The following is a 56,325-nucleotide window of genomic DNA, read 5'->3' on the forward strand; positions in this document are numbered from 1 at the left end:
GTGATCACCTCGGGCTCCACGCCCAGGATCTCCACGACCCCGCGCACGAACTCCTCGCGGTTCTCGGCGTCCCGGGAGGCGGAGGTGGCCACGAAGCGGACCCGCTCGGCGCCCAGCTCGCGTACGACCTCCGCGTACTCGCGGCAGGCGGCGAAGGTGCGCTCCAGGGCCTCGGGGGCGAGCCGGCCCGTGCGGTCCACGCCCTGGCCCAGCCGGACGATCTTCATTCGGCGGTCGAGCTCGATCAGCTCCCCGGTGGCCGGATCGGCGTCCGCCACCAGGAGCCGGATCGAGTTGGTGCCGCAGTCCACGGCGGCGACGCGGGTCATGCGCTCTCCTCCCGGCCCGGGGCCTCGGTCTGGCAGGGGCTCACACACGGGCCCTTGCGCCACCACTCCGGCAGCATCGCGATCGCCTCGTCCCCCAGCGGATTGACCCCGGGACCGGCCGCGAGGGAGTGGGCCACCAGCACATGCAGGCACTTCACCCGGTCCGGCATGCCGCCCGCGCTGGGGAAGCCCTGGAGCACCTCGACGGCGTCGCGGCGCGCGATGTAGTCCTCGTGGGCGGCGCGGTAGGCGGCGGCCAGCTCGGGGGCGGTGCCCAGCCGGGCCGTCATCTCCTTCATCACGCCCTCGGCCTCCAGCGTGCCGATCGCGGACGCGGCGCGCGGACAGGTCAGGTAGTAGAGGGTGGGGAAGGGCGTACCGTCCTCGAGCCGCGGCGCGGTCTCCACGACGTCCGGATTGCCGCAGGGGCAGCGGTGCGCGATGGCGCGCAGGCCCCGGGGCACCCGGTTCAGCTGCTCCCGTACGGCGTGGATGTCCGCGTCGGTGGGCGCGGTGGGCTCCGTCTGGGGCGGGGGCGTATCCATGAGTGGGAAAGCTCTTCTTCTTCGTTTCGATTCGAACGCCGGGTGCGGCCGGCGGCCGGAGCGCGGCGCCTCAGCGGCGCGCGCCGCCCGCCCCCGCCGCGTCCGCCGTGTCCACGGCGTCCCAGAGGTTGGTGTACCAGGGGCGGCCGGCCGCGCCCTGGTCGGTGGAGTGCTCGGTGGAGCCGGCGCCGTCCACCACGCTGTAGCCGGTCTCCCCCGGCATCAGGAAGTGCAGCCGCTCCCGGGCCTGCTGCTCGGTGTAGGCGGGGTCGCGCAGCCGGGCCTTCCGCTCCCGCAGCTTCTTCACGTCCTCGCGGGCCCGCTGGGCCTCGTGCCGCTGCTCGGCGATGTCGGAGCGCTGGGAGATGTACTGCCGCATCGGATAGGCGAGCGCCACGACGAGGGAGCAGACGACCAGCGCGAGCAGGGCGGCCCGGCCGGTCAGCCGGCCGCGGCGGCGCTTGGTGCGCACCCGGTAGACCCGGGCGGCGGCGTGCTCGCCGAGCGCCTTGAGCCTGGTCGCGGTGGAGAACCGTTCCCGATCCGCCGGCACGTCGCCTCCCCGGTGATGACTTCGCTTGGGTAACGCCGTCGAGCGACGCCGTCCCCGGCCACGGTACGGGACCGCGGCCGGGGACAGGCGTCAGACGTGTCCGCTCAGCCCTTGAAGCGCGGGAAGGCGGAACGGCCCGCGTACACCGCGGCGTCGTCGAGGATCTCCTCGATGCGCAGCAGCTGGTTGTACTTGGCCACCCGCTCGGAGCGGGCCGGGGCACCGGTCTTGATCTGGCCGCAGTTGGTGGCGACGGCCAGGTCGGCGATGGTGACGTCCTCGGTCTCACCGGAGCGGTGCGACATCATGCACTTGTAGCCGTTGCGCTGGGCCAGCTCGACCGCGTCGAGGGTCTCGGTCAGCGAGCCGATCTGGTTGACCTTGACCAGCAGGGCGTTCGCGGTGTCGCTGTCGATACCGCGGGACAGCCGCTCGGGGTTGGTGACGAAGAGGTCGTCGCCGACCAGCTGGACCTTGTCGCCGAGCTGCTCGGTGATGGTCTTCCAGCCGTCCCAGTCCTCCTCGTTCAGCGGGTCCTCGATGGAGACCAGCGGGTACGCGGCGACCAGCTCGGCGTAGTACGAGGTCATCTCGGCGGCGGAGCGGGACTGGCCCTCGAACTGGTACGTGCCGTCCTTGTAGAACTCGGAGGCGGCGACGTCCAGCGCGAGCGCGATGTCCTGGCCCGGCTGGTAGCCGGCCTTCTTGACCGCTTCGAGGATCAGGTCGAGGGCCTCGCGGTTGGAGCCGAGGTTCGGCGCGAAGCCGCCCTCGTCGCCGAGGCCGGTGGACAGACCGCGCTCCTTCAGCACGGACTTCAGGGTGTGGTAGACCTCGGCGCCCCAGCGCAGGGCCTCGGAGAAGGACTCCGCGCCGATCGGCGCGATCATGAACTCCTGGATGTCCACATTGGAGTCGGCGTGCGACCCGCCGTTGAGGATGTTCATCATCGGCACCGGCAGCAGATGGGCGTTCGGGCCGCCGAGGTAACGGAAGAGGGGGAGGTCGGACGCCTCGGAGGCGGCGTGCGCGACGGCGAGGGAGACGCCGAGGATCGCGTTGGCACCGAGCGAGGACTTGTCCGGGGTGGCGTCCAGGTCGAACATCGCCTGGTCGATCAGCCGCTGCTCGGTGGCGTCATAGCCGACCAGCTCGGGGCCGATCTGCTCGATCACGGCGAGGACGGCCTTCTCCACGCCCTTGCCGTTGTAGCGGTTCTTGTCGCCGTCACGGAGCTCGAGGGCCTCGAAGGCGCCGGTGGAGGCGCCGGACGGCACGGCGGCACGGCCGGTGCTGCCGTCGTCGAGGCCGACCTCGACCTCGACCGTGGGGTTGCCTCGCGAGTCGAGGATCTCGCGAGCTACGACGACGTCGATGGACGGCACGAGGTTCTCCTTCGTATGGGTCTGCGGTAGCAGCACGAGCCTAACGGGCCGGGAGGGCTGCGCCCCGCGTTCGCCCGCCCCACGAGACAGGGGCGCGATACAAAACGCCAGATTCTGGATCAAAATCCAGAATTCCTGCGCATTGGGAAAGCCCCGGCAGGGCGCGCCATAGGGGCGGCACGCCCGGCCGGGGCTCGTTCTCGGGAGCCGGCCTCAGCTGGGGTCCCCGGGGGGAGTCCTCAGACCGGGGCCGTGACCATGACCGTGGCTGTGACCGGGGCCGCGGCCATGACCGTGGCCGTGGCTCAGCGGAGGTGCAGCTGCTGGCCCGGGAAGATCAGGTCGGCCTGCTCCACGATGTCCTTGTTCAGCTCGAAGACCTTCTTCCAGCCGCCCTTGACGTCGTGAGCCTTGGCGATCTTGCCGAGGGTGTCGCCGGACTTGACCTTGTACTCGCCGTCACCCTTCTTGATCGGGCCACGGGTCTGCTGCCGCGCGGCGTGCTCGGGCGCGGTGCGCGGCTGCGCCTTCGGCTGGGCCTTCGGCTGCGCCGACTGGGCGGCCGGGGCGGACTTGGTGGTCGCCGAGGACTGGTCCTGCGACCCGGAGGGCGCGGACGGCGCGGACGGGGCGGACGGGGCGGACGGGCTGCCGCCGGAGGTCAGACCCTTGCCGCAGACCGGCCAGGCGCCCTTGCCCTGGCTGCCCAGGACCTTCTCGGCGATCTGGATCTGCTGGGCCTTGCTGGCCTTGTCCGCGGTGGAGGCGTAGGCCGTGCCGCCGTAGGCGGCCCAGGTGGAGCTCGAGAACTGCAAGCCGCCGAAGTAGCCGTTGCCGGTGTTGATCGACCAGTTGCCACCGGACTCGCACTGCGCGACCTGGTCCCACTGCGAGGTGGTGGCCGCGGAGGCGGAGGTCGCCCCGATGAGCGGTGCCGCCACGGCGGCACCGGCGAGACCGGTGAGCGCGGCGATACGGGTGGCCTTGGAGGGGCGGCGGTGCTTCCCGTTGGACTTGAGCATTTTGGTTCGTTTCCTCACCGACGCCTACGAGGTGAGCTGTCGGGTTCGGACGTGAGTTGCCCGGCCGGTCGCGATGGTCGCTCCCGGCTTCACCCCTAGCCGACAAGCCCGTGTCCACAGGCCACTCGGCACCTACCTTGGGTCCCCCGCTCCTGCCTTCGGCGCTGACGCGTCGGTTTCCCCCCGACCGCCGGCAGGATTCGGCGTGACGATCGACGGTGCCCGCGGTGGCGAGCGGAAAGACGTTAAACACACCTGCCAAGAACGTTCAAACACCCCAAGGGCAGCGAATGGGGCTGTAATTGATCTCACCCGGCCCACATCGACGCAGGTGGGGCCGGGTGAGGAGGGATCGGACACGAGGCGCGCCCCGGAAAATGTGACGAGATGTATGTCTCACCGGGTCCAGATCGGGCAATTCCCCCCGAATCACTGCTCCCTGATGGTCAGGTCAAGTCGCTGACCAGGGATGATCAGATCGGGGTCGGTCCCGATGAGGTCCTCGTTGGACTCGTAGAGCCCTTCCCAACCCCGGGACACATTCTGGTGCTCGGCGATCCCTGACAGGTTGTCACCGGGGCGAACAGTGTAATCGCCGTCCGTGGAGCCCTCGTCGCGGTCCGAAGCGCCGCGCGAGGCATGGCGCCCGGAGGGCCGTGCGCTCCCGGCGTCGCCGTCGTCGGCCCCCTCTCCGGCGTCCGGGGAGCCGCGGTGGCGGCCGGAGGGCGACGGGTCGGCCGAGGGGGTCCTGGAGTCGTCCGACGCCGAGGGGCGGTCCGAGCCCGAGGGGCCGTCCGCATCCGCATCATCCGCCGCCGGGTCGTCCGAGGCGGAGCCGTCCAACCCGTCGGGGGACTTGGAGGTGTGGGGCGCCTCCGGGTCCTCGGCCGACCCGGACGCGTCCGGCGCGTCCTGCCTGTCGGCGCCGTCGGACGTCCCCGAACGGTCGGCGTCCGAGGAGGAGCCGTCCCGCCCCCGGTCCCCCGGGTCGTCATCGCCACGCCCCGCCCCCGGGTCCGAGGTGGCCGTGGTGCCGGGGTCCACATCGGGGGCGCCGCCGCCGTCGGTGAGCCCGGCGCCCAGCGCACAACTCGGCCAGGCGTCGGGGCCGCGGTCGCCGAGGATCGCCTCGGCGACGGATATCTGCTGGGAGCGGCTGGCGAGGTCGGGGCGCGGGGCGTACTCCGTGCCGCCGTACTTCTTCCACATGTCGAGGGTCAGCTGGAGCCCGCCGTAGAAGCCGTTGCCCTCGTTGGCGCTCCACATACCGCCGCTCTCGCACTCGGCGACGTGATCCCATGTGGCGGTCTGCGCGGCCTGTGCGCCGGTCGCCCCGAAGAGGGGCATGGCGAGGCCCGCTCCCGTGACCCCCGCCGCGACGATGATGGCCGGAGCCTGACGGGGGCGACGGTGTCGACCATTACCGGAACGCATGCGATTGACCTCTCCTATGGCGCTATGGCCCTATGGCGACAAGGTTTGCCGGTGAACATAGCGAGGGCACTCGATCATCACAAGGCGATGTATCCCAGGTCACGCCAAGGTCACACGGCTGATCATTCATCACCTATGTCCGCCCGTACGGGCCTTGGGGGCCGCAGCCGCCCGTTTCGCGGGGCTCAGCCGTCCGCGGAATTCCAGGTCACCGGGAGCGTGCGCAGCCCGCGCATGATCAGCCCGCCGCGCCACCGCAGCTCGTCCGGATCCTCCGCGAGCCGCAGCCCGGGCAGCCGCCGCAGCAGGGTGGCGATCGCGGTCTGGGCCTCCAGCCGGGCCAGCGGGGCGCCCAGACAGTAATGGATGCCGTGGCCGTAGCCGAGGTGCTGATTGTCCCGGCGGGTGAGATCGAGGACGTCCGGCTCCGCGAACCGTTCGGGGTCCCGGTCGGCCGCGGCGAGCACCACCAGCACCGGCTCCCCCTCGGCGATGTGCTGCCCGGCGAGGGTGAGCGGCTCGGTGGCGAACCGCCAGGTGGCGATCTCCACGGGTCCGTCGTAGCGGAGCAGTTCCTCGACCCCGGCGGCGAGCAGCCGCTCGTCCCCTTCTTCCATGGCCCGCCGCATGAGGGCGCGCTGCTCCGGATGGCGCAGCAGCGCGTAGACGCCGTTGCCGATGAGATTGACGGTCGTCTCGAAGCCGGCGAAGAGAAGGATGAAGGCCATGGCCGCGGCCTCGTTCTCGGTGAGGTGCTCACCGTGGTCGCTCGCCCGGATCAGCCCCGAGATCAGATCCTCCCCGTCCTCTTCTTCCCTGCGCTCCGCGAGTTCCAGGCGCTTGCGGTGGATCAGCTCGCCCAGATACGCCCGGATCCTCTTCACCGCGCGGGCCACTCCGCCGCGCGGGCCGCCGCCGTGCCGGATCATCGCGCCCGCCCAGTCCCGGAAGTCGTCCTGGTCCTCGCGCGGCACCCCGAGCAGATCGCAGATGGCGTAGATGGGGAGGGGGAAGGCGAACTCATGGATGAGATCCGCCTCTCCCCTCTCTTCGAAGGCGTCGATGAGCTGATCGGTGAGCGTTTGCACCCGGGGGGCGAACGCGGCCACCCGGCGCGGGGTGAACGCCCTCGAGACCAGCCGCCGCAGCCGGGTGTGGTCGGGAGGGTCGATATTGAGCAGATGTGTCATCAGCTCGGCGCGGCGTTCGCCCGGGATGCCCACCTTGCCCTTGGCGTGGGCCGCCGCACTGTGCCGCTGGGGGTTCTTCGAGAGCCGGGGATCGGCCAGCGCCTTTCTGGCGTCGGCGTAACGGGTCACCAGCCAGGCGTCCACACCACTGGGCAACGTGGTCCGGTGCACCGGGGCGTGTTCGCGTAGCCAGGCGTACGCGGGGTAGGGATCGCTGGCGAACTCCCAGGTGAAGAGGGTGGGAGCGGAGCTGTCACGGGGCTGTTCCGACACCCCCCGACGATACCGGCGAGGGGCCGCTCCCCCCTCGGTCTGCCGGAAGTAACCACAGACAAGAGAAATAAGGGAATAAGAAGAACAAAGAGAATATGGGAGTCATGACCGGGATGAATGTCTAGCGGAATTCCCCATTCATCTCCACACACCCTTCACCACCCGCGCACAGCCGGGGCCGAATGCCCGGATATCTGATGGCTGGGACCGCCCTTCAGCGGATGCCCGCGCCGCCCCGTTACGATCCGCCGGGACCCGCCCTGACGTCGGTCAACGCGATGAACTGGGGGTGTGGCTGAAACGCCGTCAGGTGAACGAATGGGACTGGGGCACATGCACGGGGCCCAGTGATACCGGTGATACGATCACCGCGCTTGCCAGGCGAGCCAAGGGCGCGTAAGACACACGGCGATCCGGCACATCACGCCGAGAGGATCCCCACTCTGAGGAGCATTATGCCGCCAGTCGGGCATACGGAGCCGTTCCGGCGCACCGACGCCTGTGCGCTGCCGTCGGCAAGACGAGTGCGACGTCCCCGGAACCCGCGGGCGCCGTACGAGCGCTGACTTACCGCCGCCCCGACCATTCCAGACGCATAACGCACCACACCTCCCTAAAGTCCCTGGCGGTCTAGTCGTTTAAAGAGAGTCTCAATGACGCAATATCTACAGGATCCAGCGCTCTGGGCCCTGATCGCTGGCACGCCTCTCGCCGCAACCGCCATTATCCGCGGGCGAAAGACGCGAGCGAATCTGCGCCGGGAGCGGGCGGAGCTAGAGAAACGCGCGGCCGACCTCGAGAACAATTACGCCGAGGCGGTGCAGGAGGCACAGAACCGCGCCGAAGAGGCCACCAAGAGCGCGCTGAAGTCCGCCATGCGAACCCTTCAGGGTCTCGCCAACGAGCAGCAGCTGGCCATCTCCAAGACGCAGGACAAGTACGGCGAGCACCAGCTTCTCCAGGACCTCCTGGAGATCGACCATATGAACTCGCAGTTCGGTCGGCGTGCGCAGTCCATCGCGGTGCTCTGTGACGGCTGGCTGGGTCGGCAGCGAGCCGTTGCCTCGGTGTACGACGTGGTGCGCAGCGCCAAGGGCCGCATCCGTCACTACACCCGGGTGGAAATCCGCTCGCAGAGCAATTTCGCCCTGGTCAGCCGGGCCGTGGAACCGGTCGCGCTGGCGCTGGCCGAGCTTTTGGACAACGCGACCAGTTACTCCGCGCCCGACTCGCCCATCGACATCACCATCCGCACCGTCCCCAAGGGCGTCTGCGTCATCATCGACGACGCCGGCGTCGGTATGAACGAGGAGGAGAAGAACCGGGCGGACAAGCTGCTCTCGGCCACCCATGCCACCGGTGTAACGGGACTGGGCAATCCGCCGCAGTTCGGTTTCGCGGTGATCGGTGTGCTCGCCGCGCGCTACGGCTTCACGGTGTCCGTCGATTCGACCTCTCCGTACGGTGGTGTGCGCGCGGTCGTGCTTCTCCCCGAGGACCTTCTGACCAATATGCCCGAGCCGGAAGTGCAGCCGACGACCCACGCTCCCGCAGCGGCCGAGCAGTCGGAGCCGAGCGGTTCCACCATGACCAGTTCCACCGTGGGCGGTTCCACCGCCGGGGGCCTGCCCAAGCGCCGCCGTAAGGGCGCGATTTCCATCGTCCCGAGAGCGGACGCCACTGCCGCGGCCCGGACGAGCGAGGAAACCGCATCGATCATGGGCGCGTTCCAGCGCGGCACTCAGTCCGGCCGCTCAGCAGCAAACCCGAGCAGGGAAGGGCATGATCCTCAGTGAACAACGACCTGTCATGGATGCTTGAGAGCGCCCTGGAAGTACCAGGTGCTCGTCATGCGATCCTGGTTTCCGCCGACGGTCTGCTGATGGCCCGTTCTCAAGAGGTCAAAAAGGACGAGGCCGACACCGTCGCGGCGGCGATGAGCGGCATCCAGTCGCTGAGCCGCACCATGGCCGGCTTCTGCGGTGGCCCCCATATGACGTGGCGCCAGACCCTGGTGGAGTTCGACGGTGGCTGGGTCTTCCTCATCTCCGCGGGTGAGGGTGCGTATCTGGCGGTCTCCTCGGCGCCCGATGTCGACATGGCCGACATCACCTTCCGGATGCAGCAGCTTGTCGGGCAACTCGGCAAGGCGCTGACCACACCACCTCGCGAAAACACCGGAATTCAGGCATGACGGCGCCAGGCGAGCAGGAGCCCGAATCCGCTCAGTTAGTGCGACCGTACGTCATCACCAACGGTCGAGGGCTGCCGGAGAACGACCAGTTCAACTTGATCACGCTGGTCACCGCCTCCGAAGAGAGACCCCCCAGCCATCTCGACCCGGAGAAGCGCGGGCTCCTGGAGCTGTGCTCGGGTGGTTATCTCTCGGTCGCGGAGATAGCCGGACACATGGGACTTCCGATCGGCATCGTGAAGGTCCTGCTGTCCGATCTCTCCACGGACGGCTACCTCATCACCCGTGCACCCGCGCCTCCCGCGCAGCTTGTCGACGTTTCGCTCCTTCAGGAGGTGCTGGATGGGCTCCAGGCCCGTTTCGGATGATGACGTCTATCTGAACGAAGCGGTGCAGATCGCGGCCAAGATCCTGGTCGTGGGGCATTTCGCGGTCGGAAAGACGACGTTCATCGGCACCATGTCCGAGATTCCTCCGCTGCGCACCGAGGAGCGGATGACTCAGGCCGGAGCCCATGTCGACGACCTCATGGGCACCCGGGGCAAGACCACGACCACCGTGGCCATGGACTTCGGCCGGCTCACGCTCAGCGACAGACTTGTCCTGTATCTCTTCGGCACACCCGGACAGGAGCGCTTCGTCCAGGTGTGGGAGGACATGACCCGAGGCGCTCTCGGGGCACTGATCCTCGTCGATCCCGAACGGCTCAAGGAATCCTTCCCGGTGATCGACCTGGTGGAGCACTACGGACTGCCCTATGCGATTTCCGTCAACCACTTCGACGGCACGCCGGCCCGCCCCGACGACGAATTGCGCGAGGCGCTCGACCTGCTGCCCGAGACCCCGATCGTCACCTGTGACGCACGTGACGAGAAGTCATCGGCCAACGCGCTGATCACGCTTGTCCGTTACCTACAGGAACGTACCCGCTAGGAGCACCTGATGAACATGCAATCGGATTTTCCGGCGGCGCCACCACCCGGCTGCCCCGCCCATGGCAGTGGCAAGCGGGTGCCGCTGTACGGGACGGAGTTCGCCGCCGATCCGGGTGCCTACTACACCTATATGCGCTCGTACGGCCCGGCCGCGCCGGTGGAGCTCTCCCCGGGCGTCGAGGCCACGCTGGTCACGGACTACTCGGCGGCGCTCCAGCTGCTACAGAACCCGGACACCTTCCGGAAGGACTCGCGCCGCTGGCGTGACTACAACGAGGGCAAGGTCACCCGGGACAATCCGGTCGTCCCGTTGCTGGAGTACCGGCCGAACTGCATGTTCACCGACGGCGCCGAGCATATGCGCCTGCGTCAGGCGGTGACCGACAGCCTGGCCCGGGTGGATACGCATCGGCTGAGCCGCCATGTCGAACGCGTCGCGGACTATCTGATGGACCAGTTCCTCTCCCGCGGCTCGGCCGATCTGCTCAACGATTATGCCAAACTGCTGCCGCTGTTTGTTTTCAATGAGCTTTTCGGATGCCCGGCGGAGATCGGCGACCGGGTTATCTTCGGCATCTCCGGTATTTTTGACGGAATCAATGCGGAGAAGGCGAACGAGGTGCTCGGCCAGAGCGTCGGCGAACTCGTCGCATTGAAGCGCAAGCAGCCCGGTGACGATGTCACCTCCTGGCTTATGCAGCACCATGCCCAGCTGAATGATGAGGAAATGGCTCATCAGCTGGTGCTGCTGCTGGGGGCCGGTGCCGAGCCGCAGCGGAATCTCATCGCCAATGCGCTGCTGCTGTTGCTCTCGGACGAGCGGTACGCAGGGGCCGGGCTGCTGGTCGAGGACGCCCTCGACGATGTGCTGTGGAACAGCCCGCCGATGGCCAATTACGCTCCGCATTACCCGGTTACCGATGTGGACTTCGCCGGGACCCGGCTGCGGGCGGGTGAGCTGGTGCTGATCTCCATCGCGGCCGCGAACAGCGACCCCGCGCTGTCCGCCTCCCGGCAGCAGCTCAGCAAGCGCGCTCACCTGGCATGGAGCGCCGGTCCGCACGCCTGCCCGGCCAAGGACACCTCTCAGCTCATCGGCGTGGTGGCCATCGAGAAACTGCTCAACAAGCTGCCGGACATCGAGCTCGCGGTGCACGAGTCGAGCCTGACCTGGCGCCCCGGCCCATTCAACCGAGGGCTGACCGCGCTGCCTGCCCGATTCACTCCGATACGTACGGAAAAAAAGCCCGTTACGCAGCAACAGATCCCCACGGGCGACCATCGCGCCCACACCCAGAACAAGCAGGAGAAGGGCGGCTTGTGGAGTTCGTTCCTCTCATGGTGGCGAGCGTGATCTAGGTCACATCGGGAACCCATTTCATACCGCATGAATGTTCAACTGAACGGGTAGGCAGTGTTGCGCAATTTATGTTGGCCAAAATCTAAGAGGAGCTGTCGTGAGGTCTCCCGCCGCCGGCGACATCACTGTCGGTCGACGATCAGCGGCACCACTCATATCCCGACCGCACCCCCACACCCGCGGCCAATCGAACACCTACCCTAATTTCGCGGAAGCACACGCGATGGGAACCCAGATACCCGCCCCACGGGGCGGGTATCTTCTCGTGGTACGGGAACACCGGGTATCCCCACCGCCTAAACCAAAACAGCCGTTCCTCTCGATTCAGCGGGAGGTTCGATGAACGGATTCAGTTCGGGTGAGGCACTGCTCGGTGACCTCGCCACGGGCCAGCTGACCCGGCTGTGCCACGTCGCGGGGCTGAGCGAGGCCGATACGGCCGCGTACACGGGTGTGCTGATCGAGAGTCTGGGGGCCACGGCCGGACGGCCGCTGGCGCTGCCGCCCCCGTCGCACACCTTTCTCTCCGACGACCACAGCCCCGTCGAGTTCTCCCTGGCCTTCCTGCCGGGCCAGACCCCGGACCTGCGGGTGCTGGTGGAGCCGGGCTGCTCCAGCGGGGACGACCTGGCGGAGAACGGCCGGGCCGGTCTGCGATCGATTCACGCCATGGCGGACCGCTGGGGGTTCTCGACCGACCAGCTCGACCGGATCGAGGACCTGTTCCTCCCGCCGTCCCCCGAGGGCCCGCTGGCCCTGTGGTGCGCCCTGGAGCTCCGCCCCGGCGGCGTCCCCGGGGTCAAGGTCTATCTCAACCCCTCGGCGAACGGCGCCGACCGGGCCGCCGAGACGGTCCGCGAGGCGCTGGCGAGGCTGGGCCACGGCCAGGCGTTCGACTCGCTGCCCCGGGCGGAGGGCTTCCCGTTCTTCGCCCTGGACCTCGGCGACTGGGACGCCCCGCGGGTGAAGGTCTACCTCAAACACCCCGGGCTGTCCCCCGCCGAGGCGGGTTCCCTGCCCCGGATGACCCCCGCACCGGGCCGGGAGCGGCTGGAGGAGTTCTTCCGCACCGTCGGCGCCCTCCCCGCCGGGGACTTCGCCGACGACGAGGGCGCCGACCGGCTCGCCGGGCGCCCCGCCCTCACCTGCCACTCCTTCACGGAGACGGCGACCGGGCTGCCCAGCGGATACACGCTCCACGTGCCCGTCCGCGACTACGTCCGGCACGACGGCGAGGCGCGGGAGCGGGCCGTGGCCGTGCTGCGCAGCAATGGCATGGACAGCGCGGCCCTCGACCGGGCGCTGGCCGCCGTGAGCCCGCGTCCCCTCGGCGACGGCGTGGGCCTGATCGCCTATCTGGCACTGGTCCACCAGCACGGCCGGCCGCGGCGGGTGACCGTCTACGTCTCCTCCGAGGCGTACCAGACCCGGCCGCCCCGCGAGCCGGCCCCCACCCGTGACCGGGTACGGGCCCGGCTCTGAACTCCGCCGGTACATCGAACACCGAGCACGCCGGGACACCCAACTCCGGGACACCGCACGCCGAGCACGCCGAAACACCGAACGACGAACAGACAGGAAGCAGGGGCAGCGTGGAGCCGTACAGGATCAAGGTTGTCGAACCGATACCCGTCACCACACGGCAGCAGCGCGAAGCGGCGCTGAAGCGTGTCAACTACAACCTCTTCGACCTGCGCGCCGAAGAGGTGACCATCGACCTGCTCACCGACTCGGGCACCGGGGCGCTGTCCGCCGCCCAGCTCGCCGCCGGGATGGCGGGCGACGAGTCCTACTCGGGCTCCCGCTCGTTCTACCGCTTCCACGAGACGGTCACCGAGCTCACCGGCTACGCCCATATCCTCCCCGCCCACCAGGGGCGCGCGGCAGAGCGCGTGCTGTTCACCACCCTGCTGGAGCGCGGCGACCTCGTGCTGTCGAACACCCACTTCGACACCACCCGGGCCAATGTCGAGCTGAACGAGGCCGAGGCGCGCGACCTGCCGTGCCCCGAGGCCAAGAACCTCGACAGCACCGACCCGTTCAAGGGCAACATCGACTTGGACGCGCTCGCCCGGACGCTGTCCGGGCCCGATGGCTCCCGGGTCGCCGTGGTCGTCATGACCATCACCAACAACGGCGGCGGCGGGCAGCCCGTGTCCATGGAGAACCTCAAGCGGACGGCCGCCCTGTGCCGTCAGCACGGGGTGCCGCTCTTCCTGGACGCGGCCCGGTTCGCCGAGAACGCCTGGCTGGTCACCCGCCATGAGCAGGGCTACCGCGACCGCACCCCCCGGCAGGTCGCGGAGGAGGCGTTCCGCCTGGCGGACGGCTGCATGATGAGCGCCAAGAAGGACGGCATCGTCCACATCGGCGGCTTCATCGGCACCAACGACCCGGAGCTCGCCCAGAAGTGCGAGCTGCTCCTCATCGCCACCGAGGGGTTCGCGACCTACGGCGGTCTGGCCGGACGCGACCTCGACATGATGGCGCAGGGGCTGACCGAGGTGACCGAGGTGAGCTATCTCGCCGAGCGCGCCGAGATCGCCTCCCACCTCGCCCACCGGGTCCGCGCCGCGGGCGTGGACATCGTCGAGCCCCCGGGCATGCACGCGCTCTACCTCAACGCCGGTCGGCTGCTGCCGCACATCCCGCCGCACAACTACCCCGGCCACGCCCTGGCCTGCCAGCTCTACCTGGAGGGCGGCATCCGCTCGGCCGAGCTGGGGTCGCTCTACCTCGGCGAGGAGGACGAGCACGGCAACCCGATCAAGAGCGCGCCGTACGAGCTGGTCAGGCTCGCCCTGCCGCGCCGGGTCTACACCCGCAGCCACTACGACCACGTGGGCGAGACGCTCGCGAAGATCGCCAAGAACGCGGACCAGGTGTACGGCTTCCGGATCACCGAGCAGTCCCCGATCCTGCGCCACTTCCGCGCCACGCTGGAGCCGGTGCCCGTCAGGCGCTGACCTCGGCACGACCGCGCGCGGGCCCGGCACCGGACACCACCGGTGGCGGGCCCGCGTCGTCGTACGCACGCGCCACGCGCCCACACCGCTCAGCCGTTGCCGAACGAGCCGCTGCTGCCCTCGCGCCAGGTGGGCCGGTCCTCGGTGCCGCGCTTGCCGGAGTCGCGGGTCCCGGAGCCGCCCAGCTCGGACGGGAACCGGCGGCGGCCGTCCCGATCCACCTCATGGGGCTCGCGGTTCTGGGTGACATAGCCGACGCTGTCCTCGTCGTCCTGGTGCCCCGGACCATGGCCCGCCGCCCGCGCCTCGTGGTCGGCCTCCTGGGCCTTCTGCCAGGAACCGGCGCGGCGCTGCGGCTGCTGGGGCGGGACCGGCTCACGGGCCCGTATCCGTATCCCCCACCACACGGCCCCGAAGCACAGGATCACGACCACCAGCCCGACGATGAACGGCCCCGTCCCGACCAGCAGGTCCCGGGTCACGGCGAGATCCTCGGTGTACGTATCCATGACGGCCGGGTACCCGGACCCGCCCGGATATCACTCCGGCCCCACCCGCGTCACACCCGACCCGCGTCATACCCGACCCGCATCACACCCGGCCCGCATCACACCCGGCCCCGCGTCACATCCGGCCCCGCGTCACCGCGCCGCGGAGCCCTCCGCCGCCCGGATCGCGTCACGGTAGGCGCGGGCCGCCGCGCGCAGCGCCGCCTCCGGGTCCACGCCGTCCGCCTCGGCCCGCACCGCGAGCGCCAGCAGCTCATAGCCGATGCCCGCCCCGTCCGGCAGGGCCACGTCCAGCCCGGCCATCCGGGCGCGGGAGGCCAGTTTGGCGGTCAGCGCGAGCGAGGGCTGACCGAGCGGCACCCCTTCGGTGACCGAATCGCGCCGCTTCTCGGCCGCCTTGGTCCGCAGCCAGTGGCGCCGGACGTCCTCCGGGGTCTCGGCGGCCTCGTCGCCGAAGACATGGGGATGGCGGTGAATCAGCTTCTCCACGATGCCGCCCGCCACATCGTCGATCGAGAACGGGTGCTCGGGGTCGTCCTGGGCGATCCGGGCGTGGAAGACGACCTGGAGCAGCACATCGCCGAGCTCCTCGAGCAGCGCCTCTCGGTCGCCCTCCTCGATGGCCTCGACGAGTTCGTACGCCTCCTCGATGCCGTACTTCACCAGCTCCTCGTTGGTCCGGGTGCCGCTCCACGGGCACTCGGCGCGGATCCGGTCCATGACCTGCACCAGATCGAGCAGCCGCGCGCCCGGCAGATCGTAGGAACCGGGCAGCAGCTCCAGGTCCGGCATCGCCTCGCGGCCGGATCCGGCCAGCCGCGCCAGCCCGTCGGTCAGCTCGGACTCGCCCTCGGCGGAGGTGATCAAGACGGCCGTGCGGCCGCCCCCCGCCACGCAGTAGTCGACCAGCTCGCGCGCGCCCGGCGCGCCCGGCTCCACCTCGACGCCCGCGTCCCGCAGATACGGCAGCTGCGGATGGTCCGGGTCGCCGGAGAGCACCCGGTCGGCGCCGCGCAGCGCCTGCCAGGCGGGCCAGGACAGCAGTCCGGGCGCCACCCGGTGGCTGGTGGTGAGAAGGACGATGCGCCCGGTGGGGGCGGTGGCGTCGGCGGCGGGCGAGTCAGGTGCGGTCACCCTTGCAACGTAACTTACGCCTGCTCGGGGGTACCGCCGGAGGTGCGCAGCCAGGCCTCCTTGGCCAGGACGGCGGTGCCCTGGGCGTTGTCCCACTTTCCGTAGCGGGGGTTCACCCGGATGTCGAGCGCCTTGGAGGTCTGCGTGAACACCTCATTGACCTTGGAGGTGCCCAGCTTCCGCAGCAGGGCGTTGCGCGTGAGGTCCATCCGGACCGCCTCGTCGATCCCGCCGGGCGCGATGCCCTGCTGGAGATAGAGGGCGCGCAGGGCGGTGGCCCCGCCGCTCTGCTTCTCGGCGGCGGAGCGGGCGCGCTGGACCTCGCGGCGGGTGGGGTGGATCCCGTTGTCCTTACCGGCCCGCTCAATCACCCGGAACTGGATCATCCGGATCAGTGTGTCCTGGCTCAGCCGGCCGCTGCCCGCGACCGTCTGGGCCGCCCTCGGGTCATTGTTCTGCGCCTGCCGGACGGCCTTGACCTGCGCCTGGAGCTGGGACACGGTGATCCGGCCACCGTCCAGGACCGCCGCGGCACCGGGCCGCGGGGCGTCGCCGCACGCGGTGATCAGCGGCGCGGAGAGCAGCAGCGCGGACGCGGCGGAGACGGTGAGCGCAGTACGGCGGCGGATCATTGAGCCTCCCGGCAGAGATCGTGCGGCGCGACAAACGATCTGGCGTTGATCGATGGTATGGAGTCGGCGCGGCCTAGGCCACTGCTTGGACAACGATTCACCACGGTCTTGGTCAGCCTCCTGGCCGCGCCCTCAAGGGGCGCGGGCTTTGTCGATGTGCGGCTCCGCCGCGTGGGCGCGACCAGCCACGACCGAGCCGCAGACGATCTACAGCAGGTCAGGGCACTTCCGCAGACCGCTTAGCGGCCACCTGAGCGCGCGGGCAGCTTCATGCCGGGGCAGCCGCCCAACACCCGCTCCATCGCGCTCTTCTCGGCCCCGGTCACCCACAACCCGTACGTCTTCTTCACCGCCACCTGGTGCGCCACATAGTCACAGCGGTACGCCTTGTTGGGCGGCAGCCAGGTCGCCGTGTCGCCGTCGCCCTTACGGCGGTTGGCGGAGGCGTCCACGGCGATCAGATTGAGCGGATCGTTGGCGAACTCCAGGCGCTTGTCCCGGTCCCACTTCTGGGCGCCCTTCTGCCAGGCGTCCGACAGCGCGACCACATGGTCGATGTCCACCTTGCTGTGGCCCCGGACGAACCGGACATCGCGGCCGGTGTACGGCTCGTCGGTGAGCGTGCCCGAGACGACCAGGCAGTGGCCGTCGCGGAACTTCACGTCCTTCAGGTCGCGCTTGAGGATGTCATCACGGGTCCCGCAGCCGTTGTCGTCGGTGTCCACCCACGAACTGCCGAACTCGCTGCGCTCGTAACCCGTCTTCGGCGCACGGCCTTTGACTGTGAGCGAGGACACAGCCGCCAGGGCCGAGCCGGACGCCGCGGGCCGGCTTGAGCCGCTCCCGCCCTCGTCAGCGCCCTTGCCGTCCTGGTCACCGGCCTTGCAGCCGCCGACCGCCAGCAGCGCGGCCAGCACCACGACCGAACTTCGCATCGGTATGCGAAACCGTCCCCGCAACCTTCCCGCCCCCTTCGCGTATCTTTTCGCACAGACCGCCCACACGATAAGGACCCTGGATGGACACGGCCGCAACCGCTCCGCCCGGCACCGGCGCCGAGAGGGCGACCGCCACCATCGGGGGGCGTACCCGGCTTCTCGCGAGGGCAGGCGTACTGCGGCGGCCGAAGGCCGATCCGTACTGGCTGGCCCTCGCCCTCTTCGCCGCCTTCACGGCGCTGTCGGTCTGCCGCTACCGCCGCATGGCCACCATGTCCTGGGACCTGGGCATCTTCGAGCAGGCGATACGGGCGTACGCGCACTTCCAGGCCCCCATAGCCGATCTCAAGGGCCCCGGCGCCAATATCCTCGGCGACCACTTCAGCCCCATAACGGCCCTGCTCGGCCCCGTCTACCGGCTGTTCCCCGGCCCGGTCACCCTGCTGGTCGCGCAGGCGGCGCTGTTCGCCGTCTCCGCCGTCCCCGTCACCCGCGTCGCGGCCCGGCTGCTGGGGCGCGGCCGGGGGCTCGCGATCGGCATCGCCTACGGGGTGTCCTGGGGCATCCAGCGCGCCGTGGACTTCGACTTCCACGAGATCTGCTTCGCCGTTCCGCTCATCGCCTTCTCCCTGGAAGCGGTGATCCGCGGGCGCTGGTACCCGGCGCTGCTGTGGGCCGCCCCGCTGGTCTTCGTCAAGGAGGACATGGGCGCCACGGTGGCCGCGATCGGCGCGGTCGTCTGGATCCGCGCCCGGCGCGACCCGGAGCGCGGCCCCCGCGCCGTCCCGCTCGCCGTCGCGCTGATGGGCTTCGGCATCGCCGTCTCGGCGCTCGCGCTCGGCGTCGTCATCCCCGGCTTCAACGGCGCCGGGTCGTACGACTATTGGGACAAAGTCGGCAGCGGCGGTGAGCAGACCGGCACGATCCCGTTCGGCACCGCGCTGCGCACCCTGCTGTGGATCCTGCTGCCGACCACCGGGCTGCTGGCGTTGCGCTCCCCGCTGTTGCTGGCCGCCGTGCCCACCCTCGGCTGGCGCTTCCTCTCCCACGACGACCACTACTGGGGCACGGACTGGCACTACAGCGCGGTGCTGATGCCGGTCGTCGTGCTGGCCCTGGTGGACGCCCTGGACCGGGTCCGCGACACCCACCGGCCCTGGCTCGCCTCGTACGCCCGTCAGCTGCCCTCGGCGGTGTGCGGCGCGGCCCTGGCGCTGTCGTCCTCCATGCCGCTGTACGGCCTCACCCAGGGCGCCACATACGACAAGTCGCCGCAGACGCGGGCGGTGGAGCGGCTGCTGGACCGGATCCCGGACGGGGCGACGGTGGAGGCCAACGTCGGGCCGATAAGCCGGCTCACCAGCCGCTGCCGGGTGCTGTGGGTCGGCGCCACCCAGGACATACGGCCGGACTACATAGCCCTCCAGGAGCCGCCGGAGCGCACCGAGCGGCAGGTGATCGAGTACGCCGGGCAGCTCCACCCGGGCAGCTCGTACACGCCCGTCGGCTCCACCTCCGGCTACTTCGTCCTCAAGCGGGGCTGACGGGGGCTCCGCGCCAAGGCCCGGGGTCCAGGGGCCTCGCGCCGGCTCAACTCATGGGCTTCGGGGCGATCAGGGCGAACGGCGCCCCCTGCGGATCCTTCACCAGCGACATCCGGCCCGCGACCATGTCGTACGGCGGGCGGAGGACCGTGCCGCCCTCGGCGGACACTTTGGCCGAAATGCGGTCGGTGTCCTCCACGGCGAAGTAGACCAGCCACTGCGGAGGCACCTCCGGCGGCATCCCCTCCCGCAGCGGCTGGAGCCCGCCGACCGTGCGGCCGTCGACGGAGAGCGCGAAATAGCCCTCGGCGCCCTCGCCCTCCATGGGGGTCGACTCCACGCCCAGCGCCTCCGCGTAGAAGGCCGAAGCCGCCTCCCGGTCGGTGGTGTTGAGCTCGTTCCAGATCAGCGTGCCCGGCTCGTTGACGAGGCCCGCGCCGGGGAAGCCGAGCGGCTGCCAGACGCCGAAGACGGCGCCCAGCGGGTCGGCCGCCACCAGCATCCGCCCGAGGTCCGTCACATCCATGACCGGCATCAGCACGGTGCCGCCGGCCCGGCTGATGGACTCCGAGGTGGCCTGGGCGTCGGCGGAGCAGAAGTAGGTGGTCCAGACGGTCGGCGGCGGGGCCTCCTCGCCCACCGACTGCGCGGACATCACGCCCGCCACGGGCTTGCCCCTCAGGGACCAGGTCGCATAGCCGCCGGTCTCCGGAGGGCCGACCTCTCCCTCCCAGCCGAACAGCCCGGAGTAGAAGTCCAGGGCGGCCTGTTGGTCGGGGACCATCAGATCGATCCAGCAGGGCGTGCCGGGCTGATAGGACGTGACTTCGGGCATGGGGCCGCCTCCGTATCGCCACTTCCGGCCGTGCGCGGCCGGTACGGGATGCCCCCATGGCCCATTCTCCTCCGGCCCGGGCGTCACGCCACTCGGCGCGGACGGCTACGGCGCGCAACCGTTCCCCGACGGGCCGTGAACGCGGCCACGCGGCTTCCCGGCCGCGGCGAACCGCCGGACCCGGCCGCCGCACAAAGCCGGGCGGCGGCCGGCTCGAAGGCCGACCGCCGCCCGGCGGTGGTGAGTAGAGGGTGGGTCAGGCGCTGCCGACCGCGCTTCCGGCCACCCACTGGCTCCAGTCCATGTTCCATCCGTTGAGGCCGTTGTCCGGCTGGATGGTCTTGTCCTTGGAGTTCTTCACGATGACGATGTCACCGACCTGGGAGTTGTCGTAGAACCAGGCGCCGTCCGTGTTGGGGTCGCCCGCGCCCTTGGTGTCCGACAGACCGACACAGCCGTGGCTGGTGTTGACGTTGCCGAAGATGGACTTGGCGCCCCAGTAGTTGCCGTGGATGAAGGTGCCCGAGGTGGACAGCCGCATCGCGTGGGGCACGTCCTTGATGTCGTACTCGCCCTTGCCGTCGTCGTCCGTGAAGCCGACCGTGGCACCGTTCATCCGGGTCTCCTTGAACTTCTCGGAGATCACCATCTGACCGTTGTAGGTCGTGTTATCGGGGCTGCCGGCGGAGATCTTGATGGTCTTCAGCAGCTTGCCGTCGCGGACGACCTTCATCTCCTTGGTCGCCGCGTCCACCGTGGAGACCTGGGAGCGGCCGATCTTGAAGTTGACCGTCTTCTCCTGGACGCCCTTGACACCGGACGACGCCTCGACGCCGTCCAGGTCCAGCTTCAGGGAGACGGTCGAGCCCGCCTTCCAGTAGTCCTTGGGGCGCAGGTCGAGCCGGTCGCCGCCGAACCAGTGGCCGACCACCTGCTGGCCGCTGCTGGAGGTGACCTTGATGTGGGACTCGACGTCCTTCTTGTTGGTCACCGCCTTGTCGAAGCGGATGGACACCGGCATGCCCACGCCGACCGTGGAACCGTCCTCCGGCGTGAAGTTGGCGATGAAGCTGTTGGAGGGCGAGACGGTGGTGAAGGACGAGTTCTCGGTCGCCTTACGGCCCTTGGAGTCCTCCGCGGACGCCCTGATCTTGTACTGAGTGGCTCGCTCCAGCTGCCCGCTCGGCTTCCAGGACGTCTTGTCGGGCGATATGGTCCCGGCCACGGTGTTGCCGGTCGCCGCGGACGTCATCGTGACGGAGGTGAGCTTGCCCTCGCTCACCGTGACCTTGGTGTCACTGTTGATGCCCGCGTTCGTCGCACCGGCCTTTGGCGTGATCTTGATGTGGGCGTCCGACGCGTCCTTGGCCGCCGCCTCGTCGACCTGCGACTGAGACTTGTGCCCGTCGTTCTTGGCGTCGTCGCCGCCGCCATCCCCGCCGCACGCGGCGAGAGTGAGTACGCCGCCGAGCACGGCGGCCACGGCCACCAGCCCCTTACGGCGCTTGCCGTCCGTCATCACACGCTTCTCCATTTGACCTGGATCTTGATCTGGACCCCAGAAACCCCGGACCTGCCCGATAAGAACGCCTGTACCTTTTGGTCGGTTCCACGCACAGTAAAACTGTGCGCAAGACCACTTGGCAAAGGCGCCAGTCAAGCGTAAGACCCACCGGCACCCGGACCCGCACGGCTCAGCCGTCTTCGTCGCCCGGAATGCGGCTCTCCGGGCTCAATCGTCCTCATCCAGGTCGGGGAAGGCCCCGGACCACTCGACGGCGCGAGGATCGTAGTCGATGTGCTCGCTGCTCCAGGACGCCTGCGCCAGTTCGACCCCCGGCACCTCCTCCACCAGTTCGAACGGCTCGACCAGATAGGCCAGCGCCTCGGCCTCGTCCGACTCCACCATGCGGTGTGCGTGGCCCCGCTCCTCCGCGGCCATGGACTCGTCGCCGTCGATCCGCTCGTACGCCGCGCGCCGCAGCCGGTCCGCGTCGGTGATCTCGACTACAAGCTCCACGCGAAGCCGGACAAACCGTGATGTCTCGGTACTCGTCATGCGACGGAGGTTAGGGGGCCGACCCGTCTCGCTTCCGCACGACCCGCAGTTGTCACTACGATCGGCGCACGGGGTCAATTTGCCGCAGCCTCAAGGAGGATGCCGTTGTCCGCACGCCGACCGCTGCTGACCGCCGCCGCTGCCGGTTCGCTGCTGTGCGCCCTGTGGTTCGTCCCGTCCGCCAACGCCACCGTGGAGGACCCGGGATCGTCATCGGCGTCCTCGCGGACCTCCGAGGGCTCGCCCGGGTCCGGGCCCAGGACCGAGGCCGTGCCCGACGGGGATCTGGCCGATACCGGCAGTGTGGACGTCACCCCGTACCTCTTCGGCGGCACGGCCTTCCTGGGGCTGGGTGTGGCGATGGTGACCGCCTCCGTGCGGCGCACCCGCCCGGAGGCGTACTGAGCGCTCCGCGGGAAGTGGCGCGGGGTGCGGTCGTTCATCCGCGGCCGCGCCGTGGCTGGTCCCACGCGGCGGAGCCGCATATCGACACAGCCGCCGGCGGAGCCGCACATCGACGCAGCCCCCCACCCCCCACGGCTCGCTCAGCTGAGGGGGCCGGTCACCGACTCCACGGCCTCGATCAGCTCTCCGGATCGTACGAACGCGTCCGCGGCCGCCAAGTCGGGCGCCAGATAACGGTCCTCGCCCGGCCCCTCGACGCCCGCCCGGCGCACCGCCGCCAGCACCGCCCGGCTCGCGGGCGCGGGCTCAAGCCCCTGGCGCAGCTCGATGCCCCGGGTGGCGGCGACCAGCTCGACGGCCAGGACGCGGGCCAGGCTGTCCACCGCCGTACGCAGCTTGCGCGCCGCCGACCAGCCCATCGAGACATGGTCCTCCTGCATGGCGGAGGACGGGATGGAGTCGACGGAGGCGGGCACCGCGAGCCGCTTCATCTCGCTCACCAGCGCGGCCTGGGTGTACTGAGCGATCATCAGCCCCGAGTCCACGCCGGGGTCGCCGGCCAGGAAGGGCGGCAGGCCGTGGGAGCGGTTCTTGTCCAGCAGCCGGTCGGTGCGGCGCTCGGCGATCGAGGCGAGATCGGCCGCCGCGACGGCCAGGAAGTCCAGGACGTACGCGACGGGCGCGCCGTGGAAGTTGCCGTTGGACTCCACCCGGCCGTCCGGCAGCACCACGGGGTTGTCCACGGCGGAGGCCAGCTCGCGCTCGGCGACCAGCCGGGCGTGCGCGAGGGTGTCCCGGCCGGCACCCGCGACCTGCGGGGCGCAGCGGATCGAGTACGCGTCCTGGACGCGCGGCGCATCGTCCTGGTGGTGCCCGGTGAGCCCCGAACCCGCCAGCACCCGCAGCATGTTGGCGGCGCTGGCGGCCTGCCCCGGGTGGGGGCGGATGGCGTGCAGCTCGGGTGCGAGGACGCGGTCCGTGCCGAGCAGCGCCTCCAATGAGAGGGCGGCGGTCACATCGGCGACGGTGAAGAGCCGGGCGAGGTCGGCGCAGGCCATGATCAGCATGCCGAGCATGCCGTCCGTGCCGTTGAGCAGCGCGAGCCCCTCCTTCTCGCGGAGCTCGACCGGCTCGATGCCGTGCTCGGCCAGCAGCTCGGCGGCGGGCCGCACGACCTTGTCGGGGCCCTCGGCCTCGCCCTCGCCCATCAGCGCCAGCGCGCAGTGGGACAGTGGCGCCAGGTCGCCGGAGCAGCCCAGCGAGCCGTATTCGTGCACGACGGGGGTGATCCCCGCGTTGAGGAGCGCGGCCATCGTCTGCACCACGACGGGCCGGACGCCGGTGCGGCCGGACGCGAGCGTCTTCAGCCGCAGGAACATCAGCGCCCGCACCACCTCGCGCTCCACCCGCGGGCCCATGCCGGCGGCGTGCGAGCGCACGATGTTGCGCTGGAGCTGGGCGCGCAGCTCGGGGCTGATGTGGCGCACGGCCAGCGCGCCGAAACCGGTGGAGACGCCGTAGACGGGCTCGGGCTTGGCCGCCAGGTCGTCGATCACCTGCCGCGCCGCGGAGACGGCGTCGAGCGCCGCCTCGTCGATCTCGATGCGCGCGGTGCCGCGGGCCACGGCGATGACATCGTCGGCGGTCGTTCCGGACGTCCCCACCACCACAGTGTGCATATCCATATTCAGGCACCCTAGAGAGTGAATCCCCACCTGTCACCCCGCTACCCCTGTCCCTTCCGGGGCTCCGCTCCTCAAACGCCGGAGAGGCTGGGAGGCGGGGCTCCGCCCCGAGCCCCCCAGGCCACCGTCCCGGGCTACGCTCCCGGGCCCCTGCGGGTTGGACCCCGCGCTTCAGCGGTGCTGCGCCCAGGACCCCGGCGGTTTTGCGCCCCGGGCCTCGGCGGTGCTGCACCCCGAGCCTCGGCGGTGCTGCACCCTGGGCCTCGGCGGTGCTGCACCCGGCCCCCAGCGGAGCTGAACCCCTCAGCCCCCGCGGAGCCAGGAGCGGGAGGCCGTTCCAGCCCCTCCGGCGATTGAGGAGCGGGGTCCGGGGCGGAGCCCCGGTGGGGGGCCGGGGGCCTGCCCCCGGATTCGGGAAGGGGCGGGGTGGGGAACGACACGCGCCACGCCCCCCGCCTCGGGGCTCAGGCGCACAGCCACAGCGAGACCCGGGGCGCAGCCCCGTGCGGGCCCGGGGCGGGGCTCGTGGCCGGGGTTAGCGGCGGCCTCGGAAGCGGCGGCGTTCCGGGGGGTGGGCGGGGGACGTGTCGGCGAGGCGGATCACCGCGTCCTCCGCACCGCCATCCCGGCCCGCCACAACCGGCTTCTGCGAGCGCGCCGCCTTCGCCCGGTACTGCGCCGCGTCCGCCAGGCGGAAGAGGCGGCGGGCCGACGGCACGGGGCCGATCGGATCGCCCGTGGAGGCGATCCCGCAGGCCACCCCCTCGCCCAGTTCCAGCTCCGCCGCCCGCCGGCACAGCTCATCGGCCACCCGGACCACCTCGTCCGCCGGGGGCCCGACCCCCAGCAGGCAGAACTCATCGCCGCCCAGCCGGGCCACCAGCGCCCCGGGCAGCATCGCGCCGCATATGGACAGCAATGAGCCGAATCGTTCCAGCAGGCGATCGCCGACCGCGTGGCCGAGGGTGTCGTTCACCCGCTTGAGGCCGTTGAGGTCGCAGACCACCAGGCTCACCACCGTGCCGTCCGCGTGGTACGCCTCCAGCGCCTCGTCCAGCCGTATGTCCACCGCCCGCCGGTTGCCGAGACCCGTCAGCGGATCGGTGAAGGCCAGGCGGCGGGCCTCCTCCAGGCGCTCGGTCTGGGCCAGCCCGGCGGCGGTCACCGAGGCCAGCACGGTCGCGAAGTCGGCGTCGTCGCGGTCGAAGACGGGCCGCCCGGCCGGCCGGGCCACGTACAGCTCGCCCCACGCCCGCCCGTGCAGCACGATCGGGGCCACCACACAGCTGCCCCGGCCACGCCGCCGCAGCGCGGCCACCCTCCCCCAGCTGCCGCTGGGCGGGGCCGAGCCCACGCCGACGCCGGTGCCCACGCCCTCGGCCGTCTCGACCCAGGCGTGCGGCTCCCCGCCCGCGGCCCAGTGCTCATGCACGAATTCGGCGATCTCCGGGAAGTCGTGCACCGGGTACGACTCGTCCTCCGGCAGCCGCTCCTCGCCCGCCATCAGCTCGCCCACGTTCACCAGGACCCGCAGCCGCCCGCGCTCGCGCTCCCACATCGAGATCGCCGCGAAGCTGCCGCCGAGGGCGCGGCAGGCCGCCTCGGCCGCCGCGCCCATCGACTCCTGCGGGGTGTGCGCCGCCGCCATCTCCTGAGCGAGCCGCACGACGGCCCGCAATCGTCCGTCGACCCCGCCGGGCCACCCGCCGATCTCCCCGTTGTCCGTCACGACGGCCTCGCATTCCTCACGGCCATGCATCGTTCGCTCTGCTCTCCAGCGTAAGAACGTCGAGAACAATCCGCTGCGGGCCGTTCACCCCGGGTATCCGAGCGAACGGTCACCCCCGGTGGCCGCTTCGCTCCCCCCGGGCCGGGGCCACTCCCCGGATCCGGTCAACTTCCCCGGTCCGGGGTCGCTACTCCCCCTGCTGCTCCCCCTGCCGAAAAGTCCGCCACCTCCCGGTCCGGGTCCGTCACTCCCCCGGCCAGTCCGCCGGACGCTTCTCGTTGAACGCGGCCACACCCTCCGCGCGGTCCCCCGAGAAGGCCACCGTCCGCCACGCCGCGTCCTCGACCTCGAGACCGGCCCGCAGATCCAGCCCCTGCCCCAGCCGCAGCGCCTTCTTGGCGGCCCGCACCCCGACCGGGGAGTTGGCGGCGATGCCCCGGGCGAGCTCCAGCGCCTCGGCCCGGTCCTCGCCCTCCGCCGTCAGCCGGTCCACCAGGCCCAGCGCATGGGCCTCCGCGGCGGCCACCCGGCGCGCGGAGAAGATCAGCTCGGCGGCGCGCGCGGCGCCCACCCGGCGCGGCAGCAGCTGGGTGCCGCCACCGCCCGGGATCACCCCGACCGACACCTCGGGCAGCCCCACCACGGCGGTGGGGTCGGCCACGATCACGTCGCACGACAGGGCCAGCTCGAAGCCGCCGCCCAGCGCATAGCCGTGCACCGCGGCGATGGCCGGCATCGGCAGCTCCAGCACCCCGGTGTAGGCGGCGCGGGAGACCGGGCGGTGCCGCATCATCTCGGCGTCGGTGAGCGAGTTGCGCTCCTTGAGGTCGGCGCCCACGCAGAAGGCCCGCTCATGGGTCGAGGTCAGCACCACGGCCCGGACGTCGCGGTCCTCGAACAGCGCCGCGCAGGCCGCCGCGATGGAGCGCGCCATCTCCGACGAGACCGCGTTCATGGCCTTGGGCCGGTCCAGCACCAGCTCGGCCACGAAGCCGTCCCTGCGGACCGCGACCCACTCCCCGTACCGCTGCTCACTCATCACACACCCTCCCGGTTAACGACCGTGAACACACTGCCCGCGATCATTCCAGCTCCCCGGGGCGTGCGGAACCTGTGAGCGCCCGGACAGGCCCGCCCTCAGCGCCCTCGCTGAAGTCCGGTGCGGTTCGTTGCGCCCCGAAGGGGCGCGGGGCTGTGTCGATGTGCGGCTCCGCCGGCGGCTGTGTCGATATGCGGCTCCGCCGCGTGGGACCAGCCACGACGCGGCCGCGGATGAACGACCGTACCTTGCGCCACTTCCCGCGGAGCGCTTAGCGGGCCCGCCGCCACCGGTTCAGGAAGCCCAGCAGGATCGACTGCTGCTTCTGCCCGTCCTCCCCCTGCTCCGGATCCGCCCCCGGCTCCGACCCCGTCGGGGGCTCGGCCGCGGACGCCGCGTCGGTGGCGAACGGCAGCGAGATCGGCGGGATGGGCGGCGTCGGAGGCGTCCCCGGCTGCGTCTCCTGCCACTGGCCCTGCGGGCCCGGCCGGCCCTGCGGACCCGGCTCCCCCGGACGGGCGGCGGGCGGTGCGCCGCGCCGACTCCCCGGCCCGGGAACGGGAGCGAACCGCACCGGCAGCGTGATCACCCCCCGTACGAAGATCCCGGAGAGCCACTTCAGCTCCTCGATCTCCCCGGCGAGCGCCAGATCGGGGATCCGGTCCAGCAGCTTCTCCAGCGCGACGGAGGCGATCAGCCGGGCCGAGGACCGGCCGGGGCAGGCATGGGCACCCGCGCCGAACGCCAGATGGGCCCGGTTGCCCTGCTTGTGCGGGGACCGCAGCAGGGCGTCCCGGTTGGTCGCCGCGAAGCTGATCATCACGGCGTCGCCCGCGCGCAGCCGCTTCCCGGCGAGGTTGGTGTCGTGCACCGGGAAGTAGAGCCCCATGTTGGCCAGCGGCGGGTCGGTCCACAGCACCTCGTCCAGGGCGTCCTCGACGAGCATGCTGCCGCCCATCAGCTCGCCCGAGAACCGCTCGTCAGTGAGCAGCACCCGCAGGGCGTTGCCGATCAGACCGGGCACCACCCCGGTCACCATCCCGATCAGCAGCAGCAGCTGCTCGACCAGCTCCTCGTCGGTCAGCCGCGCCGGATGGGCGATCAGCCAGGAGGTGATGTCGGCGCCCGGCTCGCGCCGCTTGAGGTCGATCAGCTCGCGCAGCGCCGCGCCCGAGGTCCGGTCCCCGCCCGAGGGGTCCGAGCCGTCGATGAACGCCGCCACGCCCCGCAGCAGCCGGTCCATGATCTCCTGCGGGCAGCCGAAGAGCTGGCTGGTCACCATGATCGGGACCAGTGCGCAGTACGTCCCGATCAGCTCGGCCTCGCCCGCCTCGCAGAACTGGTCGATCAGCGAGTCGGCGATGCGCTCGACGTAGTTCCGCAGCGCGCTGGAGTCGATCCGGCCGGTGGTGTCCTCGATGGCGCCGCGCAGCCGCCGGTGCTCCTCGCCGTCCACGAAGTCGACCTGCGGCCGGGGCCTGATGACCTGCGGGGCGTAGCTGGACTCCGGCAGCAGGCCCTCGTTCCTGTCCCGCCAGTGGCGGGGGTCCTTGGAGAAGGTCTCGGGGCGCCGCATGACCTCCAGCGCCGTGTCGTACCCCAGGCACAACATGGCCGGTACGCCTCTGTCCAGCTCCACCGGCGCGAGCGGGCCGTGGGCCTCGCGCAGCCGCCGGTAGACCGCGAAGGGGTCCGTACCGAACTCGGGCGCGTGGAGCGGTTCGGCGCCGGTCTCCCCGTGGGCGGGACAGCCCGGCGGGGGTAAGGCGCCCGGACGGTGAGCACTCGAATCGAAAAGCTGGGTCACACGTGCTCCTGGACACCGCCGGGCCCACCCCGCGGGCGGACGCGGACGGTGCTACTTCGACGACAGGACCTGGGATCCACCGAGTGGATCTTGCGGACGTAGGCTAGCCCAACAGGCCCCGCGCCGCGTTCGGTTCAGTCATCCGGTCGGCGCCACCGGAACGATCCGGCCGGAGCCGGGCTCACGCGCGACGGCTCAGCAGCCACGGCTCCACGACCCCGAGGCCACGCACCGGCCGCTGCCACATCGGCTGGAGCGCGAAGCGGTACGAGGGCGGCTCCTCGCCCTCCTTCTCCGCCGCGGCGGCCGCCTCCGCGGCCTCCGCCTCCGACACCGGGGCCTCCCCGGTGCGGCTCAGCTCCTCGGCGAACGCGCCGTCCACCAGGACCGCGTTCTTGGGGGCTATGGACGTCAGCCGGCTGGCCAGGTTCACCGTCGTGCCGAAGACATCGCCCATCCGCGTCGTGACCGTGCCGAACGCGATCCCGACCCGCAGCTCGGGCATCGTCTCGTCATGCGTCAGCGTCTCGATCAGGCGCAGCGCGATCTCGGCGGCGATGCCCGCGTCGTCGGCCGCGTAGAGCACCTCGTCGCCGAGGGTCTTGATCAGCCGCCCGCCGTGCGCCGCCACCAGGTCTGCGGCCGTGGTCTCGAACGCCTCGACCAGCTCGCCGAGCTCCTCCTCCTCCAGCCGCCGGGTCAGCCGGGTGAAGCTCACCAGGTCCGCGAAGCCGACCGCCAGCCGCCGGTCCACCATCTCGACGTCGTCAGCCGCCTGCACCACCCGGCCGGTCGCGGCCGCGAGCTGGCGCCGGTAGACGTAGACCAGGAACTCCTCCAGCTCCGGCAGCAACAGCTCGACCAGCGGATACGCGATCTCGGTCCGGGTCATGCCGGTCTCCTGGGGGTCGGTGAGCCCCTCCAGGAAGGAGTCGATCTGCCAGTCGGCGAGCCGGGCGGTGGTCTGGCCGGTGGACCGCGCCACCTGGATGGCCATCGGCTCGCTCAGCAGCCCGGCCTCGACCAGGCCGGACAGCCGGCGCAGCGCCAGTACGTCGGCCTCGGTCAGCGCCTTGGCCTGGCCGATGTCGGCGAAGCCCATGGCCCGCCAGAAGCGGGTGGCCAGCTCGACCGAGACGCCCGCGCTGCGGGCGGCCTGGAAGGGGGTGTAGCGCCGCTCGGCGCCGAGGATCAGCTGCTCCAGCCGGAGCGCGATGGGGTCCGGCTGGCCCTCGTCGCCGGGGGCCTCCGCGGCGGCGCTCTCCCGCGCCCCGGTGTCCCGTACGGCCCCGTCGGGCGCGGCGGCGTCCAGCACCTCGCGCTCCTCGGCCGTGCCGGAACCCGCGTCGTCGGCGGTCACCGCCCGCCCCCTGTCCGATCCCTGCGCACTGCCCTTCCGTTCCCTCTTCCCGGCCCGGTCCCGAGCTCGCTCACAGCCGCCCCGAGCTGGACCGACCGCGACCACGATACGTCAGGTGTGCCGTAGCTCACTCTTGCGCGGGAGGGTCATTCCTCCCTCGGTACGGAGCGTAGATGCACGATGTCCCCGGCGGAGACCGGCTCCTGAACCCCGCCTTCTGTGGCCAGAACCAGACGCCCGTCGCCGTCGATCGCGACCGCCTCGCCGATACGCTCCCGGCCGCCCGGAAGCTCGGCGCGCACCTGGCGCCCGAGGGTCGCACAGCCCGCCGCGTACGTCTCCTGGAGGCCGCTCGCCCCGGGGTCGCCCTCGAACCGGCGCCACTCCCCGTACCACTCCGCGATCGAGCGCAGCACGGCCCGCAGCAGCGGATCGCGGTCGGTGGAGATCGCGTTCGCCAGGGCCAGCGACCCGGCGGTGGGAACGGGAAGTTCACCGGCGCGCAGCGAGACGTTCAGCCCCATGCCGATCACCACCGCGTCCCCGGCCCGCTCGGCGAGGATCCCGCCGAACTTCCGCTCCTCGCCCTCGACCGTCACCAGCAGGTCGTTCGGCCACTTCAGCGCGGTGTCCACACCCGCCGTACGGCTGAGCGCCCCGGCGGCCGCGACCCCGGCGAGCAGCGGCAGCCAGCCCCAGCGCTCGGTGGGCACGCCGGCGCCGCCGGGCCGTAGCAGGATGGAGAAGAAGAGACCGGACCTGGCCGGAGCCGTCCAGGCGCGGTCGAGCCGGCCGCGCCCCGCGGTCTGCTCCTCGGCGATGAGCACCGTGCCCTCGGGGGCTCCGGCCCGGGCCCGGGTGACCAGATCCGTATTGGTCGAGCCGGTCGCCCGCACCACCTCGAGCTCGGTCCACAGCCCGCCGGGGCGCACCAGCCCGCGGCGCAGCGCGGCGGCGTTCAGCGGCGGCCGCTCCAGGTCGGACCAGCGTCCGCGCGCGTCACCTGGGCTCCCTGAGGTGTCAGAAGGCGTCATGGGGGCCAGCCTAGGGTCAGGAGGTGTGGCCAACGACGCAGTGCCACCAAGCGGTGCCGCCGATACGCTACGTGCCGGTAGCCCAGCCAGCGCAAAGCCGCCGAACTGTCCGGAACCCCCGAAACCCGACAGGCCCCGTCTGATCACGATCACGACCCGTACGACCCCGTTCCCCGCCTTCCCCCGATCCTGAAGACCCGCCGTATCCACCCCCAGGACGAGCAGGAGCCGCATCCCGATGTCCACCGAGCCGGAGACCGCCCCCGAGATTCCAGACCGCCACACCACCGCGGGGAAGCTCGCGGACCTGAAGCGCCGCATCGAAGAAGCGACCCACGCCGGGTCCGCACGCGCGGTGGAGAAGCAGCACGCCAAGGGCAAGCTCACCGCGCGCGAACGCATCGACCTCCTCCTGGACGAGGGGTCCTTCACCGAGCTCGACGAGTTCGCCCGGCACCGCTCGACCAACTTCGGCATCGACCAGAACCGGCCCTACGGGGACGGGGTCGTGACCGGTTACGGCACGGTCGACGGCCGCCCGGTGGCCGTGTTCTCCCAGGACTTCACGGTCTTCGGCGGGGCGCTCGGGGAGGTGTTCGGCGAGAAGATCGTCAAGGTGATGGACTTCGCGCTGAAGACCGGCTGTCCGGTCGTCGGCATCAACGACTCCGGTGGCGCCCGCATCCAGGAGGGTGTGGTCTCCCTCGGCATGTACGGCGAGATCTTCCGCCGCAACACCCACGCCTCCGGGGTGATCCCGCAGATCAGCCTGGTGGTGGGACCGTGCGCGGGCGGAGCGGTCTACTCCCCGGCGATCACCGACTTCACGGTGATGGTCGACCAGACCTCGCACATGTTCATCACCGGGCCGGATGTGATCAAGACCGTCACCGGTGAGGACGTCGGCTTCGAGGCGCTGGGCGGCGCCCGGACCCACAACACCACCTCCGGTGTCGCGCACTACATGGCCGGGGACGAGAAGGACGGCATCGAGTACGTCAAGGCGCTGCTGTCCTACCTCCCCTCCAACAACCTCTCCGAGCCCCCGGCCTTCCCCGACGAGGCCGATCTGGAGGTCTCGGACGAGGACCGGGAGATGGACACCCTCATCCCGGACTCGGCGAACCAGCCGTACGACGTGCACAAGGCCATCGAGCACGTGCTGGACGACAACGAGTTCATGGAGACGCAGGCGCTCTTCGCGCCCAACATCATCACCGGCTTCGGCCGGGTCGAGGGCCACCCGGTGGGCATCGTGGCCAACCAGCCGATGCAGTTCGCCGGCTGTCTGGACATCGACGCCTCCGAGAAGGCCGCGCGCTTCGTGCGCACCTGCGACGCGTTCAACGTGCCCGTGCTGACCTTCGTGGACGTGCCCGGCTTCCTGCCCGGCACCGACCAGGAGTACAACGGCATCATCCGGCGCGGCGCCAAGCTGATCTTCGCCTACGCGGAGGCCACCGTCCCGCTGATCACGGTCATCACCCGCAAGGCGTTCGGCGGCGCGTACGACGTGATGGGCTCCAAGCACCTGGGCGCGGACCTCAACCTGGCCTGGCCGACGGCGCAGATCGCGGTCATGGGCGCCCAGGGCGCGGTCAACATCCTCCACCGGCGCACCATCGCCTCCTCCGACGATCCGGAGGCCACCCGCACCGAGCTGATCGCGGACTACGAGGACACCCTCCTCAATCCGTATATCGCGGCCGAGCGGGGGTATGTGGATGCTGTGATCATGCCCTCCGAGACCCGTCGCCACATCGTCCGCGGTCTGCGGACGTTGCGGAACAAGCGCGAAGCGCTGCCCCCGAAGAAGCACGGCAACATCCCCCTCTAGCCCCCTAGCGAAGGGCTGTTTCCATGATCCGTATTGTCCGGGGCAACCCGACCCCCGAGGAGTTGGCCGCCACTCTGGCGGTGGTGCAAGCACGCGCGGCGGCCGCCATGGCCGCCGCGCAGACCGAGGACGATCCGGAGGAGTGGTCCGACCCTGCCCGCACCGTCCCCAGCCACCGGGTGCCGCACCCGGGTCCCAAGGCGTGGCGCACCACCTACTGGCCGGCCTGAGCGGCCCGCGGCGGGCCGCATGGCAGCTTCGCACCGGGGCGCCTGAGTACGCGTACTCAGGCGCCCCGGCGTCTCCGGCCTCAGGATCGGATTCATGCTGTGGTCCGAGCCGCCCGATGAGCCGCCCGAGGAACTGCGGCGCGCCGAGGCCATGCTCCGCCGCGCCCGCACCGTTCTGACCGTCTCCGTGCTGCTGGCGATGTGCATCCTGGGGATGTGGCCCTAGCGGACGTCCTGTCCGGCGGTACGCGTACGCCTGCGGCGGGCCACGCGGCGGAGCCGCATATCGATGCTGCCCCCTCCCCGCCCCTTCCCGCAACTGGGGCTCCGCCCCAGCCCCCGGGGTCCAGGGGCGAAGCCCCTGCCGCGGGGCGGACACCCCGTAGCAGGTGCCCCTGGCCCCCGGTGCCTCGCCGGGAGCGGCTTACCCTGGTGCGCATGACTGCGCAGCGCACTCTCGTCCTCGCGTCCGCCTCGCCCGCCCGGCTCGGGCTGCTGCGACAGGCCGGACTGGCGCCCAAGGTGATCGTCAGCGGGGTGGACGAGGACGCGATCAGCGCCGAGACCCCCGCCGAGCTGGCCCGGGTGCTGGCCGAGGCGAAGGCCACCGCCGTGGCCGGGCTTCCGGAGGCGGCCGGCTCCCTCGTCGTCGGCTGCGACTCGGTGCTGGAACTCGACGGTCAGGCGCTCGGCAAACCGGCCGACGCCGAGGAGGCCACCGCCCGCTGGAAGTCGATGCGCGGCCGGGCCGGGGTGCTGCGCACCGGGCACTGCGTGATCGACACGGCGAGCGGCCGCCGCACCTCGGCCACCGCGTCCACCACCGTCCACTTCGGCGAGCCGACGGACGAGGAGATCGCGGCGTACGTCGCCAGCGGCGAACCGCTGCACGTGGCGGGCGCGTTCACGCTCGACGGCCGTTCGGCGCCGTTCATCGACGGGATCGAGGGCGACTCCGGAAACGTGATCGGGCTGTCCCTGCCGCTGTTCCGCCGGCTGCTCGCCGAACTGGACGTGCGGATCACGGACCTCTGGAGCGACTAGAGAATTCCGGCTAGGCGTTTCCCTGGACTTCCCTTAGGTCTTTCCCTGGAACTCTCCCGGGCTCAGGCCGGGCTGGGGGCGTCATGACCCCCGCCCGCGGCCTCGGCGGAGGGCTTGGCGGGCGGCTCCGCCTCGTACCCCAGCAGGCTCAGCACGATCAGCCCCAGCACCACCATCATGAACGCGAACGCCGCCCAGCCCACCAGGCCGACCGAGAACGCGCCCACCAGCCCGTGCACCACCGCACAGGTGATGAGCAGGATGCGGGCCAGGCGGCCGGGGGCGCGGTCCCGCACGGCGGTGCGCAGCAGCACCACCCCGCACACCAGCAGATAGAGGCCGAAGAGGCCGCCCGCGGCCCAGGTCCCGATCGACATCGCGTCGGTGTCCATGCCGCCCAAGGACATCTGCTGACGGTCCACGACCAGGCCGAGGATCCAGTTCAGCAGCGCTATGCCGACCGCCTCGACCATCAGCGTCACTGCCGCCACCGCGGCCACTGGTCTGCGCGCCACCGCGATCCCCTCCACTCTGTTCAGTGCCGAAGCACGCTACTAATGGGTAAGCGCCGCCACAAGAGGTGCGGACGAGCTGAACGCCGTGGCAAAGTTTCCGCCCGGCATTCGTAGGGTCTCCACAAAGAAACGTGAAGCGCCGCAGCACGGCGCGCCAGAGACCTTGCCCACATCGCGGACCGCGCCACGGCCCGGAAAACCGGGCGTACCGTGGAGCGACGGGGGAGCCGGACGTTCGTCCAGCGCGAGGTTCACGCTCCGTGTGGTCAAGCTCACGCCCGGGGTCTGCTCGGCGCGAGGTGTTGCCTGTACCTAAACTCGGCTTGTTTCAAGGAGGGAGCCATCGTGCGCAAGGTGCTCATCGCCAACCGTGGCGAGATCGCTGTCCGTGTTGCCCGTGCCTGCCGGGATGCCGGGATCGCGAGCGTAGCCGTCTACGCCGATCCGGACCGGGACGCTGTGCATGTGCGCGCGGCCGATGAAGCCTATGCGCTGGGTGGTGACACCCCGGCGGCCAGCTATCTCGACCAGGCCAAGGTCCTGGCCGCGGCCGCCGAATCCGGCGCCGACGCCGTCCACCCCGGCTACGGATTCCTCTCCGAGAACGCCGAGTTCGCCCAGGCCGTCCTGGACGCGGGCCTGACCTGGATCGGCCCCCCGCCGCACGCCATCCGCGACCTCGGTGACAAGGTCGCCGCCCGGCACATCGCCCAGCGCGCGGGTGCTCCGCTGGTGGCCGGGACCCCCGACCCCGTCTCCGGGGCGGAGGAGGTCGTGGCCTTCGCCGAACAGCACGGTCTCCCGATCGCCATCAAGGCCGCCTTCGGCGGCGGCGGCCGCGGTCTGAAGGTCGCCCGCACGATGGACGAGGTCCCCGAGCTCTACGACTCCGCCGTCCGCGAGGCCGTGGCCGCCTTCGGCCGCGGCGAGTGCTTCGTCGAGCGCTACCTGGACAAGCCCCGGCATGTGGAGACCCAGTGCCTGGCCGACACCCACGGCAACGTCGTCGTCGTCTCCACCCGCGACTGCTCCCTCCAGCGCCGCCACCAGAAACTCGTCGAAGAGGCCCCCGCCCCCTTCCTGACGGAAGAGCAGAACGCGGAGCTGTACCGGGCGTCGAAGGCCATCCTGAAGGAGGCCGGGTACGTCGGCGCGGGCACCGTCGAGTTCCTCGTCGGCAACGACGGCACCATCTCCTTCCTCGAGGTCAACACCCGGCTCCAGGTGGAACACCCGGTCACCGAAGAGGTCACCGGCATCGACCTGGTCCGCGAGATGTTCCGTATCGCGGATGGTGAGGCCATCGGGTACGACGACCCGCCGATGCGGGGGCACTCGTTCGAGTTCCGGATCAACGGTGAGGACCCGGGCCGCAACTTCCTGCCCGCCCCGGGCACGGTGACCTCCTTCGTGCCGCCCGCCGGGCCCGGTGTCCGGCTGGACGCGGGCGTGGAGTCCGGCAGCGTCATCGGCCCCGCGTGGGACTCGCTGCTGGCCAAGCTGATCGTCACCGGCGCCACGCGGAAGCAGGCCCTGGAGCGGGCGGCCCGTGCCCTGGCCGAGTTCCAGGTCGAGGGCATGGCCACCGCGATCCCGTTCCACCAGGCCGTGGTGAAGGACCCCGCGTTCACCAGCGAGCCCTTCACCATCCACACCCGCTGGATCGAGACCGAGTTCAACAACACCATCGCCCCGTTCACCCCGACCGGCGCGGACGAGGCCGAGGAGCCCACCGGCCGCGAGACGGTCGTGGTCGAGGTCGGCGGCAAGCGGCTCGAGGTCTCGCTGCCCGCCTCCCTGGGCGTGGCCCCCGCCCCCGCGGGCGGCACGAAGAAGCCGAAGCGCAAGGCGGTCAAGAAGTCCGGCTCCGCCGCCTCCGGCGACGCGCTGGCCTCCCCGATGCAGGGCACCATCGTCAAGGTGGCCGTGGGTGAGGGCGACACGGTGGCCGAGGGCGACCTCGTCGTGGTCCTGGAGGCCATGAAGATGGAGCAGCCCATCAACGCCCACCGCGCGGGCACCGTCAAGGGCCTTGCCGCCGAGGTCGGCGCGTCCCTCACCTCGGGCGCGGTCATCTGTGAGATCAAGGACTGACGGGGAGATCAAGGACTGACGGGGAGATCGAGGACTGACCGGGAGGTCGAGGGCTGACCTCCCCACCACAAGCCCCATGACGGCGGGCCCCGGCCGGAATCATCCGGCCGGGGCCCGCCGTCGTCGCGTACGGCCCGCTCAGCGGCTGCGCACCACGTCCTGCGGGAAGGTCAGCTGACCGTTCATCCACCGCAGGGCGGTGGGCAGCTCGCGGCGCCAGGTGCGGAAGTTGTGGCTGCCCCGGTCCAGGATGATCGACTGCGCGCTCATCGGCGGCCGGACCGCGGCCAGGAAGTCGCGGGTGGCGCCGTAGTCGGGCTCGCCCCGGCGGCTGGAGGCCACCAGCACCGACACCTGCGGCTGGGGCAGATGGCGCAGCCGCCACAGCACATCGTGCTCCCGCTTCCTGCGATCGCCCGCCGGGCCCCGGCCGAAGAGGTCACCGGTGGTGGGGTCGTTGACCACGCGGTAGTCGGGCGACAGGGCCGCGGCCGCGCTGTAGACGCGGGGATGACGCAAGGTCAGCTGAAGGGCGCAGGTGCCTCCAGACGAATAGCCCAGCACACCCCAGGCGCTGGGGTCATGGCCGATCCGATAGTGCGCCCGCAGCGCCTCCGGCAGGTCCCGGGCGAAGTAGGTCTCGGCCTGGGGACCACCGGGGACGTCCACGCACTCGGTGTCGCGGGGCGGGGCGATGGTGGGCCGCACCATCACGATGACCGCCGGCTGGAGCGCCCCGGTGCGGATCAGCCCGCCCGCGGTCTGGGGCAGCCGCAGATGCTGGGCCAGCAGGAAGGATCCGCCGGGGTAGCCGCTGATCGCCACGATCACGGGGAAGCGCTGCCGGGCGTACTGGCGCTGGAAGTACTGCGGCGGCAGATAGACATACGCGGGGTTGGCCACCAGGCTGCGGCGGCCCAGGATCCGCACCGACTCGACCTTGCCCGCCTCGGCGGGCGGCCCGCTCGGCAGTCCGTGCACCGTGTTCAGCCCCTGCGGCGGGGCGGGCCGCACCAGACCGCCCGACTCCCCGACCGGCCCCGCGGCGCCGCCCTGCACATGGGACAGGGCCGCCGGTGCCGCATCGTCCTCGCCCAGCAGTTCGTCCCAGGACCCGTAGAACTGGAAGGTGCTGTTCACCGCGAGGGCCAGGGCGGCCACGATCGCGCACTGGGTCACGGCGAGGGCGGCCAGCCGCCCCGCCCAGGCCCGTACGCCCCGGCCCGCGAAGCGCGGCCACAGCCAGAGCGTCAGCCCCGCGCACGCCACGGCGAGGGCGATCATCACATACTCGAGTGATCGACTGGTCAGTCCCATTGTTCTTCCACTCCGGCGCACCGCAACGCACGGTGCCGTCGCCCTGTTTGATGCCGCCTCCGGCACCCGCGTTGCCTGGCCAGGGCGTGCCTCCGGTCACGAAATGGCATGCTTGACTCACGGACAGGCACGGCAGGGAGGACCGCGATGGCGATCGAGACAGCCACGGCGCAGACGCCACCGCGCCCCATGCGCGCCGACGCGCGCCGCAACTACGAGCGGCTGCTGGCCGAGGCGCGCACGGCCTTCACCCAGCACGGTACCGATGCTTCGCTGGAGGACATCGCACGCCGCGCGGGCGTCGGCATCGGCACGCTCTATCGCCACTTCCCCAACCGCACCGCGCTGATGGGCGCGGTCTTCCAGGGCGAGATATGCGCCCTGCTGGAGCGGTCGCGGGAGCTGGCCCAGGCGCCGCGGTCGTGTCAGGCGCTGATCGACTGGCTGCGCGCGATCGTGGACCACGCGAGCACGTACCGCGGGCTGTCCCAGGCCCTGATGGCGTGCTCGGGCGACGAGACCTCGGAGCTGTCCCGCGGCTGCGGTCTGCCGCTGCGCGAGGCGGGCAGCGAACTGCTCGCCCGCGCCCAGCAGAGCGGTGCCGTACGGTCCGATGTGGTCATCGCCGATCTGATGCAGCTCACGAACGCGATCGCACTGGCCGTGGAGCAGTCGCCGGACGACCCGGAGTTGGCCGACCGGCTGCTGGCGCTGGCCTTCACGGGCCTCAAGGCCCGCTGACACCCATCGGCGACGACTCGCTACCGGGGCTGCCGGGTGCCCGGCGGACCACGCGCCGGAGCCGCATATCGACGCCTTCCCCTCCCCGCCCCTCCCCGCGACACGGCTATGCGCCTCCGCCGCGCGGCAGGGGCCTGGGGCGGAGCCCCGCCTTCCAGCCCCTCCAGGGGGCACCTCCCAGCGGTAGCTGGGGGAGATTGAGGAGCGGGGTCTGGGGCGGAGCCCCAGTTTCGGGAAGGTGCGGGGAGGGGGAGCATCGATATGCGGCTCCGCCGCGTGGCCCGCCGCAGGCGTCACGATCCGGCGGCCAGTCGCTAGCGGCGGCGCGGCGCCAGGTCCGCCACCCGCCCCGGCTGCTCCGCCAGCGGCACCGCGGTGCGCAGCTGGGCGGAACCGGGCCCGCCCGGGGGGTGGGGGTGGTTCCGGCGTGGCCCCGGCAGCGGCAGGCCCTCCTCGCCGCCGCCACGGCCCTGGGACGGGCCAAGCCGCCCCGACTGTCGCCCCGCCGAACCGCCGCCCTCACCGCCCCCGGCCGGGCCGGACCCCGCGCCCGGCCCGGCCACGGCGATCTGAACCCCCTGGTCCGCGAGGGCCTGGAGCTCGGTCAGGGCACGGTCGTCATGGGCGGGCGGCTCATCGGTCACCAGCCGCGTGATCACATCGGTGGGCACCGTCTGGAACATGGTGTCGGAGCCCAGCTTCGTATGGTCGGCGAGCACGACCACCTCCGCCGCCGCCTGGACCAGCGCCCGGTCGACGCTGGCCGAGAGCATGTTGGAGGTGGACAGGCCGCGCTCGGCGGTCAGCCCGCTGCCGGACAGGAAGGCGCGCGAGACCCGCAGCCCCTGGAGGGACTGCTCGGCGCCGCTGCCGACCAGGGCGTAGTTGGAGCCGCGCAGGGTGCCGCCGGTCATCACGACCTCGACCCGGTTGGCATGCGCCAACGCCTGCGCGACCAGCAGGGAATTGGTGACCACGGTCAGCCCCGGGACCCGCGCGAGCCGGCGGGCCAGCTCCTGGGTGGTGGTTCCGGCGCCGACGACGACGGCCTCGCCCTCCTCGACGAAACCGGCCGCGAGATCGGCGATGGCCGTCTTCTCCGCGGTCGCTAGATGGGATTTCTGCGGGAAGCCGGACTCCCTGGTGAATCCGCCCGGCAGCACCGCACCGCCGTGCCGGCGGTCGAGCAGTCCTTCTGCCTCGAGTGCCCGCACATCACGCCGGACGGTCACTTCGGAGGTCTGGACGACGCGGGCGAGCTCCCGGAGCGACACCGCTCCGTTCGCACGCACCATTTCAAGGATCAATTGGCGACGTTCTGCAGCGAACACGAAACTGACAGTAACGCCAACGACCGTCTGTTTTCAGCAGCTTGCACCAATTAGCAGAAGTTGTACTTCCGTGAGGGCACGAAGTGCTATAAGGACCGGGTCTATGACTCTTCCTGAGTCTTCCGGGTGTGCAACTGCCGGGCCACCTCGGCGATCGAACCGGACAACGAGGGGTAGACCGTGAAGGCGTTGGCGATCTGCTCCACCGTCAGATTATTGTCCACCGCCAGCGATATGGGGTGGATCAGCTCGCTCGCCCGCGGCGCGACCACCACACCGCCGACCACGATACCGGTGCCCGGACGGCAGAAGATCTTCACGAAGCCGTCCCGGATGCCCTGCATCTTCGCCCGCGGATTGCGCAGCAGCGGCAGCTTCACCACCCGGGCGTCGATCTTCCCGCCGTCCACGTCGGCCTGCGAGTAGCCGACCGTGGCGATCTCGGGGTCGGTGAAGACGTTCGCCGAGACCGTCTTCAGGTTCAGCGGGGTCACCGCGTCCCCGAGGAAGTGGTACATCGCGATCCGGCCCTGCATCGCCGCCACCGACGCCAGCGCCAGCACACCGGTGCAGTCACCCGCCGCGTAGATCCCCGGCGCGCTCGTCCGGGACACCTTGTCGGTCAGGATGTGCCCCGACTCCGCCAGCTTGACCCCGGCCTCCTCCAGGCCGATGTCCGCCGTGTTCGGGATCGAGCCGACCGCCATCAGACAGTGGGTGCCGGAGATGACCCGCCCGTCCGAGAGCGTGACCTCCACCCGGTCCCCGACCCGCTTGGCGGCCTGCGCCCGGGACCGGGACATCACGTTCATCCCCCGGCGCCGGAAGACGTCCTCCAGCACCGCGGCCGCGTCCGGGTCCTCGCCCGGCAGCACCCGGTCCCGGCTGGAGACCAGCGTGACCTTCGACCCCAGCGCCTGGTAGGCACCCGCGAACTCCGCACCCGTGACACCGGAGCCGACCACGATCAGCTCCTGCGGGAGCTCGTCCAGGTCGTACACCTGCGTCCAGTTCAGGATCCGCTCGCCGTCCGGCTTCGCGTCCGGGATCTCCCTCGGATGGGCGCCCGTCGCCAGCAGCACCGCGTCCGCCACCAGCGACTGCTCGCTGCCGTCCGCGGCCCGTACGATCACCCGCCGCGAGCCGTCCAGCGACTGCTGCGGCTCCACCCGCGCGCGGCCGCGCATGACCCGGCCGCCGGCCCGGGTGACCGAGGCCGTGATGTCGTGCGACTGGGCGAGCGCGAGCCGCTTCACCCGGCGGTTGACCTTGCCCAGATCCACGCCGACCACCCGGGCCGCCTGCTCCAGCGGTGGGGTGTCGTCGGCGACGATGATCCCCAGCTCCTCGTAGGAGGAGTCGAACGTCGTCATCACCTCAGCGGTGGCGATCAACGTCTTCGACGGCACACAGTCGGTGAGCACCGACGCCCCGCCCAGACCGTCGCAGTCGACGACGGTCACCTCCGCGCCGAGCTGCGCGGCGACCAGCGCCGCCTCATAGCCGCCGGGTCCGCCACCAATGATCACGATCCGAGTCACATGCTCCATTGTCCCGCACCGGTTCGAATGCCTTCAGCCCGGGGGGTTTCGCGGGGGCGACAGCCGTACGAAACCTCTCACCGAACCCTCCGCCAGACCTCCCACCCCGGAGGCCGTTCCACCCCACTCCCGTACCCTCAGACCCATGTCGCTCTACGCCGCGTACGCCGGCAACCTCGACGCGCGGCTGATGTCCCGCCGCGCACCACACTCCCCGCTGCGCGGAACGGGCTGGCTGAACGGCTGGCGCCTCACCTTCGGCGGTGAGCAGATGGGCTGGGAGGGCGCCCTCCCCACGATCGTGGAGGCCCCGCGCTCCCAGGTCTTCGTCGCCCTCTACGACATCGCGCCCATGGACGAGGACTCCATGGACCGCTGGGAGGGCGTCGGCCTCGACATCTACCGCCGGATGCGGATCCGCGTCCACACGCTGGACGGCGACGAGGCCGCCTGGCTCTACGTCCTCAACGGCTACGAGGGCGGGCTGCCCTCGGCCCGCTACCTGGGCGAGATCGCGGACGCGGCGGAGTCGGCGGGGGCGCCGCACGACTATGTGATGGAGCTGCGGAAGCGTCCCTGCTGAGTCCGGTGTTTCCGGTTGAGCTGGTTTCCCGGTTCAGCTGGTCTCCTGGTTCAGCTGGTTTCCCGGTTCAGCTGGTTTCCCGGTTCAGCTGGTTTCCCGGTTGCCCCGGGGCAGCGCAACGCACGGGGCCGGCCGTGAGCCTGCGGCAATGCAACGATCCGAACACCTCGGCGACTCCGTCTACGCGCGTAGGCAGTTACCGGCTACCCTCGTGCGCGTGAACGCATCAGTTTCTTGGGACAACCAGGGCGACCCGCACGCCGCCGCCGACGCCGCCGCCACCCGCCTGCGCGAGCTGACCGGCGCGGAAACCCACGACGTCGCGCTGGTCCTGGGCTCCGGCTGGGTCCCCGCCACCGACGCACTCGGGGCGCCCGAGCACGAGTTCCCCGTCACCGAGCTGCCCGGCTTCCCGCCGCCCGCCGTCGCGGGCCACGCGGGCCGGATCCGGTCGTACCGGATCAACGACAAGCGGGCGCTGGTCTTCCTCGGCCGTACGCACTACTACGAGGGGCGTGGTGTCGCCGCCGTCGCGCACGGCGTACGCACCGCCGTGGCCGCGGGCTGCAAGACCATCATCCTCACCAACGGTTGCGGCGGCCTCCGCGAGGGCATGCGCCCCGGCCAGCCGGTACTGATCAGCGACCACATCAACCTCACGGCCACCTCGCCGATCGTGGGCGCCAACTTCGTCGACCTCACCGACCTGTACTCACCGCGGCTGCGCGCCCTGTGCCAGCAGGTCGACCCGACCCTGGAGGAGGGCGTCTACGCCCAGTTCCCCGGGCCACACTACGAGACTCCGGCGGAGATCAACATGGCCCGCACGATAGGGGCCGATCTGGTGGGCATGTCCACGACCCTGGAGGCCATCGCGGCGCGCGAGGCGGGCGCGGAGGTGCTCGGGATCTCCCTGGTGACGAACCTCGCGGCCGGTATGACGGGCGAGCCCCTCAACCACGAGGAGGTCCTCCAGGCGGGCCGCGACTCCGCCTCCCGCATGGGCAGCCTGCTGGCCCAGGTCCTCGACCGCCTCTGATCCCCGGAGGCGGCGTCACGGCGCCCTGCGCGGGTACTCACCCCTTGGCTAACTGAACAGCGATGCGCGAGGCGCGGCGGGGCGTGGCGGGGACACGGGACGGGCGGACTGGGTGCCCGGGACGAGCGGACCGGGGACGCGGGGCGGGGCGGGCCGGGGTGCGCGGTTGGTTGTGTGGTGGGTGCCGGGGGCGGGGCCTCCGGGGCGGCGCCCTGGACCGTATATTTACGGCGCCGTTAGCCGGGGACTTGCGTGGGCCGGGAATTGGCGCCACAAATACACGTAAGCGTCCAGGACACCACCCCTCCGACCCCACCCCCTCCCGCCGTCCCGCGGCCCCCCGCCGGTGGCACAGCCTCCGGTCCGGTTCCGGCTCGCCCGGGTCAGCGCCCACCCGCCGGTGGCCCGAGCCGCTCCTTGGGCTCCGGATCGCCGGGGCCGGATGCGGGACGAGTGGGCGCCACCGTCGTCCCCTCCCGCCGTCTCACGGCTGCCCGCGAGTGGCACGAGCCGCTGGTCCGACTCCGGCTCGCCGGGTGGCAGTCCCGCCGCCCTTGCCGTCCGACGGTGACTCCCGCCGCCGAGGCCATCGGTGGCTCGCCCTAGGCGGGCATGGATGCCGACGAGGTGCGAGGGACGGTGACGCACCCGGCCCCCGGACGGCTCCGGAACCGGCCGGGGATCGTGTCACCGGGGGGCGGTCGCCGACGCTCGGGAGGGGGCGGGGTCGGAGGGGCGGGGTTCTGGACGCTTACGTGTATTTGTGGCGCCAATTCCCGGCCCACGCAAGTCCCCGGCCAATGGCGCCGTAAATATACGGTCCAGAGCCCCGCCCCGGAGGCCCCGTCCCCGCACCCGACCACGGACCCACCGCGCACCCCAGCAACCACCACCGCACCGGCACCCGCAACCACCACCGCACCCCGCACCCCGCGCCCCGCAACCACCACCGCACCCCGCACGACCCATACGACCACCCCCCAGGAGGCCCCCATGGCCACGGAGCCCGATCTCATCGCCCAGGCTCGCGCATGGCTTGCCGAGGATCCCGATCCCGAGACGCGGAATGAGCTCGGGAAACTGCTTCAGGACGATGCCGTCGACGCGATCGCCGAGCGGTTCTCCGGCACGTTGCAGTTCGGTACCGCCGGTCTCCGGGGTGAGCTCGGGGCCGGGCCCATGCGGATGAACCGCGCCGTCGTCATCCGGGCCGCCGCCGGGCTCGCCGCGTATCTGCGCACGTATTACGACCAGGACGACCAGGACGGTCCGCACGGGCGAGGTCTCGTCGTCGTCGGGTACGACGCCCGCTACAAGAGCGCCGAGTTCGCCCGCGACACCGCCGCCGTCATGACCGGTGCCGGCTTCCGCGCCGCCGTACTGCCCCGCCCCCTCCCCACGCCCGTCCTCGCCTTCGCCATCCGCCACCTCGGCGCGATCGCCGGAGTCGAGGTCACCGCGAGCCACAACCCGCCGCGCGACAACGGCTACAAGGTCTACCTCGGCGACGGCTCCCAGATCGTGCCGCCCGCCGACGCCGAGATCGCCGCCGAGATCGCGGCGATCCGCAGCCTGGACGATGTGCCCCGGCCCGAGACCGGCTGGGAGACGCTGGACGACGACGTCCTGGAGGCGTACCTCGCGCGGACCGACGCCGTTCTCACCCCGGGTTCGCCCCGGAACGCCCGCGTCGTCTACACCCCGCTGCACGGCGTCGGCCGGGAGACCCTCACCGCGGCGTTCGCCCGCGCCGGGTTCCCCGAGCCCGCGGTCGTGCCCGAGCAGGCCGAGCCCGATCCGGCGTTCCCGACCGTCGCGTTCCCCAACCCGGAGGAGCCGGGGGCGATGGACCTGGCCTTCGCGACGGCCCGCAGGGTCGCGCCGGACATCATCATCGCCAATGACCCGGACGCCGACCGCTGCGCCGTCGCCGTCCCCACGATCACGAACCCCACGGCGCCCTCGGACGCCGCGAACTGGCGGATGCTGCGCGGGGACGAGGTCGGCGCGCTCCTCGCCACCCATCTCGTCCACAAGCGCGCCCGCGGCGCGTTCGCGACCACGATCGTCTCCTCGTCGCTCCTGTCCCGGATCGCGGAGGACGCGGGGCTGCCGTACGCCGAGACGCTGACCGGCTTCAAGTGGCTGGCCCGGGTGGACGGGCTGCGCTACGCGTACGAGGAGGCGCTCGGCTACTGCGTGGATCCGGAGGGCGTACGCGACAAGGACGGCATCACGGCCGCGCTGCTCGTGGCCGAGCTGACATCCGAGCTCAAGGAGCAGGGCCGCACCCTCACGGATCTGCTGGACGACATCGCGGTGGCCCACGGGCTGCACGCCACCGACCAGCTGTCCGTCCGGGTCACCGACCTCTCCGTGATCGGGACCGCGATGAAGCGGCTGCGCGAACAGCCGCCCACCGAGCTCGCGGGGCTCGCCGTGACCTCGGCGGAGGACCTGACGCGGGGCACGGACACCCTGCCCCCGACGGACGGCCTGCGCTATCAGCTCGCCGGGAAGGGGAATGTCCGTGGCGCCCGCGTGGTCGTCCGGCCCAGCGGCACCGAGCCGAAGCTGAAGTGCTACCTGGAGGTGGTCGTCGACGTCCCCGCCGCCGACTCCCTCACCCCGGCCCGCGCCACGGCGGACACCGTGCTGGCCGCGCTGAAGACGGACCTTTCGGCCGCGGCGGGAATCCAGCCCCCGGAAGCCGCGACCGCGGGCGGATCGGCTGCCGAGCCCGTCGCCGTCGCCCACGGCGATCGGCGACGGCGCCGGAGCGGGCTCAGATCCGGCTGAGGTAGCTGAACCGCCATCGCGGGCCCAGCTCTCAGCCAATCGCCAGCATGACACCCAGCAGCACCGCGCCCGCCAGCGTCGGCGCGATGACCTCAAACGCCCATCGCACCTCCGGCGCCCCCTGGGCGCCCCCGCGCTGGGCGTTGAGCTCGGCCATCTCGCGCAGGTCGCCGATGGCCGCGTCGGAAGGGGCCCGGCGGTCCTCGTCGGGCTTGTTCGTCGCGACATGGGCGGACGTAGCGCCGAAGGGGTCCTCGGAGGCCGCCCTGGCCTGCTGCCGGGCGGCCCGCTTGCGCTGGCGCAGCGAGACCGGGATCGCCCACAGCTGGTAGGTGGCCCCGCCCGCGAGCACCTCGCTGGTGTACCCGGCGCGCAGCCCCTCGACCGAGGCCCAGGGCAGCGTGATCGTACGGAACGGGTTGCGGACGAGCAGCCGGTCCTGACCCGCGTACACCGCCGGGCGCACCGTGAAGGCGATCACCACCGGCACCGCGAAGAGCAGCCCGGCCAGCGCCAGCCACGGCGTCCGGCCCTCGCCCCGGATCATCGCGTCGATGCCCAGCCAGCCGCTGAGCCCGAGCAGCAGCACCCCTCCCGCGATACCGCTCGGGGAGCGGTAGATCCGGTCCGAGAAGGTCTCGGTCTCGGCATCGGAGGAGGCGGAGGAGGAGGCGGAGGAGGAGGCGGAGCTGGAGGCAGCGGGGTTGGAGTCGTCGTCCGGGCTCGTCATGCGCCCGATTGTGCACCACACTCGGGGGGCGGGGGCGCCCAGGGGAGACCCGGGGTCGCCCGCCCCCGGCCCCCGGCCGATTCAGGGCCCGGGGGTGACATCCGACTACGCGCGTAGATATGCTCATCTGGTGACCATGCCCACCACAGTTCCCGCATACGGCAAAGAGGCCGCGGAGCGACTCGCGTCAATGGCGGACGTGACCGCCAGTGACGGCGCACTGCGCCGCTTCCTGCACGGCCTGCCGGGCGTCGACGCGGTCGGCCTGCAGGCCCGTGCCGCGACCCTCGGCACCCGCTCGATCAAGACCACGGCGAAGGCGTACGCCATCGACCTGGCGATCTCGATGATCGACCTGACGACCCTCGAGGGTGCCGACACCCCGGGCAAGGTCCGGGCGCTCTGCGCCAAGGGGATCCACCCCGACCCCACCGACCGCACCACCCCGAAGGTCGCGGCGATCTGCGTCTACGGCGACATGGTGGCCACCGCCAAGGAGGCCCTGACCGGCAGCGGAATCCATGTGGCCGCCGTCGCCACCGCCTTCCCCTCCGGCCGGGCCTCGCTGCCGGTCAAGCTGGCGGACACCCGGGACGCGGTCGCCGCCGGGGCGGACGAGATCGACATGGTGATCGACCGCGGCGCCTTCCTCTCCGGCCGCTACCTCGAGGTGTTCGAGGAGATCCGGCAGGTGAAGGAGGCGTGCGTGCGCGAGGACGGCAGCGGCACCGCGGCCCACCTCAAGGTCATCTTCGAGACCGGTGAGCTCCAGACGTACGACAACGTCCGCCGCGCCTCCTGGCTGGCGATGCTCGCGGGCGCGGACTTCATCAAGACCTCCACCGGCAAGGTGGCCGTCAACGCGACCCCGCCCGTCACCCTCGTCCTGCTGGAGGCGGTCCGCGACTTCCGCGCCACCACCGGCGTACAGGTGGGCGTGAAGCCCGCGGGCGGCATCCGCACCTCCAAGGACGCGATCAAGTACCTGGTGATGGTCAACGAGACGCTGGGCGACGAGTGGCTCTCCCCGGAGTGGTTCCGCTTCGGCGCCTCCAGCCTGCTCAACGATCTGCTCATGCAGCGCCAGAAGCTGAGCACCGGCCGGTACTCCGGTCCCGACTACGTGACGGTGGACTGATACGCCATGCCAGTTTTCGAGTACGCACCCGCGCCCGAGTCCCGCGCGGTCGTCGACATCGCCCCGTCCTACGGCATGTTCATCGACGGGGAGTTCGCCGAGGCGGGCGACGGCAAGGTCTTCAAGACCCTGTCCCCCTCCTCCGAGGAGGTCCTCTCCGAGGTCGCCCAGGCGGGCGTCGAGGACGTGGACCGCGCCGTCAAGGCCGCCCGTAAGGCGTTCGAGACCTGGTCCGCGCTCCCCGGCTCCGAGCGCGCCAAGTACCTCTTCCGCATCGCGCGGATCATCCAGGAGCGCTCCCGCGAGCTGGCCGTCCTGGAGTCGCTGGACAACGGCAAGCCGATCCGTGAGTCGCGCGACGCCGATCTGCCCCTGGTCGCGGCCCACTTCTTCTACTACGCGGGCTGGGCCGACAAGCTGGCGTACGCGGGCTACGGGCCGGATCCGAAGCCCCTGGGCGTCGCCGGTCAGATCATCCCCTGGAACTTCCCCCTCCTGATGCTGGCCTGGAAGATCGCCCCGGCGCTGGCCTGCGGCAACACGGTGGTGTTGAAGCCCGCCGAGACGACCCCGCTGAGCGCCCTGTTCTTCGCGGACATCTGCCGTCAGGCGGGGCTGCCCAAGGGCGTGGTGAACATCGTCACCGGCGACGGCTCGACCGGCGCCGAGCTGGTCGCCCACCCCGGCATCGACAAGGTGGCCTTCACCGGCTCCACCGAGGTCGGCAAGGCCATCGCCCGTACGGTGGCCGGTACGAAGAAGAAGGTCACCCTCGAACTCGGGGGCAAGGCCGCGAACATCGTCTTCGACGACGCCCCCATCGACCAGGCGGTCGAGGGCATCGTCGGCGGCATCTTCTTCAACCAGGGCCATGTCTGCTGCGCGGGCTCCCGCCTCCTGGTCCAGGAGTCCGTCCAGGACGAGCTGCTCGATGCGCTCAAGCGCCGGATGAGCACTCTGCGCGTCGGCGATCCGCTGGACAAGAACACCGGCATCGGCGCCATCAACTCCGCCGAGCAGCTGGCCCGGATCCGCGCCCTGGCCGACGCGGGCGAGGCCGAGGGCGCCGAGCGCTGGGCCCCGCAGTGCGAACTGCCCAGCTCCGGCTACTGGTTCGCGCCCACCCTCTTCACCGGCGTCACCCAGGCCCACCGGATCGCCCGCGAGGAGATCTTCGGCCCGGTGCTCTCGGTGCTCACCTTCCGCACCCCCGAAGAGGCCGTGGCCAAGGCCAACAACACGCCGTACGGGCTGTCGGCGGGCATCTGGACGGAGAAGGGTTCGCGCATCCTGTGGATGGCGAACAAGCTCCGGGCGGGCGTGGTGTGGTCCAACACCTTCAACAAGTTCGACCCGGCCTCCCCGTTCGGCGGCTACAAGGAGTCCGGATACGGCCGTGAAGGCGGTCGCCACGGCCTGGAGGCATACCTCGATGTCTGAACGACTCTCGGTCCTGAAGACCTACAAGCTGTTCGTGGGCGGCAAGTTCCCACGCTCGGAGAGCGGGCGGGTGTACGAGGTGACCGACGCAAAGGGCACGTGGCTGGCCAACGCCCCGCTGGCCTCCCGCAAGGACGCCCGGGACGCGGTCGTCGCCGCGCGCAAGGCGTTCGGCGGCTGGTCGGGTGCCACCGCCTACAACCGGGGCCAGATCCTCTACCGCGTCGCCGAGATGCTGGAGGGCCGCCGCGGCCAGTTCGTCCACGAGGTCGCCGACGCCGAGGGCCTGTCGAAGTCCAAGGCGGGCCTGCAGGTGGACGCGGCGATCGACCGCTGGGTCTGGTACGCGGGCTGGTCCGACAAGACGGCCCAGATCGCCGGGTCCGCCAACCCCGTGGCCGGGCCGTACTTCAACCTGTCCGCCCCCGAACCGACCGGCGTGGTCGCGCTCCTCGCGCCCCAGGACTCGTCGTTCCTGGGCCTGGTGTCGGTGATCGCCCCGGCGATCGTCACCGGGAACACGACGGTGGTCGTCGCCGCCGAGGCCGCCCCCCTGCCCGCCCTCTCCCTGGCCGAGGTCCTGGCCACCTCCGACCTCCCCGGCGGCGTGGTCAACGTCCTGTCCGGCCGCACGGCGGAGCTCGCCGCCCCGCTCGCCGCGCACCAGGACGTCAACGCGATCGACCTCGCGGGCGCGGGCGCGGACGCGGAACTCGCGACCGAGTTGGAGAAGGCCGCCGCGGACAACCTCAAGCGCGTCCTGCGTCCACAGCCTGTGGACTGGCCCGCCACCCCCGGCACCGCCCGCCTCCTCGCCTTCCTGGAGACGAAGACGGTGTGGCACCCAATGGGCGCCTAACCCCGGCCACCCCGCCCCACGGGCTGCCCGCCGGACGCCCCGCCTACGAGGTGCCCGGCGCCCCCCGAGCCCGCTGCCGCGGCGGGGCCGGCGGATCTTTCCCCTCCCCGCCCCTTCCCGCAGCATCTATATGCGGCTCCGCCGCGTGGCAGGGCTCCGCCCCCGAACCCCAGGATCTGGGGCGGAGCCCCAGACACCTCCTACCGCGCTGCCGCGGCGGGGCCGGCGGATCTTCCCCCTCCCCGCCCCTTCCCGCAACCAGGGGCTTTGCCCCTGGACCCCGCCAGGTCGGCGAACCGACCGCCGCCGCGGCCAGCCCCCACCGGCCAAGGCGTAGACCGCACCACCTGCGACCCGACCGGGGCCCGGGGCCGAGCCCCAGGTCCGCCCCGCCCCAGACCCCCGGCGGGTCCGCGAGCCAACCGTCATCGCGGTCAGCTCACCGGCCGGGCCCCGGCCGCGCCGCCCGCGACGCGGCCGGGGGCTGGGGCGGAGCCCCAGTTGTGGGAAGGGGCGGGGAGGGGAGCAGCTCGGCTCGACGCGGACGAACTGACCGGCATCTTCGAACGCAACGCCCGCACCGTCTACCTCCGTCTGGACGCCCTGCTGACGAAACAGGGCCGCTGAGATGATGAGCACGTCCGTCGATTCGCCCGGGCCCCCAACGACCGCAGGCCGCCGCCACACGCCCAGAGCCCTCATGAGCACGCTCTCCGCCAAGACCCCGGGCTGGCTGGACTGGCACCCCGACCCGTCCCGGCCCGCCTTCGCCCTCCCGCCGGGCACCGTCGACACCCACTGCCATGTCTTCGGCCCGCAGGCCGCGTTCCCCTTCGCGCCCGAACGGAAGCACACGCCCTGCGACGGCGGCAAGGACGACCTCTTCGCCCTCCGCGACCACCTCGGGGTCGCCCGCAATGTGATCGTCCAGGCGACCTGTCACGGCACGGACAACAGCGCCATGGTCGACGCCGTCCCGGCCTCCGGCGGCCGGGCGCGCGGCATCGCGACCGTACGCCGGATGTCACCGACGCCGAGTTGCTTCGGCCCCCGCACCCGCCCGGCCCGTACGACGGCCGCGGAACGGCCACGCGCGGTCGTCTGACGGCGGGGCCGGGCCACATGGGCGGTCGAGCCGGCGGTCAGGTTGACGGTTACGCGGGGGTCACGCGGGCGAAAGGATGCGTCACACTGGTGTTCCGTGACCAGCCAACCGCCTTCCGCCCGTGTCGTCCTCCTCTCCGGCCCCTCGGGTTCGGGCAAGTCCTCCCTCGCGACCCGCACCGGGCTGCCCGTGCTCAACCTCGACGACTTCTACAAGGAGGGCGGCGACGCGACGCTCCCCCAACTCCCCGACGGCGGGGGCGCCGACTGGGACTCGCCGCTGTCCTGGGACGCGGACGCGGCCGTCGCGGCCATCGAGGAGCTGTGCCGTGCGTCACGAACGACCGTGCCGCTGTACGACATCGCCACCAGCGCCCGGGTCGGCGAGGAGGCGCTGGACATCGGGCGGGCGCCGCTGTTCATCGCCGAAGGGATTTTCGCCGCCGACATCGTCGGGCGGTGTGCCGACCTCGGGGTGCTCGCGGACGCGATCTGTCTGCGCGGCCGCCCGTCCACCACGTTCCGGCGCAGGCTGCTGCGCGACCTCCGGGAGGGCCGTAAGCCCGCGCTCTATCTGCTGCGGCGCGGCTGGCGGCTGATGCGCGCGGAGCGCGGGATCGTGGCCCGGCAGACGGCACTGGGCGCGTACGCGTGCGGCAAGGACGTGGCGCTGGGCCGGATAGCGGCGGCGGGAGAGCGGATCCTCGCCCCCGGCCAGAAGGCGTCCGTATGACCGCATGACCTCATGGCCGCATGACCACGCGGCCAAAAAGGTGCGAGGCCGGACATCCCCCCTCGGCTGTCCGGCCTCGCACCTGTTTCCCCCGTATCCCCCGATTTTCCCCCCGCCTTCGATCGTCCCCGCCGCCGTCAGGCGACCAGTTCGCCGAAGGACTCCTCCTCGTCACGGCCGAAGCTGAGGACCTCGTCCTCGCGCAGCCGGCGCAGCGAGCGCCAGATGCTGCTCTTGACCGTTCCGACGCTGATGTTCAGGATGTCCGCGATCTCCGGATCCGTCCGGCCCTCGTAGTAGCGCAGCACCAGCATCGTGCGCTGCAACTCGGGGAGCCGGGCCAGGGCCTGCCACAGCACGGTGCGCAGCTCGGTGCCGCGCATCGCGTCGTGGTCGCCCACCGTCTCCGGCAGCTCCTCCGTCGGGTACTCGTTGAGCTTGCGCCGACGCCAGGCGCTGATGTGCAGATTGGTCATGGTGCGCCGCAGATAGCCGCCGACCGCCGCCTTGTCACTGATCCGGTCCCAGGCCCGGTAGGTCGAGAACAGCGCGCTCTGGAGCAGGTCCTCGGCCTCGAAGCGGTCACCGGTCAGGTGGTAGGCGGTTGCGTACAGGGAGGCGCGGCGCTCCTGGACATAGGCGGTGAACTCCGCCTCCGACGTGGTGCGCCGCTCCCCCTCTGCCTCCCCGTACGAGCCTCCCCCGTGGCCCCCCGGTCCCCGGTTGTCCCCCCCGAGGCCGGTGCCGGCCTCCTTGTCCCCCGTGATCGCGTCAATGGCCACCATGTAAGGAGGCCGCTGACGCCCGGCGCCGCGAGCGCACCCCCGCCCGCTCACGGCACCGGACTTCTCATTGCCCCGCCCGGCGTCGTGGAGGCGTGTGCGAACTGCGCTGGTGGTGGAGAAGTGCAGTGTGCTCATTTCGCGCCCCCCGTCGATGGAGCCTGGTCGGTCTGGCTTCTGGCTGCCCCGGCCGGTGGTGTTCCGCCCGGTGCACAGAAGACTTTGCCGGGCCAGTTTCATGGGGGTGTCTGTCGACTGTCACAGGCTCGTCACAGGCGATCGGACCGATAAACCCCTGACGGTCGAACTACAGGCCCCTTGTAGGCCAGAATGACCAACGTGCCTTTCCTGTTGCTGATCGAGGACGACGACGCCATCCGCACGGCCCTCGAACTCTCGCTGTCTCGCCAGGGCCACCGTGTGGCGACCGCGGCGACGGGCGAGGACGGCCTGAAACTGCTGCGTGAGCAGCGGCCGGATCTGATCGTGCTCGATGTGATGCTGCCCGGGATCGACGGCTTCGAGGTGTGCCGCCGGATCCGCCGTACCGACCAGTTGCCGATCATCCTGCTGACCGCGCGCAGCGATGACATCGACGTCGTGGTCGGCCTGGAGTCCGGTGCCGACGACTATGTGGTCAAACCCGTCCAGGGCCGGGTGCTGGACGCCCGGATCCGCGCGGTGCTGCGGCGTGGGGAGCGGGAGGCCAACGACTCCGCGGCCTTCGGCAATCTGCTGATCGACCGCGCGGCCATGACGGTCACCAAGAACGGCGAGGATCTCCAGCTCACCCCCACTGAGCTGCGGCTTCTGCTGGAGCTCAGCCGCCGTCCGGGGCAGGCGCTGTCCCGGCAGCAGCTGTTGCGGCTGGTGTGGGAGCACGACTACCTCGGGGACTCGCGGCTGGTCGACGCATGCGTACAGCGGCTGCGCGCGAAGGTGGAGGACGTGCCGTCGTCGCCGACGCTGATCCGTACGGTGCGTGGGGTCGGGTACCGGCTGGACACGCCACAGTGAGCGACGCACGTGCGGCCGCCGGACCGCGGACGACTGCGATGCCCGCGATTTCGCCGCACGGGCGGAGAAGCGAACGGATCAGCGCAGTGAGTACTACGGTGTGCCGCGCGCACGGGGGCGGAGACGTACGGAATTGAGCGCAGTGAGCGACGAGCCCGGTCGGGCCCGGGGCTGGGCCGCGGGGCTCTTGCGGTGGTTCAGCCTCCGGCTGCGGCTGATGCTGGTCTTCGGGCTGGTGGCGCTGACCGCCGCCGTGTCCGCGTCCGCCATCGCGTACTGGCTGAACCGGGACGCGGTGCTGACCCGTACCCAGGACTCGGCGCTGGACGAGTTCCGCAAGTCGCTGAAGGACGACACCGACCCGCTGCCCTCCGTCCCCACCTGTTCCGAATTGCGGGAGGCGGCGGGCCGTATGGCGGACAACACCCAGAAGTACGAGGTGCTGCTGATCACCCGGACGAAGGACGTCGGAAGCTGCCCGGCGGCCTCGGACAAGGATCTGTTCACCCTCGATGTGGTGCCCTCCTCGCTGCGGCGCGCGGTGGACCAGAAGCGCCCGGTGAGCAAGGGGAACACCGCCCCGTACCACCTCTACTGGCAGCGGATCACGCTGGGCGGCACCCCGTACCTGGTCGGCGGGGCCAAGGTGAACGGCGGCGGGCCGACCGGCTACATGCTCAAGTCCCTGGACACCGAACGCCAGGATCTGAACTCCCTGGCCTGGTCGCTGGGGATCGCCACCGGGCTCGCGCTGATCGGCGCCGCGCTGCTGGCGCAGGCCGCCGCGGCCACGGTGCTGCGGCCGGTGCAGCGGCTCGGGGAGGCGGCCCACCGGCTGGGCGAGGGGCATCTCGACACCCGGCTCCAGGTCTCCGGCTCCGATGAGCTGGCCAATCTCTCCCACACCTTCAACCGGGCCGCGGAGCGGCTCCAGAAGCGGGTGGCGGAGCTGTCCGCGCGGGAGGCGTCCAGTCGGCGCTTCGTCGCGGACATGTCGCATGAGCTGCGGACCCCGCTCACCGCGATCACGGCCGTCACGGAGGTGCTGGAGGAGGAGGCCGACTCCCTCGACCCGATGATCGCTCCGGCGGTGCAGCTGGTGGTGAGCGAGACCCGGCGGCTGAACGACCTGGTGGAGAACCTGATGGAGGTGACCCGCTTCGACGCGGGCACGGCCCGGCTGGTGCTCGACGATGTCGATGTCGCCGACCAGGTGACGGCGTGCATCGACGCCCGCGCCTGGCTGGACGCGGTGGAGCTGGACGCGGCGCGCGGGATCGTGTCCCGGCTGGACCCCCGGCGGCTGGATGTGATCCTGGCGAATCTGATCGGGAACGCGCTCAAGCACGGCGGCTCGCCGGTGCGGGTCTCGGTGCGCACCGACGGCGATGAGCTGCTGATCAAGGTCCGGGACCACGGTCCGGGCATCCCCGAGGATGTGCTGCCGCATGTCTTCGACCGCTTCTACAAGGCGAGCGCATCCCGCCCCCGCTCGGAGGGCAGCGGGCTCGGGCTGTCGATCGCGATGGAGAACGCGCATATCCACGGCGGCGACATCAGCGCCGCGAACTCGCCGGAGGGCGGGGCGGTCTTTACCCTGCGGCTGCCGATGGACGCCTCCCGGATCGCCTCCGACGAGGCCGAGGACGAGCGCGACGGCTCCGCCGGGAGCGAGCGCGACGACGGCGGCACAGGCACGGGCCGGGACGAGGAGGGCAGGCCATGAGCGCGCGCTGGACCCGGTCGGCCGTCCTCCTGCTGACCGGCGCGGTCACGCTGCTGGCGGCCGGGTGCGGGATACGGGGCACCTCGGTGCCGGTGGACGCCGGGGCCGCGCCCTCGCGGGCGTCCTGCCGGGCGCCGGAGTCGGAGCGGGCGGCCGAGGGGATGGGCAGGGTCTCCGTACGGATCTATCTGCTGTGCTCCTCGCGGATCCTGTCGGTGAGCCGGACCACCCGGCAGGGCGACGAGAAGACGGCCCACGAGCCGGTGCGGGTCGCCCGGGCGCTGCTGGAGCAGCTGCGGCTGCCGCCGACGGGGGCCGAGGTGTCGGCCGGGTTCTCCACGGCGATCGAGGACTGGGTGGAGATCTCCGGACCGGCCAAGGGCGACCCGGACAGCGCGCTGCGGCTGAACCGGCCGCCGGAGGAGATCCAGTCGCTGGCGCTCGCCCAGATCGTCTGCACCTTCGCGGACACCACGGTGGCCGGTGACGACGGCAAGGTGGTGCTCGGCGGTCCGGACAGCCAGCGGGATCCGCTCAAGGCGTACCAGTGCACCGAGGAGATGCGCCGCAATCCGATGATCGCGGTCAATTCCGGGGTCCTGGTGTCCTGAACGCCGGGATCCCGGTGTTCTGAACTCCCGGATCCCGGTGTCGTGCAATTGCGGCTCCCGGTGTCCTGATTCGTTACCTGTTGGTACCGCCCCGTCCCAGGTCGGCGACTTGTCGGTAACAAGGTGCTGACCAGCGGAGTGGGTGCGGAACCGCGACCCCCGCGTGCGGCGTCCTGATTTTCGTGCAGGGTCCTTTCGGCCGCAGGGCCGCCTTCCGC

General features: G+C 71.3%; 53 protein-coding genes, 1 pseudogene and 1 riboswitch (2 of these 55 only partly in view). Of the genes and pseudogenes, 28 read left to right on the top strand and 26 right to left on the bottom strand.

Going from position 1 to position 56,325, the window contains the following annotated elements; genetic code table 11:
* From KHP12_RS23275 to KHP12_RS23305, 7 genes are all read right to left on the bottom strand, one after another.
* Nucleotides 1–329, bottom strand: partial view of a Ppx/GppA phosphatase family protein gene (locus tag KHP12_RS23275; RefSeq protein ID WP_211833640.1) — the beginning only. It extends 631 nt beyond the left edge of the window; the window shows 329 of its 960 coding nt (coding positions 1–329); the start codon lies at nt 327–329; the stop codon falls past the left edge of the window.
* The gene (locus KHP12_RS23280) at nt 326–874 is read right to left on the bottom strand and encodes a DUF501 domain-containing protein (protein ID WP_211833642.1); all 549 of its coding nucleotides are present in this window, start codon (nt 872–874) and stop codon (nt 326–328) included. The genes KHP12_RS23275 and KHP12_RS23280 overlap by 4 nt, the downstream gene beginning before the upstream one ends.
* A 70-nt stretch (nt 875–944) precedes the next feature.
* Nucleotides 945–1,427 carry an FtsB family cell division protein gene (locus tag KHP12_RS23285; protein WP_037954434.1) on the bottom strand — a complete coding sequence of 161 codons (483 nt, stop codon included), beginning with the start codon at nt 1,425–1,427 and terminating at the stop codon, nt 945–947.
* A 104-nt stretch (nt 1,428–1,531) separates the two neighbouring features.
* The gene (gene eno, locus KHP12_RS23290) at nt 1,532–2,812 is read right to left on the bottom strand and encodes a phosphopyruvate hydratase (protein ID WP_086884820.1); all 1,281 of its coding nucleotides are present in this window, start codon (nt 2,810–2,812) and stop codon (nt 1,532–1,534) included.
* 305 nt (nt 2,813–3,117) lie between these two features.
* Nucleotides 3,118–3,834: a transglycosylase family protein gene (locus KHP12_RS23295; protein ID WP_211833651.1), complete on the bottom strand. Its 717-nt coding sequence runs from the start codon at nt 3,832–3,834 to the stop codon at nt 3,118–3,120.
* 6 nt (nt 3,835–3,840) lie between these two features.
* Nucleotides 3,841–4,008: riboswitch (cyclic di-AMP (ydaO/yuaA leader) on the bottom strand.
* Between the two features lie 255 nt (nt 4,009–4,263).
* Nucleotides 4,264–5,268, bottom strand: a complete 1,005-nt coding sequence (locus KHP12_RS23300; RefSeq protein ID WP_210609387.1) for a LysM peptidoglycan-binding domain-containing protein — start codon at nt 5,266–5,268, stop codon at nt 4,264–4,266.
* A 185-nt stretch (nt 5,269–5,453) separates the two neighbouring features.
* On the bottom strand, nt 5,454–6,731 hold the full coding sequence (locus KHP12_RS23305; protein ID WP_086884340.1) for a cytochrome P450 family protein: 1,278 nt from the start codon (nt 6,729–6,731) through the stop codon (nt 5,454–5,456).
* Nucleotides 6,732–7,384: 653 nt separating this feature from the next.
* On the opposite strand from KHP12_RS23305, the gene KHP12_RS23310 reads away from it, so the two are divergent.
* From KHP12_RS23310 to KHP12_RS23340, 7 genes are all read left to right on the top strand, one after another.
* On the top strand, nt 7,385–8,527 hold the full coding sequence (locus KHP12_RS23310; protein ID WP_086884339.1) for a sensor histidine kinase: 1,143 nt from the start codon (nt 7,385–7,387) through the stop codon (nt 8,525–8,527).
* The gene (locus KHP12_RS23315; protein ID WP_037954446.1) at nt 8,524–8,925 is read left to right on the top strand and encodes a roadblock/LC7 domain-containing protein; all 402 of its coding nucleotides are present in this window, start codon (nt 8,524–8,526) and stop codon (nt 8,923–8,925) included. Before KHP12_RS23310 ends, KHP12_RS23315 begins: the two co-directional genes overlap by 4 nt.
* Nucleotides 8,922–9,293, top strand: a complete 372-nt coding sequence (locus KHP12_RS23320; protein ID WP_037954448.1) for a DUF742 domain-containing protein — start codon at nt 8,922–8,924, stop codon at nt 9,291–9,293. Before KHP12_RS23315 ends, KHP12_RS23320 begins: the two co-directional genes overlap by 4 nt.
* Nucleotides 9,268–9,858, top strand: coding sequence for a GTP-binding protein (locus KHP12_RS23325; RefSeq protein WP_037954450.1), 591 nt, complete (start codon nt 9,268–9,270; stop codon nt 9,856–9,858). Before KHP12_RS23320 ends, KHP12_RS23325 begins: the two co-directional genes overlap by 26 nt.
* Before the next feature lie 9 nt (nt 9,859–9,867).
* Nucleotides 9,868–11,214 (top strand): cytochrome P450, encoded by a 1,347-nt coding sequence (locus tag KHP12_RS23330; RefSeq protein WP_211833653.1) that lies wholly within the window; start codon nt 9,868–9,870, stop codon nt 11,212–11,214.
* A 345-nt stretch (nt 11,215–11,559) separates the two neighbouring features.
* The gene (locus KHP12_RS23335) at nt 11,560–12,702 is read left to right on the top strand and encodes a tryptophan dimethylallyltransferase family protein (protein ID WP_086884337.1); all 1,143 of its coding nucleotides are present in this window, start codon (nt 11,560–11,562) and stop codon (nt 12,700–12,702) included.
* Between the two features lie 110 nt (nt 12,703–12,812).
* Complete coding sequence (locus KHP12_RS23340) at nt 12,813–14,186, top strand: tryptophanase (protein WP_086884336.1); 1,374 nt, start codon at nt 12,813–12,815, stop codon at nt 14,184–14,186.
* 89 nt (nt 14,187–14,275) lie between these two features.
* On the opposite strand, the gene KHP12_RS23345 is transcribed toward KHP12_RS23340, so the two are convergent.
* The 4 genes from KHP12_RS23345 to KHP12_RS23360 form a co-directional block, all read right to left on the bottom strand.
* A complete protein-coding gene (locus tag KHP12_RS23345) occupies nt 14,276–14,695 on the bottom strand; it encodes a DUF6479 family protein (RefSeq protein ID WP_086884335.1) in 420 nt (139 codons plus the stop codon).
* A 132-nt stretch (nt 14,696–14,827) separates the two neighbouring features.
* Nucleotides 14,828–15,829 carry a nucleoside triphosphate pyrophosphohydrolase gene (locus tag KHP12_RS23350; RefSeq protein WP_086884334.1) on the bottom strand — a complete coding sequence of 334 codons (1,002 nt, stop codon included), beginning with the start codon at nt 15,827–15,829 and terminating at the stop codon, nt 14,828–14,830.
* Nucleotides 15,830–15,843: 14 nt separating this feature from the next.
* A complete protein-coding gene (locus KHP12_RS23355) occupies nt 15,844–16,461 on the bottom strand; it encodes a SurA N-terminal domain-containing protein (RefSeq protein ID WP_086884333.1) in 618 nt (205 codons plus the stop codon).
* 239 nt (nt 16,462–16,700) lie between these two features.
* Nucleotides 16,701–17,396, bottom strand: a complete 696-nt coding sequence (locus KHP12_RS23360) for an HNH endonuclease family protein (protein WP_167442671.1) — start codon at nt 17,394–17,396, stop codon at nt 16,701–16,703.
* An 83-nt stretch (nt 17,397–17,479) separates the two neighbouring features.
* Here KHP12_RS23360 and KHP12_RS23365 point away from each other — a divergent pair, with 83 nt between their 5' ends.
* Nucleotides 17,480–18,943, top strand: coding sequence for a DUF2079 domain-containing protein (locus KHP12_RS23365; protein ID WP_211833655.1), 1,464 nt, complete (start codon nt 17,480–17,482; stop codon nt 18,941–18,943).
* Between the two features lie 46 nt (nt 18,944–18,989).
* Here the strand turns inward: KHP12_RS23365 and KHP12_RS23370 are convergent, their stop codons facing one another.
* From KHP12_RS23370 to KHP12_RS23380, 3 genes are all read right to left on the bottom strand, one after another.
* Complete coding sequence (locus tag KHP12_RS23370; protein ID WP_086884331.1) at nt 18,990–19,778, bottom strand: VOC family protein; 789 nt, start codon at nt 19,776–19,778, stop codon at nt 18,990–18,992.
* 256 nt (nt 19,779–20,034) lie between these two features.
* Nucleotides 20,035–21,312, bottom strand: a complete 1,278-nt coding sequence (locus tag KHP12_RS23375; RefSeq protein ID WP_086884330.1) for a L,D-transpeptidase — start codon at nt 21,310–21,312, stop codon at nt 20,035–20,037.
* Nucleotides 21,313–21,510: 198 nt separating this feature from the next.
* The gene (locus KHP12_RS23380; RefSeq protein ID WP_078559287.1) at nt 21,511–21,837 is read right to left on the bottom strand and encodes a hypothetical protein; all 327 of its coding nucleotides are present in this window, start codon (nt 21,835–21,837) and stop codon (nt 21,511–21,513) included.
* A 99-nt stretch (nt 21,838–21,936) separates the two neighbouring features.
* On the opposite strand from KHP12_RS23380, the gene KHP12_RS23385 reads away from it, so the two are divergent.
* Nucleotides 21,937–22,242, top strand: a complete 306-nt coding sequence (locus KHP12_RS23385; protein WP_037954470.1) for a hypothetical protein — start codon at nt 21,937–21,939, stop codon at nt 22,240–22,242.
* Nucleotides 22,243–22,382: 140 nt separating this feature from the next.
* Here KHP12_RS23385 and hutH read toward each other — a convergent pair whose 3' ends face one another.
* From hutH to KHP12_RS23415, 6 genes are all read right to left on the bottom strand, one after another.
* Nucleotides 22,383–23,927 (bottom strand): histidine ammonia-lyase, encoded by a 1,545-nt coding sequence (gene hutH / locus KHP12_RS23390; protein WP_211833657.1) that lies wholly within the window; start codon nt 23,925–23,927, stop codon nt 22,383–22,385.
* Between the two features lie 535 nt (nt 23,928–24,462).
* The gene (locus tag KHP12_RS23395; protein ID WP_210610432.1) at nt 24,463–25,575 is read right to left on the bottom strand and encodes a sensor domain-containing diguanylate cyclase; all 1,113 of its coding nucleotides are present in this window, start codon (nt 25,573–25,575) and stop codon (nt 24,463–24,465) included.
* 325 nt (nt 25,576–25,900) lie between these two features.
* Entirely contained in the window at nt 25,901–26,695 is a 795-nt protein-coding gene (locus KHP12_RS23400; RefSeq protein WP_211833658.1) for an enoyl-CoA hydratase/isomerase family protein, read from the bottom strand.
* A gap of 271 nt (nt 26,696–26,966) precedes the next feature.
* Nucleotides 26,967–28,502, bottom strand: a complete 1,536-nt coding sequence (locus KHP12_RS52460) for a cytochrome P450 family protein (protein WP_211833660.1) — start codon at nt 28,500–28,502, stop codon at nt 26,967–26,969.
* 181 nt (nt 28,503–28,683) lie between these two features.
* Nucleotides 28,684–29,862, bottom strand: coding sequence for an adenylate/guanylate cyclase domain-containing protein (locus KHP12_RS23410; RefSeq protein WP_086883213.1), 1,179 nt, complete (start codon nt 29,860–29,862; stop codon nt 28,684–28,686).
* Nucleotides 29,863–30,008: 146 nt separating this feature from the next.
* A complete protein-coding gene (locus KHP12_RS23415) occupies nt 30,009–30,896 on the bottom strand; it encodes a biotin--[acetyl-CoA-carboxylase] ligase (RefSeq protein ID WP_086883214.1) in 888 nt (295 codons plus the stop codon).
* A gap of 238 nt (nt 30,897–31,134) precedes the next feature.
* Between KHP12_RS23415 and KHP12_RS23420 the strand changes: the two genes are divergently transcribed.
* From KHP12_RS23420 to KHP12_RS23430, 4 genes are all read left to right on the top strand, one after another.
* Complete coding sequence (locus KHP12_RS23420) at nt 31,135–32,733, top strand: acyl-CoA carboxylase subunit beta (protein ID WP_086883215.1); 1,599 nt, start codon at nt 31,135–31,137, stop codon at nt 32,731–32,733.
* Nucleotides 32,734–32,756: 23 nt separating this feature from the next.
* Complete coding sequence (locus KHP12_RS23425; RefSeq protein ID WP_086883216.1) at nt 32,757–32,963, top strand: acyl-CoA carboxylase subunit epsilon; 207 nt, start codon at nt 32,757–32,759, stop codon at nt 32,961–32,963.
* A gap of 94 nt (nt 32,964–33,057) precedes the next feature.
* On the top strand, nt 33,058–33,189 hold the full coding sequence (gene mmpB, locus KHP12_RS52465) for a morphogenic membrane protein MmpB (protein ID WP_020870724.1): 132 nt from the start codon (nt 33,058–33,060) through the stop codon (nt 33,187–33,189).
* A 212-nt stretch (nt 33,190–33,401) separates the two neighbouring features.
* Nucleotides 33,402–34,007, top strand: a complete 606-nt coding sequence (locus KHP12_RS23430; RefSeq protein WP_210609389.1) for a Maf family protein — start codon at nt 33,402–33,404, stop codon at nt 34,005–34,007.
* A gap of 62 nt (nt 34,008–34,069) precedes the next feature.
* Here the strand turns inward: KHP12_RS23430 and KHP12_RS23435 are convergent, their stop codons facing one another.
* Nucleotides 34,070–34,522, bottom strand: coding sequence for a hypothetical protein (locus tag KHP12_RS23435; RefSeq protein ID WP_086886416.1), 453 nt, complete (start codon nt 34,520–34,522; stop codon nt 34,070–34,072).
* A 345-nt stretch (nt 34,523–34,867) separates the two neighbouring features.
* On the opposite strand from KHP12_RS23435, the gene KHP12_RS23440 reads away from it, so the two are divergent.
* Nucleotides 34,868–36,616 (top strand): acetyl/propionyl/methylcrotonyl-CoA carboxylase subunit alpha, encoded by a 1,749-nt coding sequence (locus KHP12_RS23440; protein ID WP_210609391.1) that lies wholly within the window; start codon nt 34,868–34,870, stop codon nt 36,614–36,616.
* A 138-nt stretch (nt 36,617–36,754) separates the two neighbouring features.
* On the opposite strand, the gene KHP12_RS23445 is transcribed toward KHP12_RS23440, so the two are convergent.
* Nucleotides 36,755–37,933 (bottom strand): alpha/beta hydrolase, encoded by a 1,179-nt coding sequence (locus tag KHP12_RS23445; protein WP_086886569.1) that lies wholly within the window; start codon nt 37,931–37,933, stop codon nt 36,755–36,757.
* Nucleotides 37,934–38,080: 147 nt separating this feature from the next.
* Here KHP12_RS23445 and KHP12_RS23450 point away from each other — a divergent pair, with 147 nt between their 5' ends.
* The gene (locus KHP12_RS23450; protein ID WP_086886568.1) at nt 38,081–38,674 is read left to right on the top strand and encodes a TetR/AcrR family transcriptional regulator; all 594 of its coding nucleotides are present in this window, start codon (nt 38,081–38,083) and stop codon (nt 38,672–38,674) included.
* Between the two features lie 314 nt (nt 38,675–38,988).
* Here KHP12_RS23450 and KHP12_RS23455 read toward each other — a convergent pair whose 3' ends face one another.
* On the bottom strand, nt 38,989–39,969 hold the full coding sequence (locus KHP12_RS23455; RefSeq protein WP_240813061.1) for a DeoR/GlpR family DNA-binding transcription regulator: 981 nt from the start codon (nt 39,967–39,969) through the stop codon (nt 38,989–38,991).
* A gap of 137 nt (nt 39,970–40,106) precedes the next feature.
* Nucleotides 40,107–41,555, bottom strand: a complete 1,449-nt coding sequence (locus KHP12_RS23460) for an NAD(P)H-quinone dehydrogenase (protein ID WP_086881400.1) — start codon at nt 41,553–41,555, stop codon at nt 40,107–40,109.
* A 136-nt stretch (nt 41,556–41,691) separates the two neighbouring features.
* On the opposite strand from KHP12_RS23460, the gene KHP12_RS23465 reads away from it, so the two are divergent.
* From KHP12_RS23465 to KHP12_RS23475, 3 genes are all read left to right on the top strand, one after another.
* Complete coding sequence (locus KHP12_RS23465) at nt 41,692–42,129, top strand: gamma-glutamylcyclotransferase family protein (protein ID WP_020870716.1); 438 nt, start codon at nt 41,692–41,694, stop codon at nt 42,127–42,129.
* Between the two features lie 211 nt (nt 42,130–42,340).
* Nucleotides 42,341–43,168 (top strand): purine-nucleoside phosphorylase, encoded by an 828-nt coding sequence (locus KHP12_RS23470; RefSeq protein ID WP_372455311.1) that lies wholly within the window; start codon nt 42,341–42,343, stop codon nt 43,166–43,168.
* Nucleotides 43,169–44,161: 993 nt separating this feature from the next.
* Nucleotides 44,162–45,967: a phospho-sugar mutase gene (locus KHP12_RS23475; RefSeq protein ID WP_372455219.1), complete on the top strand. Its 1,806-nt coding sequence runs from the start codon at nt 44,162–44,164 to the stop codon at nt 45,965–45,967.
* Nucleotides 45,968–45,998: 31 nt separating this feature from the next.
* On the opposite strand, the gene KHP12_RS23480 is transcribed toward KHP12_RS23475, so the two are convergent.
* Entirely contained in the window at nt 45,999–46,697 is a 699-nt protein-coding gene (locus KHP12_RS23480) for a PH domain-containing protein (protein WP_211833662.1), read from the bottom strand.
* A 136-nt stretch (nt 46,698–46,833) separates the two neighbouring features.
* Here KHP12_RS23480 and deoC point away from each other — a divergent pair, with 136 nt between their 5' ends.
* From deoC to KHP12_RS23505, 6 genes and pseudogenes are all read left to right on the top strand, one after another.
* On the top strand, nt 46,834–47,835 hold the full coding sequence (gene deoC, locus KHP12_RS23485; protein ID WP_167442622.1) for a deoxyribose-phosphate aldolase: 1,002 nt from the start codon (nt 46,834–46,836) through the stop codon (nt 47,833–47,835).
* 6 nt (nt 47,836–47,841) lie between these two features.
* Nucleotides 47,842–49,275, top strand: coding sequence for an aldehyde dehydrogenase family protein (locus KHP12_RS23490; RefSeq protein ID WP_211833664.1), 1,434 nt, complete (start codon nt 47,842–47,844; stop codon nt 49,273–49,275).
* Nucleotides 49,268–50,134 carry an aldehyde dehydrogenase family protein gene (locus KHP12_RS23495; protein WP_210609393.1) on the top strand — a complete coding sequence of 289 codons (867 nt, stop codon included), beginning with the start codon at nt 49,268–49,270 and terminating at the stop codon, nt 50,132–50,134. The genes KHP12_RS23490 and KHP12_RS23495 overlap by 8 nt, the downstream gene beginning before the upstream one ends.
* 501 nt (nt 50,135–50,635) lie before the next feature.
* A complete protein-coding gene (locus KHP12_RS52470) occupies nt 50,636–50,761 on the top strand; it encodes a hypothetical protein (RefSeq protein ID WP_276522183.1) in 126 nt (41 codons plus the stop codon).
* Between the two features lie 73 nt (nt 50,762–50,834).
* Nucleotides 50,835–51,181: pseudogene (locus KHP12_RS23500) on the top strand (amidohydrolase family protein); the annotation flags it as partial.
* Between the two features lie 154 nt (nt 51,182–51,335).
* Nucleotides 51,336–51,971: an ATP-binding protein gene (locus KHP12_RS23505; protein WP_308016951.1), complete on the top strand. Its 636-nt coding sequence runs from the start codon at nt 51,336–51,338 to the stop codon at nt 51,969–51,971.
* Between the two features lie 137 nt (nt 51,972–52,108).
* Here the strand turns inward: KHP12_RS23505 and KHP12_RS23510 are convergent, their stop codons facing one another.
* The gene (locus KHP12_RS23510; RefSeq protein ID WP_211833668.1) at nt 52,109–52,891 is read right to left on the bottom strand and encodes a SigE family RNA polymerase sigma factor; all 783 of its coding nucleotides are present in this window, start codon (nt 52,889–52,891) and stop codon (nt 52,109–52,111) included.
* 201 nt (nt 52,892–53,092) lie between these two features.
* Between KHP12_RS23510 and afsQ1 the strand changes: the two genes are divergently transcribed.
* The 4 genes from afsQ1 to KHP12_RS23530 all read left to right on the top strand — a co-directional run.
* Nucleotides 53,093–53,770, top strand: a complete 678-nt coding sequence (gene afsQ1 / locus KHP12_RS23515; RefSeq protein ID WP_171072689.1) for a two-component system response regulator AfsQ1 — start codon at nt 53,093–53,095, stop codon at nt 53,768–53,770.
* Between the two features lie 217 nt (nt 53,771–53,987).
* Nucleotides 53,988–55,496, top strand: a complete 1,509-nt coding sequence (locus KHP12_RS23520) for an ATP-binding protein (RefSeq protein WP_372455312.1) — start codon at nt 53,988–53,990, stop codon at nt 55,494–55,496.
* Entirely contained in the window at nt 55,493–56,107 is a 615-nt protein-coding gene (locus tag KHP12_RS23525; protein ID WP_211833670.1) for a hypothetical protein, read from the top strand. The genes KHP12_RS23520 and KHP12_RS23525 overlap by 4 nt, the downstream gene beginning before the upstream one ends.
* A 182-nt stretch (nt 56,108–56,289) precedes the next feature.
* Nucleotides 56,290–56,325, top strand: partial view of a VanZ family protein gene (locus KHP12_RS23530; RefSeq protein ID WP_086880615.1) — the 5' end (the start) only. The gene runs 540 nt beyond the window's last position; the window shows 36 of its 576 coding nt (coding positions 1–36); it begins with the start codon at nt 56,290–56,292; its stop codon lies off the right edge, out of view.

The sequence above is a fragment of the Streptomyces asiaticus genome (assembly GCF_018138715.1).
Taxonomy (GTDB): Bacteria; Actinomycetota; Actinomycetes; order Streptomycetales; family Streptomycetaceae; genus Streptomyces; species Streptomyces asiaticus.

Bases quoted from the DNA above. Each gene is read 5' to 3' on its own strand.
- KHP12_RS23420 (WP_086883215.1), top strand. From the start codon at position 31,135: ATGTCCACCGAGCCGGAGACCGCCCCCGAGATTCCAGACCGCCACACC.
- KHP12_RS23425 (WP_086883216.1), top strand. From the start codon at position 32,757: ATGATCCGTATTGTCCGGGGCAACCCGACCCCCGAGGAGTTGGCCGCC.
- KHP12_RS23415 (WP_086883214.1), bottom strand. From the start codon at position 30,896: ATGACGCCTTCTGACACCTCAGGGAGCCCAGGTGACGCGCGCGGACGC.
- KHP12_RS23280 (WP_211833642.1), bottom strand. From the start codon at position 874: ATGGATACGCCCCCGCCCCAGACGGAGCCCACCGCGCCCACCGACGCG.
- KHP12_RS23400 (WP_211833658.1), bottom strand. From the start codon at position 26,695: ATGAGTGAGCAGCGGTACGGGGAGTGGGTCGCGGTCCGCAGGGACGGC.
- KHP12_RS23455 (WP_240813061.1), bottom strand. From the start codon at position 39,969: ATGGTGCGTGCGAACGGAGCGGTGTCGCTCCGGGAGCTCGCCCGCGTC.
- KHP12_RS23510 (WP_211833668.1), bottom strand. From the start codon at position 52,891: ATGAGCACACTGCACTTCTCCACCACCAGCGCAGTTCGCACACGCCTC.
- hutH (WP_211833657.1), bottom strand. From the start codon at position 23,927: ATGGATATGCACACTGTGGTGGTGGGGACGTCCGGAACGACCGCCGAC.
- KHP12_RS23490 (WP_211833664.1), top strand. From the start codon at position 47,842: ATGCCAGTTTTCGAGTACGCACCCGCGCCCGAGTCCCGCGCGGTCGTC.
- mmpB (WP_020870724.1), top strand. From the start codon at position 33,058: ATGCTGTGGTCCGAGCCGCCCGATGAGCCGCCCGAGGAACTGCGGCGC.
- deoC (WP_167442622.1), top strand. From the start codon at position 46,834: ATGCCCACCACAGTTCCCGCATACGGCAAAGAGGCCGCGGAGCGACTC.
- KHP12_RS23380 (WP_078559287.1), bottom strand. From the start codon at position 21,837: ATGACGAGTACCGAGACATCACGGTTTGTCCGGCTTCGCGTGGAGCTT.
- KHP12_RS23520 (WP_372455312.1), top strand. From the start codon at position 53,988: ATGCTGGTCTTCGGGCTGGTGGCGCTGACCGCCGCCGTGTCCGCGTCC.
- KHP12_RS23460 (WP_086881400.1), bottom strand. From the start codon at position 41,555: ATGGAGCATGTGACTCGGATCGTGATCATTGGTGGCGGACCCGGCGGC.
- KHP12_RS23330 (WP_211833653.1), top strand. From the start codon at position 9,868: ATGAACATGCAATCGGATTTTCCGGCGGCGCCACCACCCGGCTGCCCC.
- KHP12_RS23320 (WP_037954448.1), top strand. From the start codon at position 8,922: ATGACGGCGCCAGGCGAGCAGGAGCCCGAATCCGCTCAGTTAGTGCGA.
- KHP12_RS23365 (WP_211833655.1), top strand. From the start codon at position 17,480: ATGGACACGGCCGCAACCGCTCCGCCCGGCACCGGCGCCGAGAGGGCG.
- KHP12_RS23395 (WP_210610432.1), bottom strand. From the start codon at position 25,575: ATGGCGGCGGCGCACACCCCGCAGGAGTCGATGGGCGCGGCGGCCGAG.
- KHP12_RS23370 (WP_086884331.1), bottom strand. From the start codon at position 19,778: ATGCCCGAAGTCACGTCCTATCAGCCCGGCACGCCCTGCTGGATCGAT.
- KHP12_RS23295 (WP_211833651.1), bottom strand. From the start codon at position 3,834: ATGCTCAAGTCCAACGGGAAGCACCGCCGCCCCTCCAAGGCCACCCGT.
- KHP12_RS23450 (WP_086886568.1), top strand. From the start codon at position 38,081: ATGGCGATCGAGACAGCCACGGCGCAGACGCCACCGCGCCCCATGCGC.
- KHP12_RS23335 (WP_086884337.1), top strand. From the start codon at position 11,560: ATGAACGGATTCAGTTCGGGTGAGGCACTGCTCGGTGACCTCGCCACG.
- KHP12_RS23385 (WP_037954470.1), top strand. From the start codon at position 21,937: ATGCCGTTGTCCGCACGCCGACCGCTGCTGACCGCCGCCGCTGCCGGT.
- KHP12_RS23360 (WP_167442671.1), bottom strand. From the start codon at position 17,396: ATGCGAAGTTCGGTCGTGGTGCTGGCCGCGCTGCTGGCGGTCGGCGGC.
- KHP12_RS23430 (WP_210609389.1), top strand. From the start codon at position 33,402: ATGACTGCGCAGCGCACTCTCGTCCTCGCGTCCGCCTCGCCCGCCCGG.
- KHP12_RS23480 (WP_211833662.1), bottom strand. From the start codon at position 46,697: ATGACGAGCCCGGACGACGACTCCAACCCCGCTGCCTCCAGCTCCGCC.
- KHP12_RS23345 (WP_086884335.1), bottom strand. From the start codon at position 14,695: ATGGATACGTACACCGAGGATCTCGCCGTGACCCGGGACCTGCTGGTC.
- KHP12_RS23495 (WP_210609393.1), top strand. From the start codon at position 49,268: ATGTCTGAACGACTCTCGGTCCTGAAGACCTACAAGCTGTTCGTGGGC.
- KHP12_RS23445 (WP_086886569.1), bottom strand. From the start codon at position 37,933: ATGGGACTGACCAGTCGATCACTCGAGTATGTGATGATCGCCCTCGCC.
- KHP12_RS23300 (WP_210609387.1), bottom strand. From the start codon at position 5,268: ATGCGTTCCGGTAATGGTCGACACCGTCGCCCCCGTCAGGCTCCGGCC.
- KHP12_RS23355 (WP_086884333.1), bottom strand. From the start codon at position 16,461: ATGATCCGCCGCCGTACTGCGCTCACCGTCTCCGCCGCGTCCGCGCTG.
- KHP12_RS23325 (WP_037954450.1), top strand. From the start codon at position 9,268: ATGGGCTCCAGGCCCGTTTCGGATGATGACGTCTATCTGAACGAAGCG.
- KHP12_RS23465 (WP_020870716.1), top strand. From the start codon at position 41,692: ATGTCGCTCTACGCCGCGTACGCCGGCAACCTCGACGCGCGGCTGATG.
- KHP12_RS23375 (WP_086884330.1), bottom strand. From the start codon at position 21,312: ATGGAGAAGCGTGTGATGACGGACGGCAAGCGCCGTAAGGGGCTGGTG.
- KHP12_RS23310 (WP_086884339.1), top strand. From the start codon at position 7,385: ATGACGCAATATCTACAGGATCCAGCGCTCTGGGCCCTGATCGCTGGC.
- KHP12_RS23525 (WP_211833670.1), top strand. From the start codon at position 55,493: ATGAGCGCGCGCTGGACCCGGTCGGCCGTCCTCCTGCTGACCGGCGCG.
- KHP12_RS23475 (WP_372455219.1), top strand. From the start codon at position 44,162: ATGGCCACGGAGCCCGATCTCATCGCCCAGGCTCGCGCATGGCTTGCC.